Below are 57,671 nucleotides of genomic sequence, written 5' to 3'. Positions count from 1 at the left end.
GGGTTTTCGTCACCGGGCTGGAACACAAGATGGGGTTGAAGTCGTCCCCGACGTGCGAACTGACGTTCGGCGCGACCGACGTGCCCGCCGTCGGCTACCTGGTCGGGGGCGTGCACAACGGAATCGCGCAGATGTTCACCGTGATCGAGCACGCCCGCATGACGATCGGTGTCAAGTCCGCCGGCACGTTGTCCACGGGCTACCTGAACGCGCTGGCCTTTGCGAAGGAAAGGGTGCAGGGCGCGGACCTGACCCAGATGACCGACAAGACCGCGCCGCGGGTCACCATCATGCACCACCCCGATGTGCGCCGCAGCCTGATGACCCAGAAGGCCTACGCCGAGGGTCTGCGGGCGCTGTATCTCTATGCCGCCGCGCACCAGGACGATGATGTCGCGCAACGAGTTTCGGGTGCGGACCACAACATGGCGCACCGCGTCGACGATCTGCTGCTGCCCATCGTCAAAGGGGTGGGCTCAGAACGGGCCTACGAAATCCTGACCGAATCGCTGCAGACGCTGGGTGGCTCGGGCTTCCTCACCGACTATCCCATCGAGCAGTACATCCGAGATGCCAAGATCGATTCGCTCTACGAGGGCACCACCGCGATCCAGGCGCTGGACTTGTTCTTCCGCAAGATCGTGCGCGACCACGGGCAGGCTCTGCAGTTCGTGACGGCCCAGATCAGCCAGACCATCGAAAACTGCGACGCGTCACTGAAACCACACGCCCAACGGCTGCAAACCGCGCTCGAAGACGTCACGGCCATGACCGGCGCTTTGACCGGTTACCTGATGTCCGCCGCGCAACACCCCACCGAGATCTACAAGGTGGGGCTCGGATCGGTGCGATACCTGCTCGCCGTCGGTGACCTGCTGATCGGCTGGCGACTGCTGGTGCAAGCCCAAGTCGCACATGCCGCGTTGGCCAACTCGCCGTCCAAGGATGACGAGCCGTTCTATCAGGGCAAAATCGCAACCGCGGCCTTCTTCGCCAACAACATGCTGCCCAAGCTGACAGGACTGCGTAGCGTCATCGAATCCATCGACGACGACATCATGCGCGTTTCCGAAGCCGCGTTCTGACAGGGCCTTCGCGTTCAGACGGTGAAACCGAGCGCGCGCAGTTGCTCACGCCCGTCGTCGGTGATCTTGTCCGGGCCCCACGGGGGGTTCCACACCCAGTTGATCCGCAGATCGCTGACCAGCCCGCTGCCGACCAACGCGCTGCGCGATTGGTCCTCGATGACGTCGGTGAGCGGACAGGCCGCCGACGTCAGGGTCATGTCGATCAGCGCGACGGGTCCTTCGTCGCCCTCTTCCAGGTCCAGGCCGTAGACCAGCCCCAGATCGACGACGTTTATCCCCAGCTCCGGATCGACGACATCGCGCATCGCCTCCTCGACATCGGCGAGCAATTCGTCATCCGGTGCGGTGGCTTCGCTCATCTGTGACCTCCTCGAGTGCCTCGTCCTTCGAGCTGGCTTGCGCCAATGCGTCGTTTTCCGCGCTGGCCTGGGCCAGCGCATCCTTGAAGGCCATCCATCCCAGCAACGCGCATTTCACCCGCGCCGGATACCTGGCCACTCCGGCGAACGCCACTCCGTCGCCCAGGACCTCCTCGTCACCCTCAACGGCGCCGCGCGAGGACACCATTTCGGTGAACGCCGCGATGGTCTTCAGCGCCTCCGGCACGCTCTGACCGATCACCTGCTCGGCGAGCACCGAGGTCGAGGCCTGGCTGATCGAACAGCCTTGTCCGTCATAGGAGACGTCCGCGACGATCTCGCCGTCGTCGGACAGCGCGACCCGCAGGGTGACCTCGTCACCGCAGATGGGGTTGACGTGGTATACCTGGGCCGCGAACGGCTCCCGCAGTCCGCGGTGCTGCGGGTGCTTGTAGTGGTCCAGGATCACGTCCTGATAGATCTGCTCCAGACGCAACGTCACGCTCTCCCAAAGAAGTCCAGGGAGCGTCGCACGCCGGCCACCAACCGGTCCACCTCGTCGGCGGTGTTGTACACCGCGAACGACGCCCGCGCGGTGGCCGCCAGGCCGAACCTGCGGTGCAGGGGCAACGCGCAGTGGTGTCCCACCCGCACGGCGACGCCGTCGTCGTCGAGCACCTGGCCGACATCGTGCGCGTGCACCCCGTCGACGACGAATGACACTGGCGAGCAGCGGTTTTCCATCGATGTGGGACCGATGATGCGTACGCCGTCGATACCGGAAAGGCCGTCAATGGTTGCGGCAACCAGCCCGCGCTCGTGGGCTTCGACGGCATCCATGCCGATCGCGCCGAGATAGCGTGCCGCGGCGGCCAGCCCGACCACCTGGGAGGTCATCGGGGTGCCGGCCTCGAACCGCTGCGGCGCCGGCGCGTAGGTGGTGGCTTCCATGGTCACGGTCTCGATCATCGAACCACCGGTAAGAAATGGGGGCGCGGCGGCCATCAACTCGCGCCGGCCATACAGGACACCGATCCCATTGGGGCCCAGCATTTTATGCCCGGAGAACACGGCGAAGTCGACGCCCAGCCCGTGGAAGTCGACCGGCTGATGCGGCACCGACTGGCAGGCGTCCAGGACCGTCAGCGCGCCCACTTCCTTGGCGCGGGAGACCAATTCGCTCACCGGCGCCAGCGCGCCGGTCACATTGGAGTGATGGGTGAACGCAACGACCTTGACTCGTTCGTCGAGTTGCAACGAGTCCAGATCGATACGACCCTCGTCGGTGACGCCATACCAACGCAGCGTGGCCCCGGTACGCCGGGCCAGCTCCTGCCACGGAACCAGGTTGGCGTGGTGCTCGAGCTCGGTGGTGACGATAACGTCGCCGAGCCCGACGGCGTGTTCGAAACGGTTGTCGCCCAGCACATATGACACCAGGTTGAGCGACTCCGTGGCGTTCTTGGTGAACACCAGCTCGTCGGCGTCGGCGCCGACGAACGCCGCGATGTCGGCACGGCCCTGCTCGTAGGCGTCGGTGGCCTCCTCCATCAGCTGGTGCGCACCGCGGTGCACCGCACCGTTGGAGGCGACCAGAAACTCCCGCTCCGCGTCGAGCACCTGCAAGGGGCGCTGCGACGTGGCACCCGAATCCAGGTAAGCCAACTGATTTCCACCCCGCATCACGCGCTTCAGGATGGGGAAATCGGCGCGGATCGCCGCGAGGTCAAGTGGGGTCACTGGCGCCGTCATGATCAGACCCCGGTAGCCGCCGCTTGTGTGAAGCGCACGTAGCCGTTCTGCTCGAGTTCGTCGGCCAGCTCCGAACCCCCGGATTCGGCGATGCGACCGCCGACGAACACGTGCACGTATTCCGGGTGGATGTAGCGCAGGATGCGGGTGTAGTGCGTGATCAACAGGATGCCGCCGTGCTCGGATTCGGCGTAGCGGTTCACGCCCTCGCTGACCACCCGCAGCGCGTCGACGTCCAACCCGGAGTCGGTCTCGTCGAGGATGGCGATCCTGGGCCTGAGCAGTTCCAGCTGCAGGATCTCGTGCCGCTTCTTCTCGCCACCGGAAAACCCTTCGTTGACGCTGCGCTCGGCGAAGGCCGGGTCGATGTCGAGGGCGGTCATCGCGGACTTGACCTCTTTGACCCACAGCCGCAGCTTCGGCGCCTCACCGCGGATGGCCGTCGCCGCCGAGCGCAGGAAGTTCGATACCGAGACGCCGGGGACCTCGACGGGGTATTGCATGGCCAGAAAGATTCCCGCCCGCGCGCGTTCATCGACGCTCATCGCCAGCACGTCGGCGCCGTCCAGCGTGATGGATCCCGACGTCACCCGGTACTTGGGGTGACCCGCGATGGCATAGGACAGCGTCGACTTGCCCGAGCCATTGGGGCCCATCAAGGCATGCGTCTCACCGGATTTCACGGTGAGATCGACACCCTTGAGGATGGCGATCTCACCCTCCCCGTCGGCGGCGGTGTTCGGGTTATCGACGCTGACGTGCAGGTCCTTGATTTCCAGAGTCGTCATGAAACCGTCGCTCTCGATTCCGTGATGGCCAGTTCGTGTTCGATGGCCGCGGTCAGGCGCTCCCGTACCTCGGGCACCGCGACCTTGGAGATGATCTCGCCGAAGAAGCCCCGGACCACCAGCCGGCGGGCCTGCTCTTCGGAAATGCCGCGCGAGCGCAGGTAGAACAGCTGCTCGTCGTCGAAACGCCCGGTGGCGCTGGCGTGTCCGGCTCCGACGATCTCGCCGGTCTCGATCTCCAGGTTGGGCACCGAGTCCGCGCGCGCACCGTCGGTGAGCACCAGGTTGCGGTTCACCTCGAAGGTGTCAGTGCCGGTGGCCTGGGCGCGGATCAGCACGTCGCCTACCCAGACGGTGTGCGCGTCGGGCAGCGACGACGCCGGATCCCCTTGCAGCGCACCCTTGTACAGCACATAAGACTTGCAGTCGGGGTGGGCGTGGTCGACCAGCAGCCGTGACTCCAGGTGCTGGCCGTCGTCGGCGAAGTACAGGCCCAGCAGCTCGGCGTCCCCGCCGGTTCCGGCGAACCGCACGCCCGCCGACATCCGCACCACCTCGCCGCCCAGCGTGACCGTGACGTGCCGCAGCACCGCGTCCTTGCCGAGCCGGGCGTGGTGCGCGCTGAGGTGGACCATGTCGTCGGCCCAATCCGCGATCCACACGACGGTGAGCCGGGCCGCGTTATCGACGACGAATTCCACATTGTCGGCGTAGGTTCCGCTGCCCCGGTGGTCGATGACCACGACGGCCTCGCCGAGCTCGTCGACCCTGATCTGCAGATGTCCGTAGGCCACCGCACCCTCGCCCGGACCGGCGACGGCGACGTTCACCGGAGCGGCGACCTGCGTGTCCCGCCCGACGGTGACCAGCGTCGCCGAGTTGAACGACGAAAACGCCTGGGCGGCAACACGGTCGGCGGGAACGCCGCCCTGCCCAAGCCGCTCGTCGCCGCGGCGCACGGTCTCCACCGTTATGCCGGGGTCCCCGCTGACGGTGATCGTGGCGCTACCGGTGGCGGGCGCGGAGCCGTCGTGCAGGCCGCGCAACCGCCGCAGCGGGGTGAACCGCCAGATCTCATCGCGGCCGTGCGGAACCTCGAAAGCGTCAACGTCGAAGGAGGCGAACAGCTCTCCCTTGTTCAATACGGTAGAGCCCTGGGCGACGGTCATCCGACCGCGCCCTCCATCTGCAGCTCGATCAGCCGGTTGAGCTCGAGCGCGTATTCCATGGGCAATTCCTTGGCGATCGGCTCGACGAAGCCGCGCACCACCATCGCCATGGCCTCGTCCTCGGTCAGCCCGCGGCTCATCAGGTAGAACAGCTGGTTCTCGCTGACCTTCGACACGGTGGCCTCGTGGCCCATCGTGACGTCGTCCTCGCGAATGTCGACGTAGGGGTAGGTGTCACTGCGGCTGACCGTATCCACCAGCAGCGCATCGCATTTCACGCTCGATCTGGACCCGTGCGCCCCTTTGTTCACTTGCACGAGGCCGCGGTAGGAGGTGCGGCCGCCGCCGCGGGCCACCGACTTGGACACGATGTTGCTCGACGTGTTCGGCGCCAGGTGCAGCATCTTGGCGCCGGTGTCCTGGTGCTGGTACTCGCCGGCGAACGCCACCGACAACACCTCACCCTTGGCGTGCTCGCCGGTCATCCAGACCGCCGGGTACTTCATGGTCACCTTGGACCCGATGTTGCCGTCGATCCACTCCATGGTGGCGCCGGCCTCGGCGCGCGCCCGCTTGGTGACCAAGTTGTAGACGTTGTTCGACCAGTTCTGGATCGTGGTGTAACGGCAACGGCCACCGGGCTTTACGATGATCTCCACCACCGCGGAGTGCAGTGAATCCGACTTGTAAACGGGAGCAGTACACCCCTCCACGTAGTGGACGTAAGCGTTCTCTCCAACGATTATCAACGTCCGCTCGAATTGACCCATGTTTTCGGTGTTGATCCGGAAGTAGGCCTGCAACGGGATGTCCACGTGCACACCGGGCGGGACCACAATGAAGCTGCCGCCCGACCACACCGCGGTATTCAGGGCGGAGAACTTGTTGTCCCCCGCCGGGATGACCGTGCCGAAGTATCGCTTGAAGATCTCAGGGTGTTCCCGCAAACCCGTGTCGGTGTCAAGGAAGATAACCCCTTGGGCCTCAAGGTCTTCCCGTATCTGGTGGTACACCACCTCGGAGTTGTGTACCACCAGGCCTTCGGCGATGAAGTTGTGCGGCCCGTCAACCTCGATGTCGTACACCGGTTCCACGGCGTAGGGCTCGACCGACTTGACCCGCTCGAAGCCAAGCCATTCGTTGGTGTGTGCCCGAATCGTCGTCCCGTGTGCGCCATTGGACGAATGCACGTAACGGCGACGGCCAAAGCGCGCGGTTCGCTTCGGATTCCGACACCCGAGCCGATCGAAGTTCCCAGAAATACCGAGCCGCCACGCGATCTGCATGCGCTCAGGCGCGTGTCGGTAGGGCTGGGTGAATGACCATGGCCCACTCGCACGCAATCCAGACAGCTCGGCCAGCTCGCGAGCCTGACCAAGCAACGTCTCGTTCGCGCACGTCAACATGACGGAGCCGCTGCGCTCGGGCTGTACGTACCCGTCGGCGTCGACCCAGCCGCCGAGGAATGCTAGCCGCTGATCGACGGGCAATCCGTATACCCAGTCCGGCACCCGCTTAGTCAGCGACAATCCACCGAAGCCCAACTCGACCATCCACTCAGTCAGCGCCTTTGAGTTCACGACCACTCGGTACTCGTCAGCCTCAATGCAACGCAGGCTGAATAGGTTCTTCACGACCCGGGTCAACTCGGCCCGGAGCTCGACATCGGTTGCGGGGATAGCGAACTGAACACGGTAGGTCTTCGTCGACAGATGCAGATTGCCGTCGCCGATGTAGAGGCCCAGCAGCCACATCAGGTCAATGGAAGTCGCCGCGGGCGCGGCCAACCCGGCAACAGTCGGAAGTTCAGCAGCCACACCAAAATTGGGGACAGTCCGCGGTACCGCAATGAAGTCACCAGGCTTGATCTCGCCCACAGTGACCCAACGCCGGGCAAACCGGGCGCGTTGCCTCCCAGCCTGGCGCTCGTCACGCAGCACAAGCATCGGGTGATTATCGGTCGCGCGGATGCTGCGACGGGTCGTCTTGACCGCGTAGGTAAGCCGGGTGTCGGTCTGCGCAGACGCCTTGACCGGGGCCACGATGAATCGCTCGGCCTCCTCGTCGTAAGCAAACACCCGATCTCCGCACTCGATCTCCTTGATCGGGACCTGACCACGGTTGGCTGTCCACACCAAGGTGGCACCCGCCAGACATTCGTATTGAGCCGCTACCCCGGCAACCAGCCGCTGCTTTTCCGCTTCCGGAATTCCTAGTTTGTCATAGGTATTACGAATATCTTCTGGCAAATCGTCCCACGACGCTGCCTGCTTCTCGGTGGAGCGCACGAAGTATTTGATGTTGTCGAAGTCGATGCCCTCGAGGTTGGAGCCCCACTTCGGCATCGGCTTGCGCTCGAAGATGCGCAGCGCCTTGAGCCGGTTCTGCAGCATCCACTCGGGCTCGTTCTTCTTCGCCGAGATGTCGCGGACCACCGCCTCGGACAGCCCACGCTGCGCGCTGGCGCCCGCGACGTCGGAATCCGCCCAGCCGTAGCCATACCGGCCCAGGGAGGCGATGGCCTGCTGCTGGGTCAGGGGCTCGGCGGCAGTCGTGCTGGCCTCGGGAGTGAGGGTCATGCGGACGCTCCTTCGATGCTCGTGGCTTCCCGGCGCGGGCTGGGCGCTGGTGTAAGTGGCACGTGGGTAGTGCAAGCGCAGTCGCCGTTGACGATGGTCGCCAACCGCTGCACGTGGGTGCCGAGCACCTCGGCCATGGCCTCCTGCTCGGTTTCGCACAACTCGGGAAATTCCTCGGCGACATGCGACACCGGGCAGTGGTGCTGGCAGATCTGCACACCGTGGATCGGCCCGCCGACCCGGGTGGTGGTGGCGACGTAACCTGCCCTGCTCAGCGCATCGGCGACGCGCTCGGCCGCGGCCTCCACGGCGGCGTCGTCGGCGCCGTCGGCCGCCTCGACACCGGCCAGGATCGCGTCGATACGCCGCCGGGCGAACGTCCGGACCGCGTCCTCACCGCCGATCTCGCGCAGTTGCCGCATGGCCGCGGACGCCAGGTCGTCGTAGGAGTGCTCGAGCTTCTCCCGGCCGGCCGCCGTCAGCCGGAAGCGCTTGGCGGGCCGCCCGCGGCCAATCTGCTGCCATGCCGCGGCGGCCACCGACTCGGCGTCGCCCGCCTCGATCAGCGCGTCGAGATGGCGCCGGACCCCGGCCGCCGAGAGGCCCAGCCGGTCACCGATCTGGGTGGCGGTGATCGATCCGGACTCCAGCAGCAGGCGCACGACAGCGCGACGGGTGTGACCGTCGGAAACTGGCGCAGCAACAGTCGCCGAGCCCGCGGTGATTTTCACAACACCAGTGTGACGCAATTCCCGCGATCGGTCTAGGAAGGGTGCCCTGTGCGCGGGTTGCGCTGGTCACACGGCGAGGCCGCTAGTCTGCTCTGATGGCAGCCCGCCACCACACGCTGAGCTCGTCGATCGCCAGCCTGCACGGCGACGAGCAGGCGGTGGGTTCGCCCCTCGACGCTGCCGAACTCACCGCGGTTGCGCGCACCCGCCTGTTCGGCGCCACCGGCACCGTCCTGATGGCGATCGGCTCCCTGGGCGCCGGGGCGAGGCCCGTGGTCCAAGACCCGACGTTCGGGGTCCGCCTGCTCAACCTGCCGTCACGAATCCAGACGGTGTCGTTGACGATGACCACCACCGGTGCGGTCATGATGGCGCTGGCCTGGCTGATGCTCGGCCGATTCACGCTGGGCAACCGGCGGATGTCGCGCGGCGAGCTGGACCGCACCCTGCTGTTGTGGATGCTGCCGCTGTTGATCGCGCCGCCGATGTACAGCAAGGATGTCTACTCCTATCTGGCCCAGAGCCAGATCTCCTTGGAGGGACACGACCCCTACCGGGTGGGTCCGGCGTCGGGCCTGGGCCTTGGCCACGTGTTCACTCTGTCGGTCCCCAGCCTGTGGCGGGAGACGCCCGCGCCGTACGGTCCGCTGTTCTTGTGGATCGGGCGCGGCATCTCGGCCCTGACCGGGGAGAACATCGTCGCCGCCGTGCTCTGCCACCGGATGGTGGTGTTGATCGGTGTGGGCCTGATCGTCTGGGCAACTCCGCGGCTGGCGCGACGCTGCGGCGTCGCCGAGGTGAGCGCGCTGTGGCTGGGGGCGGCCAATCCCCTGCTGCTCATGCACCTGGTCGCCGGCATCCATAACGAGGCGTTGATGCTCGGGCTGATGCTGACGGGCGCCGAGTTCGCGCTCCGCGGCGTTGACGCTCCACGCGTGATGCCCACGTCGTGGCGGCCCGCCGCGGACTGGAAGCCGTTGGGCATGCTGGTGGCGGGGTCGATCCTGATCGTCGTGTCGTCGCAGGTGAAGCTGCCGTCGCTGCTGGCGCTGGGATTCGTCACGGTGGCGTTGGCCTACCGCTGTGGCGGCGGCCTGCGGGCGCTGCTGCTGGTCGGCAGCGGCATGGCGGGGTTATCGCTGGCGGTGATGGCCCTCGTCGGGTGGGCGAGCGGACTCGGGTTTGGCTGGATCTACACGCTGGGCACGGCCAACGTGGTCCGCAGCTGGATGTCGCCGCCGACGCTGCTGGCACTCGGCACCGGGCAGGTGGGCATTCTGCTGCGTCTGGGCGATCACACCACCGCGGTGTTGTCGCTGACCCGTGGCATTGGCGTGCTGATCATCATGGTGATGGTCTGTTGGCTGTTGCTGGCCGTCTTCCGCGGGCGGCTGCACCCGGTCGGCGGCCTCGGTGTCGCGCTGGGCGTCACGGTGCTGCTGTTTCCCGTCGTGCAGCCCTGGTATCTGCTGTGGGCCATCATCCCGCTGGCCGCCTGGGCCACCCGCACGGGCTTCCGGGTGGCGGCGATCGTCGTCACAATCATCGTCGGCGTCTTCGGCCCGACGGCCAACGGGGACCGCTTCGCGCTGTTTCAGATCGTGGATGCCACCCTGGCCAGCGCCATCATCGTGGTGGCGCTCATTGCGCTGACGTACACCCGCGTGCCGTGGCGGCCCCTTCCGCCAACGCCAACCGAGGGCCTGGAACGGGAGGTCATTGACGCGGTGGGGGTCCCCCGGACCCGGCGGCCGGCGGCTTCACCCGACGCCTACGCTGACTCGACGTGAGCTCGGCCCCCCAAGTCCACGAAGCACCGGACACAGTTGTGCAGCTGCGCGGGGTATGCAAACACTACGGGGCGGTCACTGCGGTTTCTGGCCTCGATCTCGACGTACACACCGCCGAGGTGCTGGCCTTGCTGGGCCCCAACGGCGCCGGTAAGACGACGACCGTCGAAATGTGCGAGGGGTTCGTCCGCCCGGATGCCGGCACCATCAGGGTGCTGGGGTTGGACCCGATCACCGACAATGCCCGCCTGCGCGCGCGTATCGGGGTGATGTTGCAGGGCGGCGGCGGATACCCGGCGGCACGCGCCGGCGAAATGCTCAACCTGGTGGCCGCCTACGCCGCTGACCCGCTGGACCCGCAGTGGCTGCTAGACACCTTGGGTCTCGCTGACGCCGCCCGCACCACCTATCGGCGGCTCTCCGGCGGGCAGCAGCAACGGCTGGCGCTGGCCTGCGCGCTGGTCGGCCGCCCCGAACTGGTGTTCCTCGATGAGCCCACCGCGGGCATGGATGCCCATGCCCGGCTGTTGGTGTGGGAGTTGATCGAGGCGCTGCGCCGGGACGGCGTGACGGTGGTGCTGACCACCCATCAGCTCAAGGAGGCGGAGGAACTCGCCGATAGGCTGGTCATCATCGATCACGGCGTGACGGTTGCGGCGGGCACACCGGCCGAGTTGATGCGCACCGGCGCTAAAGACCAGCTGCGATTCACCGCGCCGCCGCGGCTTGACCTGTCCCTGCTGGCCTCCGCGCTGCCGGAGGACTACAAGACCACCGAGGTGACGCCGGGCGAGTACCTCGTCGAAGGCCCGATCGACCCTCGGGTGCTGGCCACGGTCACGGCCTGGTGTGCGCAGATCGACGCGCTGGCCACCGATATGCGGGTCGAGCAACGCAGCCTCGAGGACGTGTTCCTCGATCTCACCGGCAGGAAATTGCGGCAGTGAGTCAAACCGATGGCCCGCTGTTCCCCGCGGGCACCTTCACCCCCGATCCGCGCCCCAACGCCGTCACCCGGATGCTCGCCGCGCAGTTCACGCTGGAGTTGAAGCTGCTGTTGCGCAACGGCGAGCAGCTGCTGCTGACGATGTTCATCCCGATCACGTTGCTCGTCGGGCTCGCGCTGCTGCCGCTCGGCTCGTTCGGCGAGAACCGCGCCGCGACGTTCGTGCCCGTGATCATGGCGCTCGCGGTGATTTCCACCGCATTCACCGGGCAGGCCATCGCGGTCGCGTTCGACCGCCGATACGGTGCGCTGAAACGGCTCGGGGCCACCCCGCTGCCGGTCTGGGGAATCATCGCTGGCAAGTCGCTCGCGGTGGTGGCGGTGGTGTTCTTGCAGGCAATCGTCCTGGGCGGCATCGGTTTTGCGCTGGGCTGGCGACCGGCTCTGGCCGCGCTGGCGATGGGCGCGGTGATCATCGCGCTGGGTACCGCGGGTTTCGCGGCCCTGGGGCTGCTGCTCGGCGGCACCCTGCGAGCCGAGATCGTGCTCGCGGTCGCCAACCTGATGTGGTTCATATTCGCCGGGTTCGGCGCGCTGACCCTCGAGACGAGCATGATCCCGGCCTCGGCCAACTGGTCGTCCCGGCTCACCCCGTCGGGCGCGTTGGCCGAGGCGCTGTCGCAGGCGATGACCTTGTCGGTGGACTGGTTCGGGGTCGTCGTCCTGGCTGGATGGGGCGCGCTGGCGGCGCTCGCGGCCCTGCGCTGGTTCCGCTTCACCTGACCGGCGGCAGCGACATTGCCGCCAGGGTCGTGGTTGGCGCCTCAACCGCAGCCGTCACGGCAATCTCGGTGTGACGGCCGCTTCTACTACGCGGCGTAGTTTTCGTTACGATCGGGCGATGACCGTCGGACGAGTGCTGTTGCGGTTGGTGGACCTGCTCCCCGACCCCAGCCCGCGGGTCCAGCGGCTGATCGCCGCCCTCGTCATCCTCACCCAGGGCGGTATCGCCGTCACCGGCGCGATCGTCCGCGTCACCGCGTCAGGCCTGGGGTGCCCGACGTGGCCGCAGTGCTTTCCGGGGAGCTTCACCCCGGTAGCGGTCGCCGAGGTGCCGCGGATCCACCAGGCGGTCGAATTCGGCAACCGGATGGTCACCTTCGCCGTGGTCATCACCGCGGCGCTGGCCGTGCTCGCCGTCACCCGGGCACGCCGCCGCGCCGAAGTCTTGGCCTATGCGTGGCTGATGCCGGTATCGACCGTGGTGCAGGCGGTGATCGGTGGTGTGACGGTGCGCACCGGGTTGCTGTGGTGGACTGTGGCCATCCACCTGCTGGCATCGATGACGATGGTGTGGTTGGCGGTGTTGCTCTACGTCAAGGTTGGCGAGCCCGATAACGGTGTCGTCCGACGGCGCGTGGCCAAGCCGCTGCGGGGGCTCACGGCACTCAGCGCGGTAAACCTGGCTGCCGTGCTCGTCACCGGCACGCTGGTGACCGCGGCGGGCCCGCACGCGGGCGACCGCAGCCCCGCCCGCACGGTGCCGCGATTGCGGGTTGAGATCACCACCCTGGTGCACATGCATTCGTCGCTGCTGGTCGCCTACCTCGCGCTCCTGGTCGGCCTCGGCTTCGGGCTGCTGGCCGTCGGGGCCACCCCGGCGATCATGCTCCGGCTCGCCGTCCTGCTCGCCCTGGTTTTCGCGCAGGCCGGCGTCGGTACCGCGCAGTACTTCACCGGCGTGCCCGCCGCCCTGGTCGCCGTGCACGTGGCCGGCGCCGCAGCATGTACGGCGGCCACCGCGGCGCTCTGGGCGTCCATGCGAGAACGGGCCGAGCCGCATGCCGACGGTCGTTGCGACGAATACTGCAGCGCCTCGGCTTCGGCTCGCTGACCGCCCCCCGGCCGGCCTTCTGCGGCTCGGGCTATCCGATCGGCAACGCGAATTCTGTACAACGCCAGCACAATTGACCGCATCGACATTGACGCCGACCTTTGATCGCGCAACCACCGACGCCTCCAACGTGCCCCTCGGCGTGCCATCGGAGGACTGTCCGGGTCCACCGGTCGGAGGACACGAAGTCTCGCCGGACGGCGGTTGCACGCCGACGATCCATGCGACGAGACTGGCGTTACGGCTCGGGCAGTGGAAATGGCTAGGAGGTCAGGAGACCTTGAGCGTCAACCCCTTCGACGACGACAGCGGCAGTTTCTTCGTCTTGGTCAACGACGAGGAGCAGCACAGCTTATGGCCAACCTTCGCCGAGGTCCCCGCGGGCTGGCGGGTGGCCTACGGCCAGGCAACGCGCGCCGCCTGCCTGGAGTACGTCGAGCAGAACTGGACGGATATCCGGCCCAAGTCTCTGCGCGCGAGGCTGGCGCAGGGCCGGGCCCGTGAGGGCTAGACCGGCCGACCGGCGTCGGCCGGATGGAGCCGTCTGAGCGGGCGCTCCCGCTGACGCGGGGCCCACCCCCAGCCGATGGTTGTGCTCAAGGTCGCGAGCGCGGGCCAAGCCCGAGCCGCTCCAAAGCCGATTCCACGCACAGCGCGAACCGGCGCTGGGCAAGGAAGCGGGTGTCCGGGTCCAACCGTCGCCAGCCCAGCGACGGCTCGATCAACTGCAACTCCAGCAACCGGGTGCCGATCAGGTGAGCCCGCGCGTAGAGCAACTCGGTCACGTCGATCCCCACCTGAGCCGCGGCAGCACCAAGCGCGGCGGCACCCGCATCCCAGATTTCGAAGTCGGGTTCACCCTGACGCGGGCTATCGTGCGGTGTGCTGAACGCGTGCGACGGCTTGCCGCCGAGGAAAACCAGCGCCGTTTCACCGCCCGAACCACCCGGCTGCACCAGCACCGACCGGCCGACTTGGTGTAGTTCGTCGACATACGCCGCGACCGCAGACCGGTCACTGAAACGCCGTGTACCAGTACCGATGGTTGGGCTGACGAAGGCGTGGCCGGTGCGCGGCAACCCGACCCGCGTGCCCGGCGCATACACCTCTCCGGCCATCGTCTCCACCCCGCGGTCCGCCAGATCGTCCAAGTAACGCCGGTCGGCGTTCCAGGCCACCACGGCAGGGGGGTTCAGCAGATTGGTCACGTTGGTGGTCCAGACCAGGAACTCATCGAGCCGCTGGGCGTAATCACGGGTCGCCCGCAATACCACCAGGTCCGCGCGACCCACTTCGGCAGCGTCCCAGGACAACCATCGGGCATGCAGACCCCGGTGGCGCAGCGCCGCAACCAGCCCAGCATCGTCGCCATCGCCGGCGACCTGCCGCGGACAACCCGCCAGCACGACACGGGGATGAAAGATATCCGGCCGGGCGAGCTTCATGCTCGGGCATGATAACCACGTGCACGCAATCGAAGTCAGCGAAACCGGCGGCCCCGAAGTCCTGCGCTACGTCGACACTGCCCAACCCGAACCCGGTCACGGCGAGCTGCTGATCAAGGCCGAGGCCATCGGCGTGAACTTCATCGACACCTACTTCCGTACGGGACAGTATCCACGCCCGCTGCCGTTCGTCATCGGCTCCGAGATGTGCGGCACGGTGGTGGCTCTCGGCGAGGGAGCCGATACCGGCGGCATCACCGTCGGCGACCGGGTGGTCAGCGCCTCGGCGAACGGCGCCTACGCCGAATTCGCCACTGCACCAGCATTTTTGACTGCCAAGGTGCCAGCCACCGTGACTTCTGAGGTGGCAGCTGCGGTGCTGCTGAAGGGCCTCACCGCGCATTACCTGCTGAAGTCGGTGTATCCGGTGCACAGCGGGGATACCGTGCTGGTGCATGCTGGCGCCGGTGGCGTCGGGTTGATCCTGACGCAGTGGGCGACACACCTCGGTGTCCGAGTGATCACCACCGTCTCAAACGAGGAAAAGGAACGATTGTCCAGGCAGGCCGGCGCCGACGAGGTGCTCCCCTACCCCGATGACGCCTACCAGTTCGGCCAGCAGATTCGTGCGCTGACTTCAGGCGCCGGTGTCGCCGCGGTCTACGACGGCGTCGGCGCCACCACATTCGACGCCAGCCTGGCCAGCCTGGCCGTGCGCGGGACCCTCGCGCTGTTCGGCGCCTCGAGCGGACCGGTGCCGCCGGTCGATCCGCAACGCCTCAACTACTCGGGCTCGGTGTATCTCACCCGCCCGTCGTTGGCGCACTTCATCCGCACCGGCGAAGAGTTCAACTGGCGGGCCACCGAACTGTTCGATGTCCTCGGCAGCGGGGCCGTCACCGTCGACGTCGGCGGACGCTATCCGCTGCCCGACGCGGCCCGGGCCCACGAGGACCTGGAGGGCCGCAAGACCACCGGCTCGGTCGTGCTGATTCCCGTCACCTGAACCCGCAGCAGCAGTCGGCGAACAGCGGAGCAACCGTTCGGGTGACACGCACTCCGCCCGAAGGGCGGACATGCGCGGCCAAGCTGGTATCGCGGCGCGCAATTGCCGCGGCGATGACGGCGCTCCGACGGTGGTGCAGGCCGTCGTCCTCGGCGCCCAACAGTTTCATGTGGTGCACCATCGGCCGGGTGGGCGAGCCTGCAGACGACAAGCCCAGCTACCGCAGCACGATAACTACGAAACGCCGCCCTCATCCGAGCAGCGTCGGCAGCCCTATCGCCGAGTCGATTGCCAACGCGCAGAAGACGAGCGCCAAGTAGTTGTTCGACTGCAGGAACAGTCGCAGCGGCTTGACCGGTTCGCCGGCACGGACCCCGGCATACAGTTGATGCGCCATGGCCAGGAACCACGTCCCGGCCACCAGGGCCACAGCTGCGTATAGCCACCCGGCCGAAAGCGCGAGCACCAGCGTCGCCAGCACGGTCAGCCAGGTGTAGATCAGGATCTGCTTGGTGACCTGGCGCTCGGTCGCCACCGCAGGCAGCATCGGCACCCCGGCGACGATGTAGTCCTCCTTGTACCGCATCGCCAGTGCCCAGGTGTGCGGCGGCGTCCAGAAAAAGATGACCGCGAACATGGCCAACGCCGGCCACGCGAGGGTCCCGGTGATCGCCGACCAGCCGATCATCACGGGCATGCATCCGGCCGCGCCGCCCCACACCACGTTCTGCGATGTGCGGCGCTTGAGCAGCAGCGTGTAGACGAACACATAGAACGCGACCGTGGCGATGGCCAGCAGCCCCGACAGCAGATTGGTCGTCCACCACAACCAGAAGAACGAGCCTACGCTCAAACCCAGCCCCATTATCAGGGCGTTTCTGGTCGGAACCGCGGAGCGCGCCAGCGGCCTGCGGGCGGTCCGCTTCATCACCTTGTCGATATCGGCGTCGGCTACGCAATTGAGCGTGTTGGCGCCACCCGCGGCCATCATCCCGCCGATCAACGTGTTGAGGATGAGCGCCGGATGCACGGCCCCACGATCAGCGAGCAGCATTGCGGGAATCGCGGTGACCAACAACAGCTCGATGACCCGCGGCTTGGTCAGCGCCAGGTAAGCCAGCGCCGTTTCGATTGCCCGGCTACGCCTTGGGCGGCTAGCCGAGCCGCATCGTCGCCACGCGGTGCCAGCTATCTGGCCGGGCGCGACACGCCCGCGAACGCTCACGCATTAACTCCTCGGGTCGCAGCCGCGCGCAGCTTCTACTACGCACGATGGTAGACGGCGTGACCGCAGCGGATACGCGGCAGGGTCGATTCACACCGACTTTTCACGGCATTCGGGCACCGATTGCCAAACCCGAACGGCGGACAGGATAGTTTCACACCGGCCCGATGGGTATCCGTATCCGCTGTTCAGTCGGCGTTTACACCGGGAACACCGGTTTGCTTGCCACGCCACTGCAGGGCTTGGAGTGCCATGGCGACGCGAACGGTGCTGTCGTCGAGCGATCGCGGAAGCAGTCGTTGAGCGGCATCGAGTCGATTCATCAACGTGTTGCGGTGCGTGTAAAGCAGCCTCGCGGCACGTGCGGCGTTGCACTGCTGGTTGATGAATGTCAACAGCGTGGTTTGCAGAACCGGGCTGGCAGATTCGAGCTGCCCGTGGGTGTTCTTCATGAAGCCATCAGCGCCGTCCGGGTTTTCGGTGACGCCACCATCTCGACATCGCCGATAAAGGCGACTCGTTGCGGTGACCGAAGCCGATCAACATCCGCGCGGTGGTGAGCGCATCGCGATGGCTGCGCCGGAACCCGGCGACTCCCGGCGCGGTGGTTCCGATCGCTACGCGCGCGTGTGAAGTGCTGTCGAGCGCCTGGCGGATCTGGTCGATGTCGAACGCGCCGACGTCGTTTACCCACACCCAGTGCGCTCCGGCGCCGGCTACGACGCTGAGCGGATGCCGGCAGCCGAGAGCACTGCTGATTGCGCCGGCGGCGCCGTCGAGACGATGGTGGTCGTCGTCGGGATGGTCGCTGAAGATGACGGCGGCAGTATGCGATCCGCCGAGAGGGCAGCCCAAACGCGCTTGGGCGTACTCACGGCTGATGGGGGCACCATCGAGTAGCAAGTCAACGATTTGCGACGCTCCGCGCGAACGTTGCTAGTCACCTCGTCGTGCTCCAACTCCATGTGCGTAGCGATGCCCGCCAGGGTGGTGTCGATGAACGCAGTGGCCGACCGAAACGGCACGTCGAATAGGTCGCGTAGCTCGTTGGGGTCGGAGGTCAGTCCGAATGCGATCTCGCTCCAGCGCTGCCAAGCCACGTTTTATCCAGTGCGATAGACGTCCACGATCAGCTTGTCTAGACCGAGGCGCACCAGATCTCGGGCCATGCGCAGCGGCTCGGGACCCAGATTCGCAGGGACCGGGTCACCAGGATTCTTCAGGTTGGCGGCCGCGAATTGGTGCAGGTTCGCGCGGTTGGCACAGCTGATGACCGCCGCTAGGTCAGGGTTCTCGCCAAGGGCCGGGGATGCGGCCAGGGCGGCCCGGTCGAACTCGTCGAGCCAGTCCTGGCTGGGGTTGAGGGCGATGTGAGCGGCTTCACGGATCAGTTCAGCCCAGTCCGAACGGCCGACAGGCTGTTTCACAGCGACCCCGATGCGCATCCCAATCCGGGCCTGCGGACGCCCGCGATCCCGCACTAGGGTGGGATTGCCCGGTCCCCCGCAAGCGGGTGGTGCCCCGGGTGGTGCCCCACCTTAGCGGGCCGTTCCGGCCCGCTCGGAAGATTGGGGTCGCCGGACTAGGGTGGGATTGATCAGTTTGACGCCCTGGCGACTGAGCCCGAGGACTGAATCTGTGACCACGCTCGAAGAGATCTCTGCGCTTACCCAACCCCGCCATCCCGACGACTGGACCGAGATCGATTCGGTAGCGGTCGACACCATCCGGGTGCTGGCAGCCGACGCCGTCCAAAAGGTCGGCAACGGGCATCCGGGGACGGCGATGAGCCTGGCGCCGTTGGCGTACACGCTGTTTCAGCGGGTGATGCGTCACGATCCCGCCGACACCGCGTGGCTTGGGCGTGATCGGTTCGTGCTGTCGGCCGGGCACAGCAGCCTGACGCTCTACATTCAGCTCTACCTGGGTGGCTTCGGGCTGGAACTATCCGACATCCAGGCGCTGCGCACGTGGGGGTCCAAGACTCCCGGGCACCCGGAGTTCAGGCACACCAGGGGCGTGGAGATCACCACCGGCCCATTGGGTCAGGGATTGGCCTCGGCGGTCGGGATGGCGATGGCGTCACGCTACGAACGCGGCCTCTTCGACCCGGATGCCGAGCCGGGAACCAGTCCCTTCGACCACTACATCTATGTGATCGCCTCCGACGGGGACATCGAAGAAGGGGTGACCTCGGAGGCGTCGTCGCTGGCCGCGGTCCAGCAGCTCGGCAACCTCATCGTGTTCTACGACCACAACCAGATCTCGATCGAGGACGACACCAACATCGCGCTGTGCGAGGACACCGCCGCCCGATACCGCGCCTACGGCTGGCACGTGCAAGAGGTCGAGGGCGGCGAGAACGTCGTGGGCATCGAGGAGGCCGTCGCCAACGCCAAGGCCGTTACCGACCGGCCCTCGTTCATCTCGCTGCGCACCATCATCGGCTATCCGGCGCCCAACCTGATGAACACCGGAAAGGCGCACGGCGCGGCCCTGGGTGAGGAGGAGGTCGCCGAGGTCAAGAAGATTCTCGGGTTCGACCCCGACAAGACGTTCGAGGTCCGTGAGGACGTTCTCACCCACACCCGCGGGCTGGTGGCCCGCGGCAAAGAGGCCCATGACCGCTGGCAACTCGACTTCGACGCGTGGGCGCAGCGCGAACCCGAACGCAAGGCGCTGCTGGATCGACTGACCGCCCGGCAGTTGCCCGAGGGCTGGGATGACGATCTGCCGCACTGGGAGCCCGGGTCCAAGGCGCTGGCCACCCGGGCCGCCTCGGGTGAGTTCCTGGCCGCGGTGGCATCGAAATTGCCCGAGTTGTGGGGTGGTTCCGCAGACCTGGCGGGCAGTAACAACACCACCATGAAGGGTGTGGACTCCTTTGGCCCGCCGTCGATTTCGACCAAGGACTACACGGCCCACTGGTACGGCCGCACGCTGCATTTCGGTGTTCGCGAACACGCGATGGGCGCCATCCTGTCCGGCATCGTGCTGCACGGCCCGACCCGGGCCTATGGCGGCACGTTCCTACAGTTCTCCGATTACATGCGTCCGGCGGTGCGGTTGGCGTCGCTGATGGACATCGACACCATCTACGTCTGGACCCACGATTCGATCGGGCTTGGCGAAGACGGCCCCACCCATCAACCGATCGAACACCTCTCGGCACTGCGCGCGATTCCCCGCCTGTCGGTGGTGCGACCGGCCGACGCCAACGAGACGGTCCACGCCTGGCGCGCCATCCTGGCCCGCGCCAACGGCAGCGGCCCGGCCGGGTTGATCCTGACCCGCCAGGGCGTGCCGGTGCTGGAGGGCACCAGCGCCGAGGGGGTCGCCCGCGGCGGCTACGTGCTCGGCGGTGCCGATCCGGCCGACGAGGTCGACGTCATCATCATCGCCACCGGCTCCGAGGTCCAGCTGGCCGTGGCGGCCCAGAAGTTGTTGGCCGGCAACGACATTCTCGCGCGGGTGGTGTCGATGCCATGCCTGGAGTGGTTTGAGTCCCAACCGCAGGACTACCGGGACGCCGTGCTGCCGCCCGATGTCTCGGCCCGGGTGGCCGTGGAGGCCGGAGTCGCGCAGTGCTGGCACAGGCTGGTCGGCGATACCGGGGAGATCGTGTCGATCGAGCACTACGGAGAGTCCGCGGACTACAAGACGTTGTTCCGTGAGTACGGCTTCACCGCCGAAGCCGTGGCCGCCGCCGCGGAACGAGCACTGGACAACTGAGAAAGGGTAATTGGCGATGACCACTCAGAACCCCAACCTCGCCGCGTTGAGCGCCGCGGGGGTATCGGTGTGGCTGGACGACTTGTCGCGGGACAGGCTGCAGTCGGGCAACCTGCAGGAGCTGATCGACACCATGAGCGTCGTCGGCGTCACCACCAACCCGTCGATCTTCCAGAAGGCGTTGGCGGAGGGCCACACCTATGATGCTCAGGTGCGCGAGCTCGCCGAGCGCGGCGCCGACGTGGATGCCACCGTGCGCACCGTCACCACCGACGACGTCCGCAACGCGTGCGACGTGCTGGCGCGTGCGTGGGAGGCATCCGACGGGGTCGACGGGCGAGTGTCGATCGAGGTCGACCCGCGGCTGGCCCACGAAACCGACAAGACCATCCAGCAGGCGATCGAGCTGTGGAAGATCGTCGACCGGCCCAACTTGCTCATCAAGATCCCGGCAACCAAGGCCGGTCTGCCGGCCATCACCGCCGTTCTGGCCGAAGGGATTTCGGTGAACGTCACGCTAATCTTCTCCGTCCAGCGGCACCGCGAGGTGATGGACGCCTACCTAGCCGGACTGGAGAAGGCCCGCGAAGCCGGGCACGACCTGTCCAAGATCCATTCGGTGGCATCGTTTTTCGTCTCCCGCGTGGACACCGAAATCGACAAGCGGCTAGCACGGAACGGCTCACAGCAGGCACTGGCGCTGCGCGGCCAGGCCGGTGTCGCTAACGCCCGGTTGGCCTATGCCGCCTACCAAGAAGTCTTCGAACACGGCGAGCGCTACCAGACCCTCAAGTCCGCCGGTGCCCGGGTGCAGCGACCCCTGTGGGCATCGACCGGCGTCAAGAACCCCGACTACGCCGACACGCTCTACGTCACCGAACTGGTGGCCCCAAACACCGTGAACACCATGCCGGAACCAACGATCGGCGCCGTCGCCGATCACGGTGTGATCCGCGGCGACACGGTAACCGGCACCGCAGGGGCCGCCCAGGAGGTGTTCGATCAGCTGGAGGCGGTCGGGATCGACCTGACCGACGTGTTCAACGTGCTCGAAGACGAAGGCGTACAGAAATTCGAGGCGTCGTGGAACGAGCTGCTCAAGGAAACCCAGGCGCAGCTCGACTCGCTCGCCAAATGAGCCATTCTTCGCCCACACAGTGGCACAACCCGCTGCGCGACAAACGGGACAAGCGGCTACCCAGAATCGCCGGCCCCTGCAGCATGGTGATTTTCGGCGTCACCGGCGACCTGGCCCGCAAGAAGGTGATGCCTGCCGTTTACGACCTGGCCAACCGCGGGCTGCTGCCACCCACGTTCTCCCTCGTGGGGTTCGCCCGCCGCGATTGGGACACAGAGGATTTCGGCGAGGTCGTGTACCAAGCCGTCAAAGAACACTGCCGGACACCGTTTCGGCAGCATAACTGGGACCGGCTGGCCGAGGGATTCCGTTTCGTACCAGGCGCTTTCGATGACGACGAGGCGTTCGCCCGGCTCGCCGAAACGCTGGAGAAGCTGGACGCCGAGCGCGGCACCGGTGGCAACCACGCCTTCTACCTGGCGATCCCGCCCAAGTCCTTTCCGGTGGTGTGTGAACAGCTGCACAAGTCGGGACTGGCCCGCCCGCAAGGCGACCGGTGGAGTCGGGTGGTGATCGAGAAGCCGTTCGGCCACGACCTGGAAAGCGCGCGGGAGCTGAACAAGGCGGTCAACGCCGTCTTCCCGGAGGAAGCGGTCTTCCGCATCGACCACTACCTGGGCAAAGAAACGGTGCAGAACATCCTGGCCTTGCGGTTCGCCAATCAGCTGTTCGACCCGATCTGGAACGCGCACTACGTCGACCACGTTCAAGTCACCATGGCCGAGGACATCGGACTCGGCGGACGCGCCGGCTATTACGACGGCATCGGCGCGGCGCGTGATGTCATCCAAAACCACCTGATGCAACTGCTGGCGCTCACCGCGATGGAGGAGCCCGTCAGCTTCAACCCGGCCGCATTGCAGGCCGAGAAGATCAAAGTGCTGTCGGCGACCCGACTCGCGGAGCCGCTCGACGAGACCACCAGCCGTGGCCAGTACGCCGCCGGCTGGCAGGGCGGGGAGAAGGTCGTCGGGCTGCTCGACGAAGAGGGGTTCGCCAAGGACTCCACCACCGAGACGTTCGCCGCGATCACGCTCGAGGTCGACACCCGCCGGTGGGCGGGCGTGCCGTTCTACCTGCGTACCGGAAAACGTTTGGGCCGCAGGGTGACCGAGATCGCCCTGGTGTTCAAGCGCGCGCCGCACCTGCCATTCGACGCAACCATGACCGACGAGCTCGGCACCAACGCGATGGTGATCAGGGTGCAGCCCGACGAAGGAATCACGTTGCGGTTCGGGTCCAAGGTCCCGGGCAGCGCGATGGAAGTCCGCGACGTCAACATGGACTTCTCCTACGGCTCGGCGTTCGCCGAGGATTCGCCAGAGGCCTACGAGCGGCTGATCCTTGACGTGCTGCTCGGCGAGCCGTCCCTGTTTCCGGTCAATGCGGAGGTCGAATTGGCTTGGGAAATACTCGATCCCGCGCTCGACTACTGGGCGTCACACGGCAAACCCGACCCCTATGAGGCGGGCACCTGGGGCCCGGAGTCGTCCTTCGAAATGCTGCGCCGCACCGGCCGGGAATGGCGGCGGCCGTGATCGTCGACATGCCCGACACCACCACCACGGCGGTCAACAAGAAACTCGACGAGCTGCGGGAAAAAATCGGTGCCGTCACGATGGGCCGGGTGCTGACCCTGATCATCGTGCCGGACAGCGACAATGTGCTCGAAGAGTCCATTGATGCGGCCAACGGCGCCAGCCATGAACATCCCAGCCGGATCATCGTCGCGATGAGGGGCGATCCGTATGCCGACGAAGCGCGCTTGGATGCACAGCTGCGAGTCGGTGCCGACGCCGGCGCCGGGGAGGTCGTAGTGCTGCGGCTGTCCGGACCTCTCTCCGGCCACGCCGACAGCGTCGTCATCCCCTTCCTGCTTCCCGACATTCCCGTGGTGGCATGGTGGCCCGACATTGCTCCGGCGGTGCCGGCCCAAGACCCGCTGGGCAAGTTGGCAATTCGGCGCATCACCGACGCCACCAATGGCATCGATCCGTTGTCGGCAATCAAGAGCCGGCTACCCGGGTACACCGACGGCGACACCGACCTGGCCTGGAGTCGCATCACCTACTGGCGAGCGCTGCTGACCTCCGCCGTCGACCAGCCGCCCCACGAACCGATCGACTCGGCCCTGGTTTCCGGGTTGAAGACCGAGCCTGCGCTCGACATCCTGGCGGGTTGGCTGGCCAGCCGGATCGACGGACCCGTGCGCCGGGCGGTCGGCGAACTTAAAGTCGAGTTGGTGCGCAGAAGCGAGACCATCGTCCTAAGCCGGCCCCAGGAGGGGGTCACGGCAACCCTGCGCCGAACGGCTCGGCCCGATGCCCTGGTTCCGTTGGCGCGCAGGTTAACCGGGGAGTGCCTGGCCGAAGACCTGCGGCGGCTGGATCCCGACGAGATCTACCTCGCCGCACTCGAAGGGATCAAGAAGGTGCAGTACGTTTGAGCACGAGCATCGAGATCTTCCCGGATAGCGACCGCCTGGTCGGCGCCGCTGGCGACAGGCTGATCGAGACGATCCAGGCCGCCGTGACGGCCAGGGGGCGAGCCCTGATCGTGCTGACCGGCGGCGGCAACGGCACCGCGCTGCTAAGGCATCTCGGCACGCGGCGCCGGCTGATCGACTGGTCCAAGGTGCATGTGTTCTGGGGCGACGAACGCTACCTCCCGGAAGATGACGCCGAGCGCAACGATCGGCAAGCGCGCGAAGCTCTACTGAACCACATCGACATCCCTGCCAGCCACGTTCACTCGATGGCCGCCAGCGACGGCGAATTCGGCGCCGATCTGGACGCCGCGGCACTGGCCTACGCACAGCTGCTGGCCGCCAACGCCGAACCGGGCGATCCCGCACCGAACTTCGATGTCCACCTGCTGGGAGTGGGGCCCGAGGGCCACGTCAACTCGCTGTTCCCGCACACCCCGGCCGTGCGCGAGACTACCCGCATGGTCGTTGCCGTCGCAGACTCCCCGAAGCCACCACCACAACGAATCAGCTTGACGTTGCCGGCAATCCAGCGGTCGCGCGAGGTTTGGATGATGGTGTCGGGCGCGGCGAAGGCCGACGCGGTGGCCGCCGCGATCGGTGGTGCGGATCCGGTTTCGGTGCCGGCCGCCGGAGCCATCGGGCGCGAGACCACGCTGTGGCTGCTGGACGAGGGCGCCGCGGCAAGGCTATCTCGCCAGCCCCATCGGGGTGATAATGACCGTCATGGCAGATAAGACCGTGCGCAGCACGCCCGTGCGAAGCCGGATGAAGACCCTCACCCAGGCAGCGTTGAACGCCGACAGGACGGTGGAGCAGGTCGAAGACGTGCTTGACGGCCTGGGCAAAACCATGGTGGAGCTGAACAGCTCGCTGTCGGCCTTGAACTCCACGGTGGAACGCCTCGAGGGCGGCCTGGATCATCTGGAGGGCACGCTGCACAGCCTGGACGATCTCGCCAAGCGGTTGACCACGGTGGTAGAGCCGGTGGAGGCCATCATCGAGCGGATCGACTACATCGTGAGCTTGGGCGAGACGGTGATGACGCCGCTGTCGGCCACCGAGCATGCGGTGCGCGGCGTGCTGGACAGGCTCCGTAATCGGACGGTGCGCTAGCGGGGCGCCGCCGTCCTAGCCGCTGTTTCTGAGCGCGCTCGCCAGCCCGTTCATCGTCAGCAGGATGCCGCGCTGCACCAGCTCGTCGTCCTCGCCGGAGCGGTAGCGGCGCAGCAACTCCACCTGAAGGTGATTCAGGGGTTCGAGATACGGGAAGCGGTTGAACACCGAACGCGCCAGGGCCGGGTTGTCGGCCAGCAGGTCGTCGTGGCCCGTGATGCGTTTATACATGGCTATCGTTCGGTGATGCTCGTCGACGATCTTGTCAAACACCCTGCGCCGCAACGATTCGTCGGCCACCAGCTCGGCATAACGGGCCGCCAGGCCCAGGTCGCTCTTGGCCAATACCTGCGCCATGTTCGACAACACGCTGCGAAAAAACGGCCACCGTTGATACAGGTCGTGCAGCGTCTGAAGCCGGTCGGCTTCGCTTTCGGGGCCCGCCGCGATCCACTGCTCGAACGCGGAGCCGGTGCCGTACCAGCCGGGGAGCATCACCCGCGACTGGCTCCACGCCAGCACCCACGGGATGGCGCGCAAATCCGCAATCGAGGCGGTGGGCTTGCGTGAGGTCGGCCGGCTGCCGATGTTCAGCGACCCGATCTCGCTGACCGGCGTGGAGGCCTTGAAGTATTCGACGAAACCCGGTGTCTCATGGACTAATTCGGCGTACGCCCGCTGCGCCAGCATGGCCACCTCGTCGAGCACGGCGTAGGCCGGCTCCGCCCCGTCACCAAGGCCCTCGACATCCAGCAGCGTCGATTCCAGGGTGGCGGCCAGCAGGCTCTCCAGGTTGCGGCGCGCCAACTGTGGTTCGGCGTATTTCGCGGCGATGACCTCGCCCTGCTCGGTGAGCCGCAATGAGCCGTTCACCGCTCCCGGCGGCTGGGCCAGGATGGCCTGGTAGCTGGGACCGCCGCCGCGGCCGACGGTGCCGCCGCGACCGTGAAAGAGCCGCAACCGAATTCCGGTCTTCCGGGCGGTTTCGACCAGGGCGAGCTCCGCCCGGTAGACCGCCCAGTTGGCGGCCAGGTACCCGCCGTCCTTGTTGGAGTCGGAGTAGCCGAGCATCACCTCTTGGGATTCGCCGCGCGCAGCCACCAGCGCTCGGTAGAGCGGAAGGTCCAGCATCGCTTGCAGAATCGTCGCCCCGTTATGCAGATCCTCGATCGTCTCGAACAGTGGGGAGATGCCCACGGGGCAGTAGGGCTGCGGCCCGGAGGCGTCCAACAGGCCGGCCTCCTTCAGCAGGATCGCGGCCTCCAGCACGTCCGACACGGAACGGCACATCGAGACGACGTAGTTGGGCACCGAGGCGGGACCGTAGATCTCGACCGCGTGCGCGGCCGCCGCGACGATGTCCAGCTCGCTACGGGCCAGCTCGGACAGCCGCGCACGGTCCCCGACCAGCGGCCGCCGGGTGCCCAGTTCGGCAACCAGCAGCGCAACCCGTTCGTCTTCCGGCAACGAGCTGTAGTCCGGGTGTACACCCGCCCACGCCAGCAGCTCGCCGACCACTTTTTCGTGCACGTCGGAGTTTTGCCGCATATCCAGGCCACACAGATGGAAGCCGAAGACGTGCACGCCTTCGCGCAGCAGGGCCAGCCGATCGTCGGCCAACAGCCCGGCGCCGTGGGTGCGCAGCGAGGCATCGACGACGTCGAGATCGGCCCGCAGCTCGGCGGGCGTGGAATACCGTGGCAGGCCCAGGTCAAGCTGGTGTTGCGGTTGGCGGTCCAGTATTTCGGCGGCGGTGGCGGTGAGCCGGCCGCGGATCACCCGCAATGCCCGCCGGTACGGCTCGTCGGCGCGGGCTTGCTCCTGGCAGCCGCCGGCCAGCGCGGCCAGTGCGGGGGTGACCGTGATCAGCCGGGCCGACATCGACAGCTCCTGCTCGAGGTCGGTGAGTTCGGACAGGTAGTGCGCCAGCGCGGTGAACGCCGCGGCGCCGGTGGCCAACCGCACCACGTCGGCCGTCACGTTCGGGTTTCCGTCGCGGTCACCGCCGATCCAGGAACCCGGTTGCAGGATCGGTTCGGACGGCAGGTGGGCGTCCGGCCAGCGTGCCCGCAATGCTTCCCGGACCTCCGCATTGACCTGCGGGATCACCTCGAAGAACGCCGACGGGTACAGCCGCAACCCGACCGCGATCTCGTCGCTGATCTGCAGTCGAGAGAGCCGGATCAGCGCGGTCTGCCACAGGGTGAGGACGTGTCGGCGCAATTCGAGTTCGATGCTCCGGCCGCTATCGGTTTCGGTGTGCCCCTCCGCGTGGAGCCGCATCAACTCGGTGATCCGGTGCTGGGTGACGAAAACGGTGCGGCGCCGGGTCTCGGTGGGATGGGCGGTGATCACCGGCGAAACCAGCGCACCCTTTAGGGCCTCGGCAACCGTAGCCGAATCCAATTGCGCCAGATCGAGTTTCATGTATGTGGCGGCCAGGCTGCTGTCCTGCGGCGGCTCCCCGGCTGCCACGTGGATGGCGCGGCGCCTTCCCCGGTGAATGTCCTCGGCGACATTGGCCAGCAGCGCGAAATGGCTGAACGCCCTGATGACCGGAATCGCCTCGCGGATGTCGATGCGGTGGAACATCCGCGACATCTCGGCCCGGTCGATCTCGGAGCGACGCACCCGGAAAGACGCCACCCTGGCCCGCTCGACGAGGTCGAAAACCTCCTCACCGCTCTGCTCGCGCACGGTGTCGCCGAGGATGCCGCCCAGCAGCCTGATGTCGGCGCGCATCGGCTCGGTCGCCTCGCGCCCGAGGCGGGTCCGGTGGACATCGCCGATGGGTTCCAGCGCGGTATCGGAGACCTCGACCATGCGTCCCAGTATCAGCGACCGGCTCGCCCGGCGCCCGTTGTCGGCCGGGCTTCGGGTCTGCGGTCACGGCATCCAACCTGCGCACACGGCGCGGGTTACGCGAATTCCCACGCCCTGGCCGCAGGTTGGATGCCGTGACCGCAGACTCATCGCAGGCACGGCGCCGTTGGTGGGTCCAACCCCATTCGGTAGGCTGCCGGTCATGGAATTGGCGCTGCAGATCACCCTGGTGATCACCAGTGTGCTGGTGGTGTTGCTGGTGCTGCTGCACCGTGCGAAGGGGGGTGGCCTGTCGACGCTGTTCGGCGGCGGTGTGCAGTCAAGCCTGTCCGGGTCGACGGTGGTGGAGAAGAACCTCGACCGGTTGACGCTGTTCATCACCGGCATCTGGCTGGTGTCCATCATCGGTATTGCGCTACTGATCAAATACCGCTGACCGGAACTTCTTGGGCGCATGCCTCGGGCCTTCGCCCGGGGTTTGCCCATCCCGTCTGTCGCCGGGCGTAGCCCGGCGTCGGGAAAGTAATCGAAGCGCACAGTGCTCGAAGCCGTCGCAGACTCGAAAGGCGGCCCACCGTGAATTCCGCATGACAGCGCCAGCCAAGGGTGGGCTGGGCGCGGGGATTGGCGAGGTGTCTGCGGCATTGCGCAGCGCTGGTTCGGTCGGGCAACTGTCGGTGCCGCCCGCCTGGACCGCCCCGGCAGTCACCACGGTCAGGGCGTTTCAGGGCACCCCAATGACCACGCTGCCGGCCGGCGATGCCGCAGCGCCCGGGATGCCGGGAATGCCCGGGATGGCCCCGACGGGGACCGGGCGCGGTGGCGTGGTGCCCCGCTACGGTGTCACGCCCAGGGTGATGACGCGCCCACTCTCGGGAGGGTGACCGGACCGCCCGGTTCCTGACCTACGGCAACGGCCCGCCAGCGGCGATGGCCGCCAGCGTCGCGAACTGTTCCCCATCCAGCGACGCTCCCCCGACCAGGCCGCCGTCGACGTCGTCCTGGGCGACGATCTCGCCGATGTTTTTCGCGTTCACCGAGCCGCCGTAGAGCACCCGCACCGTTTCGGCGATCCTCGATGACGCCAGCGACGCCAGCTCCTGGCGGATCGCCGCGCACACCTGCTGAGCGTCGGCGGCGCTGGCCACCCGCCCGGTGCCGATCGCCCAGACCGGCTCGTAGGCGATGACGACGGAGCCGATCTGCTCGGCGGACAATCCGGCCAGCGAGCCGCGCAGCTGTTCGACGTTGTGGCTCACGTGATTTCCCGCCTCACGGACGTCGAGGTGCTCACCGATGCAGACGATCGGGGTCAGGTCGTTCCGCAGCGCGGCGGTGGCCTTGGCGGCCACCAGCGCGTCATCCTCGTTGTGGTACGTGCGCCGCTCGGAATGCCCGACGACAACGTAGCTGCAGCCCAGCTTGGCCAGGAAGACCCCACTGATATCACCGGTGTAGGCACCGGAGTCGTGTGGCGACAAGTCCTGCGCCCCATAGGTCAACCGCAGCTTGTCGCCGTCGACCAGGGTTTGCACGCTGCGCAAGTCGGTGAACGGCGGGATGACCGTGACGTCGACCTTGTCGTAGTACTTGTCCGGCAAGGAGAACGCGATCTTCTGCACCAGCGCGATCGCCTCGAAGTGATTGAGGTTCATCTTCCAGTTGCCGGCTATCAGCGGCTTGCGGCTCACATGTCTCCTTCGTTTGGCTGTGCACGACCGAGCACCTCGATGCCAGGCAGCGTCTTGCCCTCGAGGTATTCCAGCGATGCGCCGCCCCCGGTGGATATGTGCGAGAAGGCTGTCTCGGGGATGTCGAGCGCACGCACCGCGGCCGCGGAGTCACCGCCGCCGACCACGCTGAACGCGCCTTTACCGGTCGCGGCGACGATCGCTTCTGCGACCCCTCTGGTGCCCGCCGCATAGGCGGGAAATTCGAAAACGCCCATCGGGCCGTTCCAGAAGACGGTCCTGGCGTTGGACAGCAGGGTGGCGAACCGTTTGATCGATCCCGGGCCGATGTCCAGGCCCATCAAGTCGTCCGGGATGGCGTCAGCGGCCACCGTCCGCGGCGGCGAATCGGCGGCGAACCTTTCCGTCACTACCAGGTCGACGGGCAGCCGGAGCACGTCGGCATAGGTGTCCAGCAGCCTGCGGCAGGTTTCGATCATGTCGTCTTCCAGCAGCGATTTGCCAACCGAAAGGCCCTGCGCGGCAAGGAATGTGAAGCACATGCCGCCGCCGATTACGATGCTGTCGGCTTTTGTCGCCAGCGACTCGATGACGCCGAGCTTGTCGGATACCTTTGATCCGCCGAGCACCACCGCGTACGGCCGCTGGGTCGAGCTGGTCAGCTGCTCCAGCACCAGGATCTCGTCGGCGACCAGCGTGCCGGCGTAGTGCGGCAGCAGGGTGGCGACGTCGTAGACCGAGGCTTGCTTGCGGTGCACCACCCCGAAGCCGTCGGAAACGAAAGCTCCTCCCGGACTGACCAATTCGGCTAGCTGCCTGGCCAGGGCGAGGCGCTGGTCATCGTCCTTGCTGGTCTCGCGCGGATCGAAACGGATGTTCTCCAGCATCAGGATGTCGCCGTCGGTCAGGCCCTCGGCACGGGCCAGCGCGTCGGCGCCGACGACATCGCCGGCCAACTGCACGTGCCGGCCCAATTGCTCGCGCAGCGCGGCGGCGACCGGTGCCAGCGACAGCTGCGGGTCGGGCCCGTCCTTGGGACGACCCAGGTGCGCGGTGACCACCACCTTGGCGCCGGCCTCGAGCAGCGCCTTCAATGTCGGCACCGACGCCGTGATCCGGCCGGGGTCGCTGATCGCGCCGTCCTCCAGCGGGACATTCAGGTCGGAGCGCACCAGCACGCTGCGACCCGAAACACCCTCCGCCAGAAGGTCTTTGAGGTTGTGTACCGTCACGGCTAGAGCGACTTGCCGACCAGCGCGACCAGGTCGATAAGCCGGTTGGAGTAGCCCCACTCGTTGTCGTACCACGACACCACCTTGGCCTGGTCGTCGATCACTTTGGTCAGACCGGAGTCGAAGATCGAGCTGTGCGGGTCGGTAACGATGTCGCTCGAGACGATCGGCGCGTCGTAGTACTTCAGGATGCCCTTCAGCCTGCCCTCGGCGGCAGCCTTGAAGGCCGCGTTGATCTCATCGACGCTGGCCGATTTGGACAGGTCGGCGGTCAGGTCGGTCACCGAGCCGGTGGGGATCGGCACCCGCAGGGCGTAACCGTCCAGCTTGCCCTTCAGCTGGGGCATCACCAGGCCGATGGCCTTGGCCGCCCCGGTGGAGGTCGGCACGATATTCAGGGCGGCGGCGCGGGCCCGGCGCAGGTCCTTGTGCGGCCCGTCCTGCAGGTTCTGGTCCTGCGTGTAGGCGTGGATGGTGGTCATCAAACCCCTGACGATGCCGAACTCATCGTCGAGCACCTTGGCGAGCGGCGCAAGGCAATTCGTCGTGCACGACGCGTTGGAGATGATGTTCTGGCTGCCGTCGTACTTGTCGTCGTTGACGCCCAGGACGATGGTGATGTCCTCGTCGGTGGCGGGTGCGGAGATGATCACTTTCTTGGCGCCGGCCGCCAGGTGGCCTTTGGCCTTGGCCGCGTTGGTGAACAGGCCGGTGGATTCGACGACGACGTCGACGCCCAGATCACCCCACGGCATCGCCGCCGGACCCTCCCTGACCTCGAGCGCCTTGATTTTCGCGGGGCCCACCACGATGGTGTCTTCGCCTTCCAGGCTGACGTCCTGCGGCAGCCGGCCCAGGATAGAGTCGAATTTGAGCAGGTGAGCCAGCGTGCTGTTGTCGGTGATGTCGTTGACAGCCACCACCTCGATGTCGGCGGTCCCCTGCTCCTGTTGAGCCAATAAAGCCCGGTAGAAGTTGCGTCCGATACGACCGAAGCCGTTGATACCCACTCGGACCGTCACTTGTCTCTCCCTGTCTTCCTTATGTCCGCTGAAGAGCGCTCGCCGTCAGCCTAGATCAGTGGCACCTGGCGCCGACCGCCAGCCGATGACGGGAATGCGCTGCGGGTGTCCCGGCGCATCCGCCGGGCGAGGCCCACCAGCGGAAACGCGTTAGCCCGGATTTTTCGCGAAACTGTGCGTGACACGGTGTTGAGTTAGCGAAAGTGCCTGTCCTGCAATGGATAATGAGGTTTCTTCAAGTCGTCAGTATCCAGCGGGGAGGCACTTTCTAAGTGAACGGTAGCGCAGCGGGTCCGCGGGTGAAAGTATCAGCCGACGGTGCCGGTGTCGTGTCGCATGCCGGGGTGGGCATGCTGCGGGAGGTCGCCGATCTGACCGGGCTGTCGTCGCAGGTCACAGCCGTGTTGGCCGATACCTACCGGGGGCCGTGGATGCATGCACCCGGGGTGGTGTTCGCTGATCTGGCCGCGGCGGTGGCCGACGGCGCGGACTGCATCGATTCGGTCGGCGCATTGTGGGGTGACCGCCAGCAGGCGTTCGGGCCGGTGGCCTCGACGAGCACGCTGTGGCGGTTGGTTGATGAGCGCATCGACGCCGCGCATCTGCCGGGGATTCGGGCGGCCCGCGCGCATGCCCGCGCCCAGGCGTGGGCGGCCGGGCGGCCCCGAGCACGGTGGGTGGCTGCACCTGGATGTCGATGCCACCATCTGCGTTGATCATTCCGACAACAAGGAAAACGCGGCAGCGACCTGGAAGAAAACCTTCGGATTCCACCCGCTGCTGGTGTTTTTGGACCGTCCCGACATCGCCGCCGGGGAGGCCTTGGCCGGGTTGCTGCGCGCAGGCAACGCCGGCTCGAACACCACCGCCGACCACATCACCGTTCTTGAGCAGGCGCTGGAATCGCTACCGGCGGCCTACCGTCCCGACCCGGACAACCCCGACGGGCCGGCGGTGTTGATCCGCTCGGATTCGGCCGGGGCCACCTACGGGTTCGCCGCGGCCTGCCGTACCGCGCACGTGGGGTTCTCCTTGGGCGCGGTCATCGACTCCCGCGTGCAAAACGCTGTCGAGATCCTCAACGACGCCGATGCCTGGTATCCGGCCATCGACACCGACGGCGCCATCCGCGACGGCGCCTGGGTCGCCGAGGCCACCGATCTGGTGGATCTGTCGGCTTGGCCGGCCGGCACGCGGTTGGTCCTACGCAAGGAGCGCCCGCACCCCGGCGCCCAGTTGCGGTTCACCGATTCTGACGGCCACCGGGTCACCGGGTTTCTCACCGACACCGCCGACGGGGCCATCCCCGGCCAGCTGGCCGGCCTGGAGTTGCGCCACCGCCAACACGCCCGGGTGGAAGACCGCATCCGCCAAGCCAAAGCCACCGGCCTGCGGAATCTACCGTTCAGTGCTTTTGACGCCAATGCCGCCTGGCTTGAAATCGTCCTGGCAGCCACCGATCTGATCGCCTGGACCAAACTGATCGGCTTCACCGAGGACCCGGACCTGGCGCGCTGCGAGATCGCCGCCTTCCGCTACCGGGTGCTGCACGTGGCCGCCCGCATCACCCGCGGCGCCCGCCAGGTTCGCCTGCGCATCGACGCCACCTGGCGCTGGGCCAAGGCCATCACCGCCGCCTGGATTCGCATCCGCGCCGCCTTCACCTAACCACCCGACCTCCCTGACCCGACCAGACGAAAGACCCCGGCCCCCAGGAAGCCCGCCCACCGGCACGACAGCCGGCGACCTGTCGCACCCACCTGCCAGAATCGGCGTCACCAGCCGGCCAGAACCCCGCTCACACCCCACCCATCAAGCAGCGCGAAAAATCGAGGCTAGTGCAGGTCCGCAGGTGTTTGTGGAATTGCGCCGACTTGTGACGCCGTCGTGACGTCACCATTTGGAAACGGCGCGGTGCGGCGCGGCTCGTGTTCCACATGGGTTGCCGACAATTGGGCAGTCGTCGAAAAACGACCTCGGTACGGCTATGCGGTTCCACTGCACGAATTGACTGCGAAATATCTGAGCGCGAATGAAGGAGAGTTGACGCTGATGGCGATCGTCGATCGGTTCAACATCAAAATGGTTGCCAGCGCTGGGTTGTGCGGAGCTGCTGTTATTGCGTTGAGCCCGGACGCGGCGGCCGCCCCGCTGATAACGGGCGGCCATGCGTGCATCCAGGGGCTGGCGGGCGACGCGCCGGGAGCCGCCGACGGACCGGTGGCCGCTGGTGGACCGGTGGCCGCCGGCGGCCCGGTGGCCGCGGACGTGTGCAGCGCTGCACTCACTGATATGGCTGGTGTTCCGTTGGTTACGCCTGGGCCGGTGCCGGCGGCCGCGCCAGTGCCGGTGCCGGCGGCCGCGCCAGTCCCGGTGCCCGCGGTCGCCCCAGTCCCGGCGGCCGCGCCAGTCCCGGTGCCCGCGGTCGCCCCAGTCCCGGCGGTCGCCCCAGTCCCGGCGGTCGCCCCAGTCCCGGCGGTCGCGCCAGTCCCGGTGCCCGCGGTCGCCCCAGTCCCGGTGCCAGCGGTTGCGCCGATGCCGGTGGTGCCGGTTGGTGCCCCGCTGATCGCGCTTGGGCCGGTCCTGGCTGGTGCGCCCGTGGATGCTGCGGCCGGCGCTCCGATCATCGACATGTCTGGGGTGAAGGATGCGCCGAGTGGTCCGGCGCCAGCTGGCGGGCCCGTGCCCGGCCAGCCGGTTCCGCCCGGTCCTTCGGGCATGGGCGCGCGCTGAGGCGTGCGGCGGCTCACGCCCGTGGGTGGCGCGGCGCACCGGGGATGCAGGGTAACGACATCTCGACGCGGGTGCCGACGCGCATCACCGAGCTACGGAGCCTCTTGACATCGGCGGCCTTGGCCGCTGCTATTCCTGCACGATCACCGGGTCGCCAATGTTGACCGTGTTGTAGTACCACTCCGCGTCCTCGGGGCTCAGGCTGATGCAGCCGTGGCTGACATTCTCGAGTCCCATCGATCGGACGGCCCACGGCGCCGAATGCACGTAGAGGCCGCGGCTGGTGATGCGGACGGCGTAATCCACCGCAAGCCGGTAACCGTCGGCATCGTCGACGGGGATGCCGACGCTGCTCGAATCCATGATCACCGAGCGTTCCTTGGACAGGACGGTGTAGGAGCCGGCCGGCGTCGGATACTCCGGCCTGCCCATCGAGGCGGGCATCACCCCCTCTTCACCGAAGTGAGGTCGGTGGTGTGGCGCTGGTAGTGCAGGCGGCGGTCCCGCCTCGACTCCGTCGATGCTCACCGTGAAGGTGTGCTCCGAGATGTTGGCAACACCGACGACGGCGGGACCCGTCTTAAAGTCCGTCGACAGGCCGCCGACCGAAAGCGCCACCGTGCTGTGCGCCGGCCAGAAGCGGTCGGGAACCCACCGCACGACGCTGTTGCCGAGCCATTCGAACTTGCCGGTCATCGCGGGCGCCGATCTGACTGCAACGGCACGCTCGGCCGCGTGCCGGCTGGCCGAGTTGGTTATGGGCGCACCGAACGTCACCACCACCGGGTGCGCCACACCCACCACCTCGCCGCGCGTTGGCAGAACTGACGCGATGGCGAACCCACCCGCCTGGTTGGCTGCCGCAAGGCTTGTGCCGGCCGGCCCCGCAACCACACTCGCGGCGGTTCCGAAGACGGCAAGAGCACACCGAAAAGCCGCCCGCATGGCATCCATTCCTTCTTACCGACAGAGTTGCAATAGCGATGGTAGGGGTGCTCTGAAGAATGGAAGTCAAGGCGCGCCTTGGCAATTCGATCAAGCCTCCGTCACGTTTTGGCTACGGCGAGGTGAGTTCAGCGGCCGCGGTGCTTAGCGAGCCAGCGCAGCGCCGAGCCGGCGGCGTGGTAGCCACACAGACCATGGATCCCCGCACCCGGCGGCGCGGACTGCGAACACAGGTAGACGCCAGGCACACCCGTCGCATACGGATCGATGGCCACGCGTGGACGGAAGATGACCTGGAGCCGGTCGTTGGCGCCGCCGATGATGTCGCCGCCGATGAAGTTGCGGTTGTAGGCCGCCAGCCCGGTCGTGGACGTGCTGACTGTTGCGGTGATGCGGTCGCGGAATCCCGGGGCGAACCGCTCGATCTGGTCGACGACGGCGGCCGTGGCGTCGCCGGTGTAGCCGAACGGCACGTGCGCGTACGCCCATATCGGGTTGAGGTTGCCCGCCGAGCGGGAGGGATCGGCCAGGTATTGCTGCCCGACGAGCACGAACGGCCGCTGTGGCATCATGCCTTGTGCGCGTTGCCGTTCCGTGTCCGCGACCTCGGCGAAGCTGCCGCCCACGTGGACGGTCCCCGCGCGCCCGCAGTCGGGGTTGGTCCACGGAACGTCGCCCTCGATGACGAAGTCCACCTTGAACGCGGACGATCCCTGACGGTAACGCCGATAGGACCGCTTGATCCGGGCGGGCATGATGTCGCCGTAGATCCCCAGCACCGCCGCCGGGCTGAGGTCGAGCATGACGATGTCGGCATCGGGGACGTCGCCGCGACCGGTCACCGTCACGCCCGTGGTGACGCTGCCGCCGTACGCCTGTAGGACGGCGGCCAGGGCCTTGGCGATCGATCCGGATCCGCCCTCGGCGACCGGCCAGCCGTAGCGGTGACCGCTGGCCAGGATCATCAGGCCGAGCGACGCGGTGAGCGGCCGGTCCAGCCGGGTGTAGACGTGCGCGGCCGCGCCGCCGAACAGTGCGCGTGCCTGCTCGGTGCGAAACCAGCGCGCCATCGCCGTGGCCGGCAGCACCGCGCGCGGCCCGAAGCCGGCGAGGCGGATCGGGTGCCGCGGGATGTTGAGCATCGGGCGAAGCAAATCGTGGGCCAGCTCATCGAACCCGGCCGCCAGGTCGCCCACCGCACCCCGCCACCGCTTGCCGTCGGAGCCCATGCCGGCCACGGTCCGCTCGAGCGACCGGTACAGCACCCCGGCGGTGCCGTCGTCGAGCGGGTGCGCGCAGTCGATCTCCGGCCACTTCCACGTCAGCCCGTAGCTCGCAAGGTCGATCTCCTTCCAGAACGGCGAACCCACCCCCAGCGGGTGAAACGCCGAGCAGTGATCGTGGATCAGTCCGGGCACGGTCAGCTCACCCGACCGCGCTCCCCCGCCGATCTCGTCGCGAGCCTCCAGCACCGCTACGTCAACACCGTGACGGGCGAGGTGGATCGCCGCGGCCAGGCCGTTGGGCCCCGAACCGACGACGACCGCGGTCGTCATGGCTTCCCGGGCGTGGTGCGTTGCGTCGTCACATGGACGGGAAATTCGTCACCGGGCTCGGGCCATGGCTGACGGCTCAACATGTCCCCGACGGTGACATAGCCCGCCTCGGTCAGACCGGTCTTGGCGTCGACGATGCGGTACCACTGCTTCTGGACGTGGATCGGCTGGCCCTCGAGGATGATGACGCGGACGTCGCCCTCGTCGAAATTGCACCGCCGCTGCACGGCGGCCAGCAGTTGCTCATTGTGCAGATGGCCCTCGCCGAAGTTCCACCCGACCAGGGGCCCGGCGACTATCTCGCCCTCACGCACCCGGTAGTCGGCTTGGTTGGCCTCACCCCCCAAGGCGCGGGGCAGCAAGCCGTTGAGCGCCCTGCCATGGGTATGCATCGCCCGGAACGCGGCCACCTTGTCGGCCATGATTTCGGCGGTCGCGGCGTCGTAGAGCTTGGCCAGCTGATTGACAACGAGCGCGGAGCTTTTCACGACGTTCGCTTCGATCTTGGCCTCAGCACCCGCGCGGAAGCACCACACGCTGGTGGCCCAGTTGCCGGCGTAGTAGCGCATTGCGGGCAGAAATGAAATCTTTTCGGGGTAAAGGTTTCCCGCGATCACAACGGCTACCACGGCGATCACGAGGGCCAGCAGCAGCGGCGACCGAAGGTCGGTGGCCCGGATTGAGCCGTAGTGCCCGAACAGGTAGAACAGCGAAAAGATGAAAAACACATTCCACTCCAACGGGACTCCCATCGGGAGGTTGGACAAGATGTTGAGGTGGAAGATCACCATGAAACCGATGAGGAACCACCGCCATTGGTGACCGTCGGCGACGAAGACCAGGACCCCCGGGACCAGGAATTCCGCCGTGGTACCGCCAACATGGGCCATCAGCTTCGGCAACCAGGAGGGTCGCAGGTCGTCGACCGGATCCAGGTAGAGCAGGTGCTTGAACCAGTTGAACAGCTTGCTCCTCAGCAACGCGTTGTTGCTCGTCATCACCGAGACGACATACGGGAAGTGGTGGTTGAGCTTGGAAGTCGCCGCCCCCCACCACAGGCACAGCATGATGATCTTGAACGCCGCGATCTGATCGGTGAACGGGAAAAAGAACACGATCAGCTTCAGCCAGTAGTGCTCACCGCGGGCGGCCAGGAAGATGGTTTTGTCGCGCAGTCCCAGCACCGCGAGGGCGACGATCGTCGGCGCCACCAGGACGGGGTCGATCAGCCCGACGTCGCCGGTGGCGGTGGGACCGGGCCCGTCTTGACCGGGTGAGCCGGGCGACAACAGCGCCCACACCCCGCCGAACAACACGATGGCGTAGAGAGCGACATCGACGACGGTACGGGTATCTCCGCCCGTGAACGGAACCCTACCCGGCCAGGCGGGCAGTCGAATTGTGTTGGGCCGCAACCAATAAAGGAATCCGCCAATCGGCGGCATGAACCGCCCGGTCAGCGGGCCGGATCCGCAGCCAAAGCCCAGGACCTCGAACAGCAGCGTGAAGACGATGACCTTCTGGTACACGATCGGTTGCGTCCACCAGTCACCGATGCGGCTCAGCCCACCCAGGCCCGGGGTCAGCGAGATGATCACGGCCGCGGCGGCGATGTACCCGCCGATCTTGATCAGATAAAGCAGATACGCCGCATACGGTGTTCCGAAGCCGTGTTCCACCCAGTGCCTGGTCGCGATTTGCAATCGCGCGGCCCGTGGCTGGGTCAGCCAGGTGTCGTGATCGACGTCCGGAAGATCGGGCTTCATGAATCCCATGGCGGCCTCGTTCCTGTCGGGTGTGAAAACACGTTGGTCAATACAATCTATTCGGCGTCACCAGGCCTGTGGTTTGTCGGAAGCCGGCCGTCCGCAATGATCCGCATCGGCTCGGTCGGGCGCGGGTGAGTGTCGGCGCGGCACGCAGCTGGCGCAACAACCTCCCATGCGGACCCCTCATCAGGCAGACGAACCTGTGTGGTGCTGCCGCACGAGACTCGTTGCGGACCTATCGGACCACGAACCGCGCCCTCCGAGGGATCGAGGAAGCCTCGCCCGGGTTGCGACGGGGAAGAGAGTTCCATCGCCTGAGCCACCCGATACTGAATAGCGTTGCGGTGCAACATCATTGCGTCGGCCGTCGCGCCCTAGCTGCGGTTGCGGATCAGAAACTCCGGCAGCGTTTCGCCCAACTAGACCGGAAAGCCCTGCCCGGTGAGGATGGCCGCAGCCGCCACCGCGGGAATTCCGAACGCGAACACCAGCAGCATCGCGTTGGTGGCAGGGATAAGTTGCAGGTTTTGATTGAATCCGCTGAGGTCACCGGCAACCACATCGTCGACCGCGTTGACCAGGTAGTGGGTATCGGCTGTCACAAAGACGCCGGGTCCTTCGACCAAGATCGGCAACACTTGCTCGCCAATGAAGATGGCGTTAGTGAGTTCAGCGGGAGCGCCGTGGCTGCTCGCGGCGGCCGAGAGCGCCTCACCGGCCTGGTAGATGGTTGACGTTATGACGGGATCGATGTTGTCGTTGATGACGGTATCGAGCAAGCCATCCAGGGCATTGAGCGGGCCGCCGATGACACCGCCGAGCTGCGGAGGAACCGGGATCCTGTCAGGCACGATCGGCGGCAAGCTGGGCATCGTCAAGGGGATGTTCGACGGCTGCGACACCAAAGGCAGACTCGGCAGGCTCGGCGCGTCCGGCAGCGGCGGTAACCCTACGTCAGCCAATGCATTGTCGATCCCCAGCACGGTCCCCTGGGCCAGGTCGCCCGCGACGGTGATCGGGTTGATGTGCGTCGGCAACAGCGCGGCCGGGGTGGGGAGGTCCGCGTATCCAGTTCGGTCGTAGCCCAATTCGATGATTACCCGTAAGTCGGGCTCGACGAGATCCAGCACCGGTTCGGGCACGATCCCACGGAAAGGCCGCAGCAGCGGCAGATCCTCGTTGGGGATCAGAATGTAGGTGCTGTTGATATCCGGCGAGGACACCGGCAGCACCACCCCGGAAGCAACCTGGTCGGGCGTGAGCTCCTGGTACAGGCCGTGCGAGTAATAAATTCCCAACAGCGCGTTGAGGTCCGCCGGGATATTGAGCGGGTACTGCGGGAAGTCGGCAAAGCCGTCATATTGAGTCGTGTAAATGGTCGTTGGGTATTCGGTGACTGGAGTCGCGCCGTTGAATGTCAGGCCGATCGACTGGAGGTATAGACCGGGAAAGCGCGCGAGGATGCCGCCGTTGGGATTGTTGGGATTACCGAGCAGCACGAAGGCTAGCTGTTCTGGACTCGGCCGGGCGGCGGCGGGCAGGGTCTCGAGATAGCGCATCTCAAGGGTGGCCACCGTGGAGCCCTGGGAGAATCCCAGGACGACGACGTCTCCGCCGGCGGCGACTTTCTGCATGATCGCGGTGTGTAGATAGCCGGCGCCCTGGACCGTGGACTGGTCATAGGTCAGACTCGGGATTCCGGTCCACGGCTGGAACTGCGCGGGCGTGTAGAGGCCGGATGGCGTGTAGCCCGAGAAATGGGGGGCGATGTACAGGTCGTAGACCTGCCATATGTAGCCCCATGACGGGTGCGAGGTTCCGGTGGAGCCCACGATCAACGCGGTGCGCCCACCCGGGGCCAACGCCGACGTCATCATCGCTTGGACGCCGGAGGACCCACCGGCGCCGCCGGCCTGCCCGGCCCCACCGGTGGGCGCGTCGCCAAACAACGCGCCATCAACCGCATTGAGCACATCCCGCTGAGCGCTCTGCAGCAGCTGTAACGCTGAAGCATTGGCGGCCTCGGCGCTGGCATACCACCCCGCGCCCGCGCTGAGGGCTCGGGCAAACCTGTCATGAAACGCCGCCGCCTGCGCGCTGAGCGTCAGATACTCCTGGCCGTGGCCGCTGAATAACGCCGCGATGGCCGCCGACACCTCATCCGCGGCCGCGGCCACCACCTGGGTCAACGCGGCCGCCGCGGCCGCATTCGCCTCGCCCAGCGCCGCGCCGATGCCCTCCAAATCGGAGGCCGCTGCCGCCACCACCTCCGGCGCCACGATCACAAACGACATCACCCCTCCGGCCAGGCCAGGAAACCCGGCTCGCCGGCCACCGGCGATGCCGAGCAGGAGGAGATGGTAGCCCGATCCGGGGTGCGCATCCCGCGGTTTCGGCCAACATCTTGGCCCGTCGACCGGTGCCCGAGCGTTCGCCCCGTCGGCTCCCCCGCGAACTGGCCGGTCGGTACCATCTAGTGACCCACAGCGCCATGGTCGAAGGAACAACGTGAGCGACAGCCCAGACAGCGACGACATCGGCAAGTTCGACCCTGGGTTGACCGCACGCATGGTCGGAGTGATGCGGCCAATCTTGAAGACCTACTTCCGGTCCGAGGTGCGCGGCCTGGACTCCTTCCCGCCCGGCGGAGCGCTTGTCGTCGCCAACCACTCCGGCGGCATGTTCCCGATGGATGTTCCGATCTTCACCGTCGACTTCTACGAGAAATTCGGCTACGACCGACCGGTCTATACCCTCAGCCACGACATCCTCTTCATGGGCGTGACCGGATCGTTCTTCAGGCGGACCGGCTACATCCGGGCCAACCGCGAGAACGCGGCCGCGGCGTTGCGGTCCGGCGGTGTGGTGATCGTCTTTCCCGGCGGCGATTACGACGCGTACCGGCCCACGGCAGCGGAGAACGTCATCGACTTCAACGGCCGCAAGGGATACGTCGGCACGGCGATCGAAGCCGGCGTGCCCATCGTGCCCGCGGTGTCCATCGGTGGGCAGGAGACCCAGCTCTACCTGTCCCGCGGCACCTGGCTGGCCCAGCGCCTGGGACTCAAGCGCCTGCTGCGCAGCGACATCCTGCCGCTCTCGTTCGGCTTCCCGTTCGGGTTGAGCGCCGCGATCCCGCCCAACCTCCCGTTGCCCACCAAGATCGTCACGCGGGTGCTGGAACCGATCGATATCGCCAAGCGATTCGGCGACGATCCCGACGTCGACGAGGTCGACGAGCACGTGCGGTCGATCATGCAGCGGGCCCTCAACGAGCTCGCCGCCCAGCGCCGATTCCCGATTCTGGGCTGAAGATGACATCTCAGGCTTCTCGCATCAAGGCGACCCTCGGACTGATCGCCACCATGCGGCGCGCAGGCCTGATCGCGCCCATGCGTCCCGACCGCTACCTGAGGATCGCCGCCGCCATGCGCCGCGAAGGCATGGGATTCACCTCCGGCTTCTCCGGTGCGGCGCAGCGCTGCCCGGACCGGCCGGGCCTGATCGACGAACTGGGCACGCTGACCTGGCGGCAGCTCGACGAGCACGGCAACGCACTGGCCTCCGCGCTGCAGGCCTTGCCGCGCAGCACACCCAGGGTCGTCGGCATCATGTGCCGCAATCATCGCGGGTTCGTCGAGGCGCTGTTGGCCGCCAACCGGATTGGCGCCGACGTCTTGTTACTCAACACCTCGTTCGCCGGCCCGGCACTCGCCGACGTGGTGACCCGGGAAAACGTCGACACCGTCATCTACGACGAGGAATTCACCGCGACGGTGGACGCCGCATTGGCGGAGAAACCGGACGCCACCCGCATCGTCGCGTGGGCCGGCGGAGAGCACGACCTGACGGTCGCGAAACTCATCGCCGCGCACACCGGGTTGCGGCCCGAGCGCACCGGCCGCAAGGGCAGGCTGATCCTGCTGACGTCGGGCACCACCGGAACACCCAAGGGCGCCAAGCACTCTGGCGGTGGAGTTGGCACGCTCAAGGGGATCCTGGACCGCACCCCGTGGCGGGCCGAGGAGCCCGTCGTGATCGTGGCGCCGATGTTTCACGCGTGGGGCTTTTCCCAATTGGTGCTCGCCGCGTCGATGGCCTGCACGGTGGTCACGCGGCGCAAATTCGACCCGGAGGCGACGCTGGACCTCATCGACCGCCACCGGGCGACGGGCCTGGCGGTCGTGCCGGTGATGTTCGACCGGATCATGGAGCTGCCCGCCGAGGTCCGTGACCGATACAGCGGCCGGACGTTGCGCTTCGCCGCGGCATCCGGTTCGCGGATGCGGCCCGACGTCGTCATCGCGTTCATGGACCGGTTCGGGGACGTGATCTACAACAACTACAACGCCACCGAGGCCGGCATGATCGCCACCGCCACGCCGGCGGACCTGCGCGTCGCGCCCGACACCGCGGGCCGACCCGCGGACGGAACCGAAATCCGCATCCTGGACTCGGAATTCAACGAAGTGCCCGTCGGCGAGGTCGGCGGCATATACGTACGCAACGACAGCCAATTCGATGGCTATACGTCCGGCACCTCAAAGGATTTCCACGCCGGCTTCATGCGCTCGGGCGACGTCGGTTACCTCGACGAAAACGGGCGGCTGTTCGTCGTCGGCCGCGACGACGAGATGATCGTCTCCGGCGGCGAGAACATATACCCGATCGAAGTGGAGAAGACGCTGGCGGCGCACCCCGAGGTGGCGGAGGCCGCGGTGATCGGCGTGGACGACGAGCAGTACGGCCAGCGGCTGGCGGCCTTCGTGGTGCTCGAGCCCGGTGGGTTGGCCACGCCGGAGACCCTCAAGCAACACGTCCGCGAGAACCTGGCCAACTACAAGGTGCCCCGCGACATCGCCATCCTCGACGAGCTTCCGCGCGGCAGCACCGGCAAGATCCTGCGCGCCGAACTGCAATCACGGGTGAGCGGCTGATGCGGCCGCTGCGGCGGCGCCCCCGGCCACTGGTGCGCGGAGCAGTCGAATTACTCAACGCGGCCAACGGATTACGCCCGCTCGTGCGCAAGGGCTACAGCACGGTCTTGGTGTTCTGGTTCGGCTGGCCGACGTCGGAGGTGCCGGGTATCTACTTGACCGCCTCGATCCTGGACGCCGTGCGCCGTGGCCGACGCGGCGACTTCGCCGGGCCGAAGGGAAAGGCGGCACTAGCCCTGACGGCCGCGTCCTGGGCGATCCTTGGGGTGATCCGCTACCGCGGCGTCACCACCCCGGGCCCGGTGCTGGAAGCGGGGCTCAGCGAAGGACTCGGAGCCGACTACGCCAAGGAGCTTGCCGCCCTGCCGACGCAACCGACCCGCCGGAACGGCATTGACCGGCGCAATCTCCCGTTGCGCACCACCGTGGCGCGCCGGCGCTACGTCGAGAAGACCAACATCGTGCGCTACGGCCCGCATGGGCGCGCCAACCTGGCCGACATCTGGCGGCGACGCGACCAGCCTCGCGACGGCAGGGCGCCGGTGCTGGTGCAGGTGCCCGGCGGCGCGTGGGTGCTTGGGTGGCGCCGCCCGCAGGCGTATCCCTTGATGAGCCACCTGGTTTCGCGCGGCTGGGTGTGCGTATCGCTGAACTACCGCGTCTCCCCGTGGCACACGTGGCCCGACCACATCGTCGACGTCAAACGCGCGCTGGCCTGGGTCAAGGACAACATCGCGGCCTATGGCGGGGACCCGAACTTCGTCGCGATCAGCGGCGGGTCCGCCGGCGGCCACCTGTCCGCCTTGGCGGCGCTGACCCCGGGCGACCCCATGTTTCAGCCGGGCTTCGAAGAAGCCGACACGTCGGTGGTGGCCGCCGTCCCGATATACGGGCGCTACGACTGGTTTTCCACCGAGGGCGAGGGGCGTCGCGAGTTCGTCGGTCTGCTCGAAAAGCTGGTCGTCAAACGGAAATTCAGCACCCACCGGCACATCTACGTCGACGCCTCTCCCATCACGCGTGTACACGCCGACGCACCACCGTTCTTTGTGCTGCACGGTCACGACGACTCCCTCATTCCGGTCGCCGAAGCCCGGGAGTTCGTCGACCAACTGAGGGCGGTGTCCAAGTCTCCGGTCGTATACGCCGGCCTGCCCAACGCCCAACACGCGTTCGATATCTTCGGCTCGTCGCGGGCGCATCAAGCCGCCGAGGCCGTGGCCCGGTTCTTGTCCTGGGTCTACGTGACCAGCCGCCCGCCCGATTAGCCATTTCGGCATCATCCGGCCACGACAGTTGTAGCGTCTTGGTGCGCGGTGATCGGTCCGGCCTGAGGAGGTCAGCGATGCCTTTTGTATTAGCGGCACCGGAAGCGTTTGCGGCGACGGCAACGGATTTGGTCAGCATCGGGTCGGCGCTGACCGCGGCCAGCAAGGCGGCGGCAACGGCCACCACCGGGGTGCCGACGGCGGGTGCCGACTAAGCGCCAATCCGGGTGCGCCTACAAGGATTCCGCGGCGCGCTCCAGTTCGGCCAGTGCCGGCTCGATGGCATCGGCCATCTCGTCGATGTCGTTGGCCACTTCGGGTGTGGTCACAAATCCGAAGTCCAGATAGTCCTGGTACGAGAAGCACGTGACATTCAGGGCCACGTCCATGACCGGCGGCCCTAAGGGGACCAGCGAATCCAGTTTGGCGCCCGCCATGTACAGCGGGAAAGGCGGACCCGGAACGTTGGACACGACGAGGTTGATGGGGGCCAGGTTGTGCGACAGCCCAGTTGCGGTATAGGCGCGGGCGGCCAGCTGCAGCAGGCCGGGTGGCGTGGTCTCGGTAAGCCCCATGATCTGATGCGCCGACAGCGCTTTGGCCATTTCCTTGGCGCTCTGGGTGCTCTCGTGGATCGCCTCGAGCCGCTCGGCGGGGCCTGCGATATGTGTTGCAAGGGACGCGGTCATCGAGCTGACCTGGTTCCCGACTTCGGACTTCGTCTCGTCCGTGCGGGTTGAGACGGGGATCTGCGCGATCAGCGGCTTGGCCGGCAGCTCGTCGCGCTTCTGCAAGTATTCCCGGGCCGCGCCGGCCACCAGCGCGAGCACGACGTCGTTGAGCTTGACGCCAAAGGCATCCTTGACGGCCTTGGCCCGGGCCAGTTCGACACGGGCGCCGGTAATGCGCCGGTGCGGCGACACGGGCGCGTTGAAGCGGGTCTTGGGCGCGTCGAAGTATCGCGGCGGCTTGCTGCGGATCCCGAGAACGGCGATCTGTTGACGCACGGTCTGTTCCAGCAGTCTGGCGATGCGGAACGGCGTCATGATTCCCACGTTGATCAGTGCGCTCACCGCGCGCTTCTCCAGGCCAGGCAGCTGGAATCCCACCAGCGATCCCACCGTCTCCTCTTGCGGCGGTCGCGGTTGGGGCGTGACGTCCAAAAGGATTTCGCCAAGCCCGGCGCCGGAGACCCCGTCGACGATGGCGTGATGCATCTTGGTCAGCGTCGCGATGTGGCCGCCCTCGACACCCTCGATGACCCATAGCTCCCACAGTGGCCGGGAGCGATCAAGCTTGTAGGACATCAGCCGGCCCACGAGCTCCTCGAGCTCGCGCCGCCCGCCGGGAGCGGGCACGCCGATGCGACGGACATGGAAGTCGATGTCCAGATCCTCGTCCTCGACGAACCACGGCCGGTCCAGCCCGAGCGGGGCACCGATCACCCGCCACCGCAGCTGCGGCAACTCCGGCAGTCGCTCGGCGATCAGTTCGCGGAGTCGCTGAAAGCTGTAGTCGGGAGCGTCGCTGGGATCGCAGATCGCCAGTGCACCCACATGCATATGCCAGCCGGCGGTTTCGGCAGACCAAAACGCCGCATCAACACTCGACAGCCGCTTCATCCCACGACCGTAGCCTTCTGTGCCCGCCGCGGCCAGTTCCGTTTCGTGTGTCCGAAGACGCCTGGCGCGAACTCGCTAACGAGGCGTGAGCCGCCCCGTGTCCTCGATCGATACCAACGTGCTGCTGTATGCCCAAAACCAGGATTGTCCCGAAAACGACGCCGCCACCGCGTTCCTCGTTGACTGCGCCGGCCGCACCGACGTCGCGGTCTGTGAGCTCGTGCTTACGGAGCTGTATCAATTGCTGCGGAACCCAGCGGTGCTGACGCGACCACTCGATGGCCCCGAGGCGGCAGAGGTCTGCCAGACGTTCCGCCGTAACCCGCGGTGGGCGATCATCGAGAACGCCCCGGTGATGAACGAAGTGTGGGTGCTGGCGGCCACCCCTGGAATTCCTCGCCGGCGCCCATTCGAAACCCGGCTGGCATTGGCGTTGCGCCACCACGGTGTCGACGAGTTCGCCACTCGAAACATCAACGACTTCACCGACTTCGGCTTCTCACGCGTGTGGGATCCGATCACGTCAAACCACTGACCGAGCGCGACGCCGCCGCACCACCGAGACCTTCGCGGCACGCATCGCCGTTAGGCGTCTTCCAGCAGATCCGGCGTCACCGCCGATTCGGTGTCGGGGATGCCTTCCGCCTTCGCCTTGCGATCGGCCATCGACAACAACCGCCGAATCCGGCCTGCCACAGCGTCTTTGGTCATCGGTGGGTCGGCGAGCCGACCCAGCTCCTCCAGCGACGCCTGCCGGTGCTCGACACGCAGCTTGCCGGCCGCGGCCAGATGATCGGGCACGGTATCGCCGAGTATTTCCAGTGCGCGCTCCACTCGCGCGGCCGCGGCGACCGCGGCCCGTGCCGAGCGACGCAGGTTGGCGTCGTCGAAATTGGCGAGCCGGTTGGCGGTCGCCCGCACCTCGCGACGCATCCGGCGCTCCTCCCAGACCAGCCGGGTGTCCTGGGCGCCCATGCGGGTCAGCAGTGCGCCGATCGCCTCACCGTCGCGCACCACCACGCGATCGGCACCGCGCACCTCGCGGGCCTTGGCGCTGACCCCGAGCCGGCGGGCCGCGCCCACCAGCGCCAGCGCTGCCTCCGGGCCCGGGCAACTGACCTCCAACGCCGACGAGCGCCCTGGCTCGGTAAGCGATCCGTGCGCCAAAAACGCTCCCCGCCAAGCGGCTTCGGCATCGGCGATGCTGCCGCCGACGACCTGGGCGGGCAGGCCGCGCACCGGGCGCCCGCGCATGTCGAGCAGCCCGGTCTGACGGGCCAGCGCCTCTCCGTCGTTGGCCACCCGCAGCACGTATCGGGTGCTCTTGCGAATCCCGCTGGCCGACAACACATGCACCACCGCGTTGTAGCCGTACAGCTCGAAGATGTCCTTGCGCAGCCGGCGTGCGATGCTGCCCAAATCCACCTCGGCCTCGACGACCACCCGGCCGCCCACGATGTGCAGCCCACCGGCGAACCTCAGCAGGGACGTCACCTCCGCGCGCCGCGCGCTGACCGATTTCACTACGAGGCGGCTCAGCTCGTCCTTGACGTCGGTCGTCATCGCCACGCTTCGTCACCCCTCGGTCCGTTGTCAGCCGGTCCATTCAAGCCGGTCTGTGGACGTTCACCATCGATCGGGATCTCCTCGGTGGACGTCGTCGTGGCCACCGCACGGTCCTTGTTGCCCACCCGCACCCCGTCCAGCGCCGCCGCCAGCTTGCCTGGGTCATGTAAAGGTGTACCAGGTCGGGCCACGTCGGCGAAGTGGACCCGGGCCTGCAGCAGTGTTGCGGTGCGGCGCAGGTGCTCCCGCTCGCGTTCACTCGGCACCCGTTCGGCGTCGATGATGATGTCGTGGACGGTGAATCCGGGCGCGTGTTGGGCCAGCACGTGTAGGTGACGCTCCACCGAGAAACCGGCCGTTTCCCCCGGCTCGGCAACCAGGTTGAGCACCAGGGCACGGCGGGCCGTGGTGGCCCGCAGCGCCGCGGCCAGGCCCGGCACCAGGACGTGCGGGATCACGCTGGTGAACCACGATCCGGGTCCCAGGACCACCAGGTCGGCGGCCATGATGGCGTCGACGGCCTGCCGGGTGGCGGGCGGGTCGGGGGGCAGCAGCCGCACCCGCCGCACCTTGCCGGGTGTGGTCGCGACCGCCACCTGACCGCGGATCAGCCGGAACATTCGCGGGTCGGCCTCCAGGCCGGACACGTCGGCCTCGATCTGCAGCGCGATCGGGCACATCGGCAGCACCCTGCCCTTGACGCCGAGGATGCGTCCGAGCTCGTCGAGGGCGGCGACCGGATCGGCCAGCACCTCATTGAGACCGGCCAGCATCAGGTTGCCGATCGGATGCCCCGCCAGGGCACCGCTGCCACCGAATCGGTGCTGCACGATGGTCGCCCACAGCCGTCCGTACGGGCTGTCGGATGCTAACGCCGCCAAGGCCATTCGCAAGTCACCCGGCGGCACCACGCCCAGTTCGCTGCGCAGCCGGCCCGAGGAGCCACCGTCATCGGCGACGGTCACCACAGCGGTGACGTGGGGGGTCAGCCGGCGGGCCGCCGACAGCGTTGCGTACAAGCCGTGTCCGCCGCCGAGAGCAACGATGTTGTGGCTCATTCGCGACCCAGATCACGGTGCAGCACCCGCACCGACAGCTGCAGATCGGACCGCAGCAGCCCCATCAAGGCTTCCGCGATCGCGACGCTGCGATGCTTGCCGCCGGTGCAGCCAATGGCGATCGTCATGTAACGCTTGCCCTCCCGGCGATAGCCGTCGACAACCAGGGATAGCAACCGATGGTAAGTCTCGAGGAATCCGGCCGCGCCGGGCTGGCTCAGCACGTAGTCGGCCACCGCGGGATCTTGGCCGGTAAGCGGACGCAACTCGTCGACCCAGTGCGGGTTGGGCAGAAACCGAACGTCCATGACCATGTCGGCGTCCATCGGCAGGCCGTACTTGAAACCAAAGGACTCGACGGTGACGCTGGTGGTCGCGGTGCCGTCGCCGCCGAAGGCGCGCTCGATGCTTTCCCTCAGGCCCCGCACCGACAGCGTGGACGTGTCGATGATCAGGTCGGCGGTGGCGCGAACCGGGGCCAGCATCCGGCGCTCGGCGGCGATGCCCTCGGCCAAGGTCTGCTCGCCCTGCAGCGGATGGCTGCGGCGATTCTGTTCGTAGCGGCGCACCAACATGTCGTCGGACGCCTCCATGAACACCACGCGCGGGGTGATGTTGCGGGTGGCCAGTTCGGTGCGCACCGAGTCGAGGTCGCCGGTGAATCCGCGCGATCGCACGTCCATCACCACCGCCAGCTGGGTGATCCGTGACCCGGCCGCCAGCCCGAAGTCCACCATCCGCGTGATCAGCTGGGGAGGCAGGTTGTCGGCGACATACCAGCCGAGGTCCTCGAGCACCTTGGCCGCCGTGCCCCGGCCGGCCCCGGACAGCCCGGTCACCAGGACGACGTCGATCCCGGCCGAGACATCCTCCGCGGTCATTCCGCGGCTCCAGATTCGGGTCGCAGCGCCTCGAGGACGGCAGTGGCCGTAGCCACACCAATGCCCGGAACGGCGGTGATCTGGTCGACGGTGGCCTCCTTGAGGCGGGCTATCGATCCGAAGTGCGCGACCAGCGCCTTGCGGCGATGCTCACCCAACCCGGACACCGAATCCAGCGCCGATGCGGTCATTCGCTTGGATCGCTTGCTGCGGTGATAAGTGATGGCGAAGCGGTGCGCCTCGTCACGCACCCGCTGCAGCAGATAAAGTCCCTCGCTGTTGCGCGGCATGATGATCGGGTCCGGTTCGGACGGCACCCACACCTCTTCCAGTCGCTTGGCCAGGCCGATCACCGCGACGTCGGTAATACCGAGCTCCTCGAGCACGGCGCTGGCCGCATTGACCTGCGGCGCGCCGCCATCGACGACGTACAGATTCGGCGGATAGGCAAATCGGCGTGATTTTCCTTCCGGGGAACCAATATTCGAGTCGTTCAGGTGCCGCAGGAACCGGCGCCGGGTCACCTCCGCAATGGAGGCGACGTCGTCGGAGCGCCCCTCCCCGGCAGCCTCCCGGATGCCGAAGTGGCGGTAGTCGGATTTGCGCGGCAGGGCGTCCTCGAAGACCACCAGGGAGCCCACCACGTCGGTGCCCTGGACGTGGCTAACATCAACACACTCGATCCGTAGCGGCGCCTCGAGCAACCCCAGGGCTTCCTGAATATTTTGCAACGCAGCCGATCTGGCGTTGAAGTCGCCGGCACGCTTCAGCTTGTGTTGCTGCAGCGCCTCTTTCGCGTTGCGCTGCACGGTTTCGGCCAGCGCCCGCTTGTCGCCGCGGCGCGGCACCCGCAGCGCGACCCGGGAGCCGCGCAGCCCGGACAGCCAGCTGGCCAACTCGTCGGCGTTGGACGGCAGACACGGCACCAACACCTCGCGCGGAACCGGGTTGACGGATTCGTCGGCGGCTTGGCCGCTTTGAAGGCCCAGCTCGGCCTGCTCGCCGTAAAACTGCGTCAGGAACTGCTCGACGAGTTGCTCTGTGTCAGATTCTCTTGGCCCGGATTCGCCTGGATCCCCGGGTTTTTCGACGATCCAGCCGCGCTGCCCACGCACCCGGCCGCCACGGACGTGGAACACCTGTACCGCCGCTTCGAGTTCGTCGTCGGCGAATGCCACCACGTCGGCGTCGGTACCGTCGCCGAGCACCACGGCCTGCTTTTCCATGGCCCGTTTCAGCGCGGACAGGTCGTCACGAAGCCGTGCGGCTCGTTCGAAATCGAGTTGCTCCGCGGCCACATTCATCTGCTGTTCCAGGTCGCGGGCGAACCGGTCGGTCTTGCCGGACAGGAAGTCGCAGAAGTCCGTCACGATCTGGCGATGCTGCTCGGCGCTGACCCTGCCGACACACGGAGCCGAACATTTGTCGATATAGCCGAGCAGGCAGGGACGATCGATCTGCTTGTGCCGCTTGAACACTCCCGCCGAACACGTTCGGGCCGGAAACACCCTGGTGAGCAGATCCAGCGTTTCCCGGATCGCCCATGCGTGCGAGTACGGCCCGAAATAGCGCACGCCCTTGCGCCGCGGACCCCGATAGACCATGAGCCGGGGAAACTCCTCGTTGAGGGTGACGGCCAGCACCGGATAGGACTTGTCGTCGCGGTAACGGACGTTGAACCGCGGATCGAACTCCTTGATCCAGTTGTACTCCAGCTGCAGCGCCTCGACCTCGGTGTTGACCACCGTCCACTCGACCTTGGCCGCGGTGGTCACCATCTGCCGGGTGCGCGCCGGCAAGCCGGCGACGTCGGCGAAGTACGACGTCAGCCGGCTGCGCAGGCTCTTGGCCTTGCCCACGTAGATGACTCGCCCGTGCGGATCGCGGAATCGGTACACGCCCGGCTCGACCGGGATGGACCCGGCCGCGGGGCGATATGTGGCGGGATCTGGCACGTATCCAGGCTAGTAGTCGCAGGAAGGGCGCTCAGAAAGCCGGGCTCGTCGGCATCGGCAGCGGGTCACGCGGGGTTCCGTGGCCGCTGGTGGCCGGCGCGGCTTAGCCGCTTTGACCGTCCTGCTTGAGCCCATGTCCACCGAAAAGGGTCGGGCGCATTCCGCAGCCGGGCGAAATGAGGACATTCCCCCTGTTGATAATTGACTAAGAATATCGTAGTTGACGACTACTAATTCTATCTGCAACAGTTGGAGAGCAGATTTGCGAAGGGCCATGGTGCCCAGCGTGTGCAGCTGGGCTGGGTTGGCCTTCCGAAGGGAGTTGACGATCTTGGCCACTGCATCGAATGCGGCAGTGATCTGCCTGCAGTCGTACCGGGCTTCGGCAGCCGTTCAGCGGCGCCTACGTCAACGCGGCGAAGACGCTCGGCGACGTACCCGCGCATATCTGTCCGGGGAGCTGCGGGCGCATCGGATTGGAACGCCACCGCCACAGCTATTGGCGACATGAGCGCGCCCGCCTTGGCTGCCCCGCAGGGGCAATCATCGAAGATGTCGCAATTTTGCAGTAGTCGCAGGGACAATGGTGATCGCCCGCTGATTCGTTCCCATCGGCGCCGGCAATACTCGGTCGTTGTCCCCGCCGTGGCAGCGATGTCGGTCCTGATTCTTGGGCCCGGGGTCCTCATCGGCATGTGGCTGCTGTTGCCCTGGCCGCCCAATGTGTTGACGTGGCCGTATCACCGGTCTTATTCGCTCGGTGACACACTATTGCTGCCGCTACTAACCGCCGCCTTGTTGACGCTCGGGCGAGGACAGCACGGACCAGACGCAAACAGGCCGTCGCGCCTGCCGGCGTTGGCCGCGACGGTCATTGCTGCGGCGCTGTCGAGTTGGGTCCAATACCAGTGGTGGGCCGACCCAACACCACCTCCGACGTGGTGGATAACGCCGGGACGACCCCATCACTTCACCGTCGCCGGAGCCTGGCATGCCGGTTTTTTTGTAGCCATGTCAGCAATTCTGGCGTATCTGGTCGTGAATATGCTGACAACCTGGGGGGCGCTGCGCGGCTCCGATCCTGCCGAATTGGATCGTCGGCTCGAGCACCCCGCATTCCCGACGTTCCTGTGTTGCGGCTTCACCTTTGCCGCGCTAGTCACGATGGATTCAATTCCGACGGCCAACACAACATCGAGTCACGCCAGTGTAAGCGTCTTGGCGGGGTCAATAGGCCTCACGCTTGCAGCGATGATCTATGCCGCGCGGGGCCACCTCATTCGTGGAGCATTTGCGGTTGCTTTGTCACTGATCACCACATTCACCATCACCGCGCTATGTCGCTCTTGGCCGCCCTCCGCGGGGGCGTGCCTGACCATGGTCGCTGTCCTAACCATGGCGAGCGGAATCTTCGTGCTAGGTCGCAGCCGCCGGTGGGCCGGTTGGCGTCGGGCCGCGGGGATGAGCTCCCGCTCCGCGCTGACCCTGCTGCCCACACGGGAGGCAAAACACCTGTCAATGTAGCCGAGCAGACAGGGCCTATCGATCTCGGAGCTTAGGCTCACGCAAGGCGATCCCACTCCTCGTCGACTCCACCGAAGGCGCAATTCAAGCCGATCACCTGCGTCCCGGGGTCCGTCACACCGTTGAGGATGTGGAGGCAGGTACCGAGGCTATCGGCAACCTGGCCGTTGGGCTGGATACTCCAATGCTGGTTGAGCCCGTTCATTTGACAGGGGATGACGGTCGCCAACCAACTGTTCACTGCGCCCACCGTCAAGCAAGCCCCGGGGAAGGCCACTCCAAAGAAGGGACCGTGACTACCCGACACCGTGCCCGGTCACGGAACGCTATCCCACTGTTGGTCGGGCGCTCCGGGGCTGCACCAGCGGGTGGACACCCAAGTCCCGGGACCCGGGCCGCCAAGAACGGCCAGGCAGCCACCAAGATCACTCGTAACCAGGCCGTTGGGCTGGATGGCCCACTTCTGGCTGATCCAATTGATACAAGGCTGCAGGCGCGCCCAGATGCCGTCACCTGGCACGTTCACGCACTCCGTGGGGAAGGCCACGCTCTCGATCTGACCGTCACCGGTGAGGTTCCACCGCTGAAAGTCCGTCCCATTGCAGGGGTTGATCACCAGCGGGGCAAACCAGCTCCCACTGGGGGCGTCCAGACAAACATCGCCCAATCGGCTCTTCAACTGGACCGGGCCGTCGGCACTGGCCGCGCCAGCGCTGAGCACCGCGACACCGAACACTGCGACGACCATGACAAGGGCCCGGCGAACACCGCCCAGCAACCGCGATTCATCCATTCCAGCTGCATCCTCTCATCGGGGTCGACCGCACGCACCACATGCGGCGCGGTCGACTGCCGTCGGCAATCATAGCGTCGATCAGCGCAGGTCCGGCCGATAACGGGCCAGCAGCGAGCGCACGGTGTCCATGGCCCGCACGGCGTGCTCCTTGTCGACGGCCTGGATCGCCAACAACGGGATGTACTCGTCGCCGGGCAGCTCGATCCGTGCCCACCGGCTGCCCGACGGAAACGACACGCCGACCACATCGGACCACGGAACGAGCTTGTCGTCCAACAGATTACGCACCGAAAGCCCGGCAGCGCCCACCCGTAGTCGAGGCCTGGTGAACAACAGCACGGCGCCAGCGAATATCAGACCCAGCGCCGCGAACGCCACCTGATCCGCGGCCTGGAAGATCACCCCGCTGGACTTGATCTTGAGGAGCAAGCCCACCGTGATATGTGCCGCCGCGATTAGGAACGCTGCGGCGTAAGCACATAACGGCGTCCGGCGGGAACGCAGCACGACATCCCAGTCGCCCCGGTCCGATTTGACAGTCACGACCGAGCGCGCAGGTCGCGTAGGGTCAGCGCGGTGGTCAGGGCGGCCGCCGTCGCCTGGGCGCCCTTGTCCTCGGCCGACGTCGGAAGCCCAGCGCGATCCAGCGCCTGCTCCTCGGTGTCGGTGGTCAGCACCCCGTTGCCCACCGGTATCGAGGCGTCCAGTGAGACCCGAGTCAAGCCTTGGGTTACCGCATCGCACACGTAGTCGAAATGCGGTGTCTGCCCGCGTATCACGACACCCAGCGCAACAACGGCATCATGGTTGCGGGCCAACTCCTGGGTCACCACCGGAATCTCGATGGCGCCGAGCACCCGTACCACCGTCGGGTTGTCAATACCGGACTCGGCGGCCACCTTCCGCGCGCCGTCCAGCAGCGCGTCGCAGATCTCGCTGTGCCAGGTGCTGGCGACGATACCGAGCCGCACACCGGACGCGTCGATCGCCGGCATGTCCGGCACACCGGCGCCACCGCTCATTTGCGCCGTCCCCCACACGTGGGAGGTACCCCCACTCTCCCGCAAGCGGGCGGTGCCCCCACCGCATCGCCCCCGGCGCCGCCGCTCACAAAGCACCGCCGAATTCACCCGGCAGGTGGACGGATTCGTGAAAATCGTCCAGGCCGGCCAGGTCGTGGCCCATCTTGTCGCGCTTGGTCATCAAATAGCGAATGTTCTCCGCGTTGGCCCGCACCGGCAGCGGCACCCGCTCGATGATGTGCAGCCCGTACCCATCCAGCCCGACCCGCTTGGCCGGGTTATTGGTCAGCAGCCGCATCGAACGGACCCCGAGGTCGACGAGAATCTGGGCACCTATGCCGTAATCCCTTGCGTCGGCCGGCAATCCGAGCCTGAGGTTGGCATCCACGGTATCGGCGCCGGCGTCCTGCAACTGGTAGGCCTGCAGTTTGTGCATCAGGCCGATGCCGCGGCCCTCGTGGCCGCGCATGTACAGCACGACGCCCCGCCCCTCGCGCGCGACCATCGCCATCGCGGCGTCCAGCTGAGGACCGCAATCACACCGGCGGGAGCCGAACACGTCACCGGTCAGGCACTCCGAGTGCACCCGGACCAGCACGTCGTCGCCGTCGGCGTTGGGCCCGGCGATCTCGCCGCGCACCAGCGCGACATGCTCGACGTCCTCGTAGATGCTGGTGTAGCCGATCGCGCGAAACTCGCCGTGGCGAGTCGGGATCCTCGCCTCGGCGACGCGCTCGATGTGCTTCTCGTGCTTGCGGCGCCATTCGATCAGGTCGGCAATCGTGATCAGCGCAAGGCCGTGCTCGTCGGCGAAGACCCGCAATTCGTCGGTCTGGGCCATCGAGCCCTCGTCCTTTTGGCTGACGATCTCGCAGATCGCGCCCGCGGGTTGCAGCCCCGCCATCCGGGCCAGATCGACCGCGGCCTCCGTGTGGCCGGGCCGCCGCAACACGCCGCCATCCTTGGCCCGCAGCGGAACCACGTGGCCGGGGCGGGTGAAATCGTCGGCAATGCTGGACGGATCGGCCAACAACCGCATCGTGGTGGCTCGGTCGGAGGCCGAAATCCCTGTTCCGACGCCGTTTCTCGCATCGACCGTGACGGTGTAGGCGGTCCCGTGCTTGTCCTGGTTCACCGCGTACATCGGCAACAAGCCCAGCCGGTCGCAAATCGCGCCGTCCAGCGGCACGCAGAGATAGCCCGACGTGTACCGGACCATGAAGGCCACCAGCTCCGGTGTCGCCTTTTCGGCGGCGAAGATCAGGTCGCCCTCGTTCTCCCGATCCTCGTCATCGATGACGACGACGGCCTTGCCCGCCGCAATGTCGGCAACCGCCCGTTCGACGGAGTCCAGTCTCGTCATCGTTGCTACCTTGCTGTCAGACCGGCTCACACGCAAAGCCGGCGCGTTTGCCTACAGTATGAACCACCGGGCCGCCGCGGGCATTGGCTCTGCTCAGCAACGGGAGGCGCCCGCCAGGCGGGTCATTCGGCCCTCTGCAGCAGCCGTTCCACATACTTCGCGATCACATCGACCTCGAGGTTGACCCGCGTTCCCACCGGGGCCGAACCCAACGTGGTCAGCTCCCGGGTCGTGGGGATCAGCGACACCTCGAACCAGTCGCGGGGTTCGGCGCCCAGCCCGGAGACCGTCAGGGAAATCCCGTCGACGGTGATCGACCCCTTCTCGACGACATAACGCGCCACCGCCGCCGGCATCTCGATCCGCACCACCTCCCAATGCTCCGCCGGGGTGCGCGCCACGACCTCGCCGGTGCCGTCCACATGCCCCTGCACGATGTGCCCGCCGAGCCGGCTGTTCAGCGCTGCCGCGCGCTCCAGGTTCACCCGGCTGCCGGGCCGCAATGCGCCCAGGTTGGAACGGTTCAGCGTCTCGGCCATGACATCGGCGCTGAATCGGCCGTCGGGCAGCACCTCGACGACGGTCAGGCACACGCCGTTGACGGCAATCGAATCCCCGTGGCCCGCATCGGCGGTCACGGTGGGGCCGCGGATGATCAGGCGCGC

Annotated in this window: 49 protein-coding genes and 4 pseudogenes (2 of these 53 only partly in view); 22 read left to right on the top strand and 31 right to left on the bottom strand. The window is 66.8% G+C overall.

The annotated features are described in order from the left end of the window. Positions 1-1,085: the 3' portion of an acyl-CoA dehydrogenase gene (locus G6N24_RS06515; protein ID WP_085163054.1), read on the top strand. The gene continues 745 nt to the left of window position 1, outside the view; 1,085 of the gene's 1,830 nt are visible here — the last part of the coding sequence; its start codon lies beyond the left edge, outside the window; the stop codon is at positions 1,083-1,085. 14 nt (positions 1,086-1,099) lie between these two features. On the opposite strand, the gene G6N24_RS06510 is transcribed toward G6N24_RS06515, so the two are convergent. The 7 genes from G6N24_RS06510 to G6N24_RS06480 are packed head-to-tail and all read right to left on the bottom strand — an operon-like array spanning position 1,100 to position 8,484. Beyond that, entirely contained in the window at positions 1,100-1,447 is a 348-nt protein-coding gene (locus tag G6N24_RS06510; protein WP_085163028.1) for a metal-sulfur cluster assembly factor, read from the bottom strand. Beyond that, complete coding sequence (gene sufU, locus G6N24_RS06505) at positions 1,422-1,949, bottom strand: Fe-S cluster assembly sulfur transfer protein SufU (RefSeq protein ID WP_085163029.1); 528 nt, start codon at positions 1,947-1,949, stop codon at positions 1,422-1,424. Before sufU ends, G6N24_RS06510 begins: the two co-directional genes overlap by 26 nt. Beyond that, positions 1,946-3,199, bottom strand: a complete 1,254-nt coding sequence (locus G6N24_RS06500) for a cysteine desulfurase (protein ID WP_085163030.1) — start codon at positions 3,197-3,199, stop codon at positions 1,946-1,948. Before G6N24_RS06500 ends, sufU begins: the two co-directional genes overlap by 4 nt. A 2-nt stretch (positions 3,200-3,201) precedes the next feature. Next, positions 3,202-3,987, bottom strand: a complete 786-nt coding sequence (sufC, locus tag G6N24_RS06495) for a Fe-S cluster assembly ATPase SufC (protein WP_085163031.1) — start codon at positions 3,985-3,987, stop codon at positions 3,202-3,204. Further along, complete coding sequence (gene sufD, locus G6N24_RS06490) at positions 3,984-5,156, bottom strand: Fe-S cluster assembly protein SufD (protein ID WP_085163032.1); 1,173 nt, start codon at positions 5,154-5,156, stop codon at positions 3,984-3,986. The genes sufC and sufD overlap by 4 nt, the downstream gene beginning before the upstream one ends. Continuing rightward, positions 5,153-7,735, bottom strand: a complete 2,583-nt coding sequence (sufB, locus tag G6N24_RS06485; protein ID WP_139822642.1) for a Fe-S cluster assembly protein SufB — start codon at positions 7,733-7,735, stop codon at positions 5,153-5,155. Before sufB ends, sufD begins: the two co-directional genes overlap by 4 nt. After that, positions 7,732-8,484, bottom strand: a complete 753-nt coding sequence (locus G6N24_RS06480) for a helix-turn-helix transcriptional regulator (protein ID WP_085163033.1) — start codon at positions 8,482-8,484, stop codon at positions 7,732-7,734. Before G6N24_RS06480 ends, sufB begins: the two co-directional genes overlap by 4 nt. A gap of 77 nt (positions 8,485-8,561) precedes the next feature. Here G6N24_RS06480 and mptB point away from each other — a divergent pair, with 77 nt between their 5' ends. The 5 genes from mptB to G6N24_RS06455 all read left to right on the top strand — a co-directional run bounded on the left by mptB (position 8,562) and on the right by G6N24_RS06455 (position 13,607). After that, complete coding sequence (mptB, locus tag G6N24_RS06475; RefSeq protein WP_085163034.1) at positions 8,562-10,256, top strand: polyprenol phosphomannose-dependent alpha 1,6 mannosyltransferase MptB; 1,695 nt, start codon at positions 8,562-8,564, stop codon at positions 10,254-10,256. Further along, positions 10,253-11,203: an ABC transporter ATP-binding protein gene (locus G6N24_RS06470; RefSeq protein WP_085163035.1), complete on the top strand. Its 951-nt coding sequence runs from the start codon at positions 10,253-10,255 to the stop codon at positions 11,201-11,203. The genes mptB and G6N24_RS06470 overlap by 4 nt, the downstream gene beginning before the upstream one ends. After that, positions 11,200-11,985: an ABC transporter permease gene (locus G6N24_RS06465; RefSeq protein ID WP_085163036.1), complete on the top strand. Its 786-nt coding sequence runs from the start codon at positions 11,200-11,202 to the stop codon at positions 11,983-11,985. Before G6N24_RS06470 ends, G6N24_RS06465 begins: the two co-directional genes overlap by 4 nt. A gap of 118 nt (positions 11,986-12,103) precedes the next feature. Continuing rightward, positions 12,104-13,096, top strand: coding sequence for a COX15/CtaA family protein (locus G6N24_RS06460; RefSeq protein WP_085163037.1), 993 nt, complete (start codon positions 12,104-12,106; stop codon positions 13,094-13,096). A gap of 280 nt (positions 13,097-13,376) precedes the next feature. Next, a complete protein-coding gene (locus tag G6N24_RS06455) occupies positions 13,377-13,607 on the top strand; it encodes an MbtH family protein (protein ID WP_085163056.1) in 231 nt (76 codons plus the stop codon). A gap of 85 nt (positions 13,608-13,692) precedes the next feature. Here G6N24_RS06455 and G6N24_RS06450 read toward each other — a convergent pair whose 3' ends face one another. After that, the gene (locus G6N24_RS06450; RefSeq protein ID WP_085163038.1) at positions 13,693-14,541 is read right to left on the bottom strand and encodes a hypothetical protein; all 849 of its coding nucleotides are present in this window, start codon (positions 14,539-14,541) and stop codon (positions 13,693-13,695) included. Between the two features lie 19 nt (positions 14,542-14,560). On the opposite strand from G6N24_RS06450, the gene G6N24_RS06445 reads away from it, so the two are divergent. Beyond that, a complete protein-coding gene (locus G6N24_RS06445) occupies positions 14,561-15,547 on the top strand; it encodes a quinone oxidoreductase family protein (RefSeq protein WP_085163057.1) in 987 nt (328 codons plus the stop codon). On the opposite strand, the gene G6N24_RS06440 is transcribed toward G6N24_RS06445, so the two are convergent. The 3 genes and pseudogenes from G6N24_RS06440 to G6N24_RS06430 form a co-directional block, all read right to left on the bottom strand. Beyond that, entirely contained in the window at positions 15,540-15,716 is a 177-nt protein-coding gene (locus G6N24_RS06440; RefSeq protein ID WP_163745430.1) for a hypothetical protein, read from the bottom strand. The two genes, G6N24_RS06445 and G6N24_RS06440, sit on opposite strands and share 8 nt — an antisense overlap. An 81-nt stretch (positions 15,717-15,797) precedes the next feature. Continuing rightward, the gene (locus tag G6N24_RS06435; RefSeq protein WP_085163040.1) at positions 15,798-16,772 is read right to left on the bottom strand and encodes a heme o synthase; all 975 of its coding nucleotides are present in this window, start codon (positions 16,770-16,772) and stop codon (positions 15,798-15,800) included. A gap of 188 nt (positions 16,773-16,960) precedes the next feature. Further along, positions 16,961-18,217: pseudogene (locus G6N24_RS06430) on the bottom strand (Rv1453 family transcriptional regulator). A 193-nt stretch (positions 18,218-18,410) separates the two neighbouring features. Between G6N24_RS06430 and tkt the strand changes: the two are divergent. The 6 genes from tkt to G6N24_RS06400 are packed head-to-tail and all read left to right on the top strand — an operon-like array spanning position 18,411 to position 25,243. Further along, positions 18,411-20,504, top strand: a complete 2,094-nt coding sequence (gene tkt / locus G6N24_RS06425) for a transketolase (protein WP_085163041.1) — start codon at positions 18,411-18,413, stop codon at positions 20,502-20,504. Positions 20,505-20,520: 16 nt separating this feature from the next. Beyond that, complete coding sequence (gene tal / locus G6N24_RS06420; RefSeq protein WP_085163042.1) at positions 20,521-21,642, top strand: transaldolase; 1,122 nt, start codon at positions 20,521-20,523, stop codon at positions 21,640-21,642. Further along, the gene (gene zwf / locus G6N24_RS06415) at positions 21,639-23,180 is read left to right on the top strand and encodes a glucose-6-phosphate dehydrogenase (protein ID WP_085163043.1); all 1,542 of its coding nucleotides are present in this window, start codon (positions 21,639-21,641) and stop codon (positions 23,178-23,180) included. The genes tal and zwf overlap by 4 nt, the downstream gene beginning before the upstream one ends. Then, positions 23,177-24,088: a glucose-6-phosphate dehydrogenase assembly protein OpcA gene (gene opcA, locus G6N24_RS06410; protein WP_085163058.1), complete on the top strand. Its 912-nt coding sequence runs from the start codon at positions 23,177-23,179 to the stop codon at positions 24,086-24,088. Before zwf ends, opcA begins: the two co-directional genes overlap by 4 nt. Then, complete coding sequence (pgl, locus tag G6N24_RS06405) at positions 24,085-24,864, top strand: 6-phosphogluconolactonase (protein ID WP_085163044.1); 780 nt, start codon at positions 24,085-24,087, stop codon at positions 24,862-24,864. The genes opcA and pgl overlap by 4 nt, the downstream gene beginning before the upstream one ends. Continuing rightward, entirely contained in the window at positions 24,845-25,243 is a 399-nt protein-coding gene (locus tag G6N24_RS06400) for an ATPase (protein ID WP_085163045.1), read from the top strand. The genes pgl and G6N24_RS06400 overlap by 20 nt, the downstream gene beginning before the upstream one ends. 15 nt (positions 25,244-25,258) lie before the next feature. On the opposite strand, the gene ppc is transcribed toward G6N24_RS06400, so the two are convergent. Beyond that, complete coding sequence (gene ppc / locus G6N24_RS06395) at positions 25,259-28,066, bottom strand: phosphoenolpyruvate carboxylase (RefSeq protein ID WP_085163046.1); 2,808 nt, start codon at positions 28,064-28,066, stop codon at positions 25,259-25,261. A gap of 202 nt (positions 28,067-28,268) precedes the next feature. Here ppc and secG point away from each other — a divergent pair, with 202 nt between their 5' ends. Next, positions 28,269-28,502 carry a preprotein translocase subunit SecG gene (gene secG, locus G6N24_RS06390; RefSeq protein ID WP_085163047.1) on the top strand — a complete coding sequence of 78 codons (234 nt, stop codon included), beginning with the start codon at positions 28,269-28,271 and terminating at the stop codon, positions 28,500-28,502. Positions 28,503-28,683: 181 nt separating this feature from the next. Beyond that, positions 28,684-28,950, top strand: a pseudogene (locus G6N24_RS06385) (PE/PPE C-terminal domain-containing protein); the annotation flags it as partial. 21 nt (positions 28,951-28,971) lie between these two features. On the opposite strand, the gene tpiA reads toward G6N24_RS06385, so the two are convergent. From tpiA to gap, 3 genes are read right to left on the bottom strand one after another with little or no spacing between them, the layout of a single operon-like run. Beyond that, positions 28,972-29,757: a triose-phosphate isomerase gene (tpiA, locus tag G6N24_RS06380; RefSeq protein WP_085163049.1), complete on the bottom strand. Its 786-nt coding sequence runs from the start codon at positions 29,755-29,757 to the stop codon at positions 28,972-28,974. After that, entirely contained in the window at positions 29,754-30,989 is a 1,236-nt protein-coding gene (locus G6N24_RS06375) for a phosphoglycerate kinase (protein ID WP_085163050.1), read from the bottom strand. Before G6N24_RS06375 ends, tpiA begins: the two co-directional genes overlap by 4 nt. 2 nt (positions 30,990-30,991) lie before the next feature. Further along, on the bottom strand, positions 30,992-32,011 hold the full coding sequence (gap, locus tag G6N24_RS06370) for a type I glyceraldehyde-3-phosphate dehydrogenase (protein ID WP_085163051.1): 1,020 nt from the start codon (positions 32,009-32,011) through the stop codon (positions 30,992-30,994). 272 nt (positions 32,012-32,283) lie between these two features. Here gap and G6N24_RS06365 point away from each other — a divergent pair. Both G6N24_RS06365 and G6N24_RS06360 read left to right on the top strand, forming a co-directional pair. Next, a pseudogene (locus G6N24_RS06365) lies at positions 32,284-33,679 on the top strand (IS1380 family transposase). 375 nt (positions 33,680-34,054) lie between these two features. Beyond that, positions 34,055-34,744: a hypothetical protein gene (locus tag G6N24_RS06360; protein ID WP_139822283.1), complete on the top strand. Its 690-nt coding sequence runs from the start codon at positions 34,055-34,057 to the stop codon at positions 34,742-34,744. 129 nt (positions 34,745-34,873) lie between these two features. On the opposite strand, the gene G6N24_RS06355 is transcribed toward G6N24_RS06360, so the two are convergent. From G6N24_RS06355 to G6N24_RS06340, 5 genes and pseudogenes are all read right to left on the bottom strand, one after another. Then, entirely contained in the window at positions 34,874-35,689 is an 816-nt protein-coding gene (locus tag G6N24_RS06355; protein WP_085158841.1) for a L,D-transpeptidase, read from the bottom strand. A 128-nt stretch (positions 35,690-35,817) separates the two neighbouring features. Then, a complete protein-coding gene (locus G6N24_RS06350; RefSeq protein WP_085158823.1) occupies positions 35,818-37,245 on the bottom strand; it encodes a phytoene desaturase family protein in 1,428 nt (475 codons plus the stop codon). Beyond that, entirely contained in the window at positions 37,242-39,020 is a 1,779-nt protein-coding gene (locus G6N24_RS06345; RefSeq protein WP_085158821.1) for a DUF3556 domain-containing protein, read from the bottom strand. Before G6N24_RS06345 ends, G6N24_RS06350 begins: the two co-directional genes overlap by 4 nt. Positions 39,021-39,316: 296 nt before the next feature. Beyond that, positions 39,317-39,433: pseudogene (locus tag G6N24_RS23850) on the bottom strand (helix-turn-helix domain-containing protein); the annotation flags it as partial. After that, positions 39,434-41,308, bottom strand: coding sequence for a PE family protein (locus tag G6N24_RS06340; protein ID WP_085158818.1), 1,875 nt, complete (start codon positions 41,306-41,308; stop codon positions 39,434-39,436). A 274-nt stretch (positions 41,309-41,582) separates the two neighbouring features. Between G6N24_RS06340 and G6N24_RS06335 the strand changes: the two genes are divergently transcribed. The 4 genes from G6N24_RS06335 (at position 41,583) to G6N24_RS06320 (ending at position 45,434) form a co-directional block, all read left to right on the top strand. After that, complete coding sequence (locus G6N24_RS06335; protein ID WP_085158839.1) at positions 41,583-42,326, top strand: lysophospholipid acyltransferase family protein; 744 nt, start codon at positions 41,583-41,585, stop codon at positions 42,324-42,326. Between the two features lie 2 nt (positions 42,327-42,328). After that, entirely contained in the window at positions 42,329-43,951 is a 1,623-nt protein-coding gene (gene fadD12 / locus G6N24_RS06330; protein ID WP_085158816.1) for an acyl-CoA ligase FadD12, read from the top strand. After that, positions 43,951-45,219 (top strand): alpha/beta hydrolase, encoded by a 1,269-nt coding sequence (locus tag G6N24_RS06325; RefSeq protein WP_085158813.1) that lies wholly within the window; start codon positions 43,951-43,953, stop codon positions 45,217-45,219. The genes fadD12 and G6N24_RS06325 overlap by 1 nt, the downstream gene beginning before the upstream one ends. 77 nt (positions 45,220-45,296) lie before the next feature. After that, complete coding sequence (locus tag G6N24_RS06320; RefSeq protein ID WP_085158811.1) at positions 45,297-45,434, top strand: PE domain-containing protein; 138 nt, start codon at positions 45,297-45,299, stop codon at positions 45,432-45,434. An 18-nt stretch (positions 45,435-45,452) separates the two neighbouring features. Here the strand turns inward: G6N24_RS06320 and G6N24_RS06315 are convergent, their stop codons facing one another. Next, positions 45,453-46,841: a WS/DGAT/MGAT family O-acyltransferase gene (locus G6N24_RS06315; RefSeq protein ID WP_085158809.1), complete on the bottom strand. Its 1,389-nt coding sequence runs from the start codon at positions 46,839-46,841 to the stop codon at positions 45,453-45,455. A 97-nt stretch (positions 46,842-46,938) separates the two neighbouring features. Here G6N24_RS06315 and G6N24_RS06310 point away from each other — a divergent pair, with 97 nt between their 5' ends. After that, positions 46,939-47,376, top strand: coding sequence for a type II toxin-antitoxin system VapC family toxin (locus G6N24_RS06310; protein WP_085158807.1), 438 nt, complete (start codon positions 46,939-46,941; stop codon positions 47,374-47,376). Between the two features lie 50 nt (positions 47,377-47,426). Here G6N24_RS06310 and whiA read toward each other — a convergent pair whose 3' ends face one another. From whiA to G6N24_RS06260, 10 genes are all read right to left on the bottom strand, one after another. Beyond that, complete coding sequence (gene whiA / locus G6N24_RS06305) at positions 47,427-48,404, bottom strand: DNA-binding protein WhiA (RefSeq protein WP_139822286.1); 978 nt, start codon at positions 48,402-48,404, stop codon at positions 47,427-47,429. Then, complete coding sequence (gene yvcK / locus G6N24_RS06300) at positions 48,401-49,465, bottom strand: uridine diphosphate-N-acetylglucosamine-binding protein YvcK (RefSeq protein WP_085158803.1); 1,065 nt, start codon at positions 49,463-49,465, stop codon at positions 48,401-48,403. Before yvcK ends, whiA begins: the two co-directional genes overlap by 4 nt. After that, a complete protein-coding gene (gene rapZ, locus G6N24_RS06295) occupies positions 49,462-50,346 on the bottom strand; it encodes an RNase adapter RapZ (protein ID WP_085158801.1) in 885 nt (294 codons plus the stop codon). The genes yvcK and rapZ overlap by 4 nt, the downstream gene beginning before the upstream one ends. Then, positions 50,343-52,301, bottom strand: coding sequence for an excinuclease ABC subunit UvrC (gene uvrC, locus G6N24_RS06290; RefSeq protein ID WP_085158799.1), 1,959 nt, complete (start codon positions 52,299-52,301; stop codon positions 50,343-50,345). Before uvrC ends, rapZ begins: the two co-directional genes overlap by 4 nt. A gap of 1,561 nt (positions 52,302-53,862) precedes the next feature. Next, positions 53,863-54,066, bottom strand: coding sequence for a hypothetical protein (locus tag G6N24_RS06285; RefSeq protein WP_139822282.1), 204 nt, complete (start codon positions 54,064-54,066; stop codon positions 53,863-53,865). A 75-nt stretch (positions 54,067-54,141) separates the two neighbouring features. Further along, positions 54,142-54,618 carry an Rv1419 family lectin gene (locus tag G6N24_RS06280; protein WP_085158793.1) on the bottom strand — a complete coding sequence of 159 codons (477 nt, stop codon included), beginning with the start codon at positions 54,616-54,618 and terminating at the stop codon, positions 54,142-54,144. Between the two features lie 81 nt (positions 54,619-54,699). After that, positions 54,700-55,164 carry a PH domain-containing protein gene (locus G6N24_RS06275; protein WP_085158790.1) on the bottom strand — a complete coding sequence of 155 codons (465 nt, stop codon included), beginning with the start codon at positions 55,162-55,164 and terminating at the stop codon, positions 54,700-54,702. Beyond that, positions 55,161-55,643 (bottom strand): 6,7-dimethyl-8-ribityllumazine synthase, encoded by a 483-nt coding sequence (gene ribH, locus G6N24_RS06270; protein ID WP_085158787.1) that lies wholly within the window; start codon positions 55,641-55,643, stop codon positions 55,161-55,163. The genes G6N24_RS06275 and ribH overlap by 4 nt, the downstream gene beginning before the upstream one ends. A gap of 85 nt (positions 55,644-55,728) precedes the next feature. After that, positions 55,729-57,006: a bifunctional 3,4-dihydroxy-2-butanone-4-phosphate synthase/GTP cyclohydrolase II gene (locus tag G6N24_RS06265; RefSeq protein ID WP_085158785.1), complete on the bottom strand. Its 1,278-nt coding sequence runs from the start codon at positions 57,004-57,006 to the stop codon at positions 55,729-55,731. Positions 57,007-57,128: 122 nt separating this feature from the next. Beyond that, positions 57,129-57,671, bottom strand: the 3' portion of a protein-coding gene (locus G6N24_RS06260; protein WP_085158783.1) for a riboflavin synthase. 63 nt of this gene lie beyond the right edge of the window; 543 of the gene's 606 nt are visible here — the last part of the coding sequence; the start codon falls outside the window, past its right edge; its stop codon occupies positions 57,129-57,131.

Source organism: Mycobacterium lacus, from assembly GCF_010731535.1.
GTDB classification, from domain to species: Bacteria; Actinomycetota; Actinomycetes; order Mycobacteriales; family Mycobacteriaceae; genus Mycobacterium; species Mycobacterium lacus.
Note: the sequence above shows the minus strand (reverse complement) of the source record. Positions and strands in the feature narration are given on the sequence as shown.

Coding starts and splice junctions, on each gene's coding strand:
- tal (WP_085163042.1), top strand. CDS start 20,521: ATGACCACTCAGAACCCCAACCTCGCCGCGTTGAGCGCCGCGGGGGTA.
- G6N24_RS06355 (WP_085158841.1), bottom strand. CDS start 35,689: ATGCGGGCGGCTTTTCGGTGTGCTCTTGCCGTCTTCGGAACCGCCGCG.
- yvcK (WP_085158803.1), bottom strand. CDS start 49,465: ATGAGCCACAACATCGTTGCTCTCGGCGGCGGACACGGCTTGTACGCA.
- G6N24_RS06315 (WP_085158809.1), bottom strand. CDS start 46,841: ATGAAGCGGCTGTCGAGTGTTGATGCGGCGTTTTGGTCTGCCGAAACC.
- rapZ (WP_085158801.1), bottom strand. CDS start 50,346: ATGACCGCGGAGGATGTCTCGGCCGGGATCGACGTCGTCCTGGTGACC.
- sufC (WP_085163031.1), bottom strand. CDS start 3,987: ATGACGACTCTGGAAATCAAGGACCTGCACGTCAGCGTCGATAACCCG.
- G6N24_RS06325 (WP_085158813.1), top strand. CDS start 43,951: ATGCGGCCGCTGCGGCGGCGCCCCCGGCCACTGGTGCGCGGAGCAGTC.
- G6N24_RS06340 (WP_085158818.1), bottom strand. CDS start 41,308: ATGTCGTTTGTGATCGTGGCGCCGGAGGTGGTGGCGGCAGCGGCCTCC.
- ppc (WP_085163046.1), bottom strand. CDS start 28,066: ATGGTCGAGGTCTCCGATACCGCGCTGGAACCCATCGGCGATGTCCAC.
- G6N24_RS06510 (WP_085163028.1), bottom strand. CDS start 1,447: ATGAGCGAAGCCACCGCACCGGATGACGAATTGCTCGCCGATGTCGAG.
- sufB (WP_139822642.1), bottom strand. CDS start 7,735: ATGACCCTCACTCCCGAGGCCAGCACGACTGCCGCCGAGCCCCTGACC.
- G6N24_RS06400 (WP_085163045.1), top strand. CDS start 24,845: ATGACCGTCATGGCAGATAAGACCGTGCGCAGCACGCCCGTGCGAAGC.
- secG (WP_085163047.1), top strand. CDS start 28,269: ATGGAATTGGCGCTGCAGATCACCCTGGTGATCACCAGTGTGCTGGTG.
- G6N24_RS06460 (WP_085163037.1), top strand. CDS start 12,104: ATGACCGTCGGACGAGTGCTGTTGCGGTTGGTGGACCTGCTCCCCGAC.
- fadD12 (WP_085158816.1), top strand. CDS start 42,329: ATGACATCTCAGGCTTCTCGCATCAAGGCGACCCTCGGACTGATCGCC.
- zwf (WP_085163043.1), top strand. CDS start 21,639: ATGAGCCATTCTTCGCCCACACAGTGGCACAACCCGCTGCGCGACAAA.
- G6N24_RS06350 (WP_085158823.1), bottom strand. CDS start 37,245: ATGACGACCGCGGTCGTCGTCGGTTCGGGGCCCAACGGCCTGGCCGCG.
- G6N24_RS06320 (WP_085158811.1), top strand. CDS start 45,297: ATGCCTTTTGTATTAGCGGCACCGGAAGCGTTTGCGGCGACGGCAACG.
- ribH (WP_085158787.1), bottom strand. CDS start 55,643: ATGAGCGGTGGCGCCGGTGTGCCGGACATGCCGGCGATCGACGCGTCC.
- G6N24_RS06440 (WP_163745430.1), bottom strand. CDS start 15,716: ATGAAACTGTTGGGCGCCGAGGACGACGGCCTGCACCACCGTCGGAGC.
- G6N24_RS06450 (WP_085163038.1), bottom strand. CDS start 14,541: ATGAAGCTCGCCCGGCCGGATATCTTTCATCCCCGTGTCGTGCTGGCG.
- G6N24_RS06280 (WP_085158793.1), bottom strand. CDS start 54,618: ATGGATGAATCGCGGTTGCTGGGCGGTGTTCGCCGGGCCCTTGTCATG.
- mptB (WP_085163034.1), top strand. CDS start 8,562: ATGGCAGCCCGCCACCACACGCTGAGCTCGTCGATCGCCAGCCTGCAC.
- G6N24_RS06345 (WP_085158821.1), bottom strand. CDS start 39,020: ATGGGATTCATGAAGCCCGATCTTCCGGACGTCGATCACGACACCTGG.
- sufD (WP_085163032.1), bottom strand. CDS start 5,156: ATGACCGTCGCCCAGGGCTCTACCGTATTGAACAAGGGAGAGCTGTTC.
- G6N24_RS06500 (WP_085163030.1), bottom strand. CDS start 3,199: ATGACGGCGCCAGTGACCCCACTTGACCTCGCGGCGATCCGCGCCGAT.
- G6N24_RS06265 (WP_085158785.1), bottom strand. CDS start 57,006: ATGACGAGACTGGACTCCGTCGAACGGGCGGTTGCCGACATTGCGGCG.
- G6N24_RS06335 (WP_085158839.1), top strand. CDS start 41,583: ATGGTCGGAGTGATGCGGCCAATCTTGAAGACCTACTTCCGGTCCGAG.
- whiA (WP_139822286.1), bottom strand. CDS start 48,404: ATGACGACCGACGTCAAGGACGAGCTGAGCCGCCTCGTAGTGAAATCG.